The organism is Ancylobacter sp. 3268, assembly GCF_031456575.1.
In the GTDB taxonomy this organism is placed as follows: Bacteria; Pseudomonadota; Alphaproteobacteria; order Rhizobiales; family Xanthobacteraceae; genus Ancylobacter.
In genome coordinates this window covers 225,721-281,386 of sequence record NZ_JAVDUX010000004.1, presented here as the reverse complement: position 1 = coordinate 281,386, position 55,666 = coordinate 225,721, and the positions used below count along the sequence as shown (strand labels likewise).

Below are 55,666 nucleotides of genomic sequence, written 5' to 3'. Positions count from 1 at the left end.
AGCGCCGAAGCCGATGGTGGTGCGGCAGGCGATCAGGGTCGGCTTGTCGGAGGTCTTGGCGCGCTCCAGCGCGGCGAGGATGGCGTCCGGGTCGTGGCCGTCGATGCGGGTGGCGTTCCAGCCGGAGGCCTCGAAGCGGGCGAGCTGGTCGGTGGCGACCGACAGCGCGGTCGAGCCGTCGATGGTGATGTGGTTGTCGTCCCACAGCACGATCAGCTTGTTGAGCTTCTGCCGGCCGGCGAGCTCGATGGCCTCTTCCGAGATGCCTTCCATCAGGCAGCCGTCGCCGGCGATGACATAGGTGTGGTGGTCGACGAGGTCGCCGCCGAACTGCGCCGCCAGCATGCGCTCGGCGAGCGCGAAGCCGACGGAGTTGGCGAGGCCCTGGCCGAGCGGGCCGGTGGTGGTCTCGACGCCGACCGTGTGGCCGTATTCCGGATGGCCGGGGGTCTTGGAGCCGAGCTGGCGGAAGTTCTTGATGTCGTCGAGGCTCATGCCCTCATAGCCGGTGAGGTAGAGCAGCGAATAGATGAGCATCGAACCGTGGCCGGCCGAAAGGATGAAGCGGTCGCGGTCGGGCCAGTGCGGATCGGCGGGATCGAACTTCAGCACCTTTCCGAACAGCACGGTCGCGACATCGGCCATGCCCATCGGCATGCCCGGATGGCCGGAATTGGCGGCCTGGACAGCGTCCGCGGCGAGGAACCGGATGGCATTGGCCATGCGGTCGTGCTTTTCACGGTTCGACATGAGGTCTGGTGACTCCCAAAGGGGGCGCGCATGGGCGCGTGCGTATCGGGTGCAGGGCGGCTGTTATGGCATGCCGCGCGGAGGCGGTCGCCGGCTTTCCGCATGTGGCCGCCCCGGTGGCGCCGGAGCCTGCCGCACCGCGGCATGAACGGGCGCGAGTGATATCATCACGGGTCATCCTGTCAAAGGGCGGAGCTGGGAAAGGATCGGCTTTCCCCGCCGGTTGACGCCCGGCGCGGGGCGGGACCAATCTAATCGAATCAAACCCTTTCATTCCATGGAGCGAGCCAGAATGACCGACCCGGCCCCGGTGGACGCTGCGGCGCGGCGTTTCAACGCCGCCATGGAGGCGCTGGAGGCGGCGGTGGAGCGGCGGCTCGAGGTCGAGCGCCAGGAGGCGGCGCTCGCCGAACAGATCCATGTGCTCGGTGCCGACCGCTCCCGCCTCGCCGCCCAGCTCGACGGCGCGCAGGCGCGGGCCGAGCGGCTGATGGGGGCGAGCGACGACGTCGCCCGCCGGCTCGGCAGCGCCATGGAAACCATCCGCGCGGTGCTCGCCGCGCATGAGCGCTGAGGGCGTCCGCCATGGCCCATGTCACCGTCACCATTGCCGGGCGCGCCTATCGCATGGCCTGCGACGACGGCCAGGAGGAGCATCTCTCCCGCCTCGGCCAGGAGGTGGACGCCCGCATCGACGACCTGCGCAAGGCGTTCGGCGAGATCGGCGACCAGCGTCTCAGCGTGATGGCGGCGATCACGCTGGCCGATGAGCTCAGCGAGATGCGCCGCCGCCACCGGGCGTTGGAGCAGGAGCTGCAGGCCGAGCGGGTGCGCCTCGCCGTGGCGACGGAGCGTTCCGAGCTGGCCGAGCGCACGGTGTCGGACGCCTTCACCAAGGCCTCCGAGCGCATGGAGCGCCTTGCCCGCGAGCTCGGCACCAGCCCCTCCTCGGATGTCGGCATGGGGTGAGGGCCGGCGGCCGGTCCGCGCTCGCCGCCGTCCGGCCCTGGGCGGGCGGCCCGGCGTGGGTGGCCCGGCGTGGGTGGCCGCCGCACTTGACGTTGTCGCCCGCGACGGGCACAGGAACGGAATATTCGCCTCACGCCCGCCCAGCTCTGCCGCGCGAAGGCGCCTGTCGACCGCCGCGCGCCCCGTCTCCAGCCGGAACCGTCCGATGATCCGCTCCCCGCTCATGACCGTCATGGTCGCTGCCGTGCGCAAGGCCGGCCGCTCCCTCGTCCGCGACTTCGGCGAGGTCGAGAATCTGCAGGTGTCGCTGAAGGGGCCGGCGAATTTCGTCTCCAACGCCGACCGCAAGGCCGAGCGAATCCTGCACGAGGAGCTCTCCAAGGCCCGCCCGAGCTTCGGCTTCGTCATGGAGGAGAGCGGCGAGCGCGAGGGCACCGATGAATCGCACCGCTGGATCGTCGATCCGCTCGACGGCACCACCAATTTCCTGCACGGCATCCCGCTGTTCTGCGTCTCGCTGGCGCTGGTGCGCGACGGCGTGCCGGTGGCCGGCGTGATCTTCAACCCGGTCACCGACGAGCTGTTCATCGCCGAGAAGGGCGCCGGCGCCTTCATGAACGACCGGCGCATCCGCGTCGCCGCCCGCCGGGCGCTGGCCGACAGCGTCATCTGCTGCGGCATGCCGCATATGGGCCGCGGCGACCTCGCCGGCTTCGGGCGCGAATATGCGGCGCTCGCCCCGCGCGTCGCCGGCCTGCGCCGCACCGGCACCGCGGCGCTCGACCTCGCCTGGGTGGCGGCCGGCCGGTTCGACGGCTTCTGGGAGCGCAACCTCTCGCCCTGGGACATGGCGGCCGGAATCATCCTGGTGCGCGAGGCGGGCGGCTACGTCTCCGATCTCGAGGACGGCGACAAGATGCTGGCCAAGGGCGACATTATCGCCGGCAATGACGGCATCCGCCGCGATCTTCTCGCCGTCCTGCGCAAGGCCTGAGAAATCCGCGCATATTCCTCGGAAATCCGTTGGGGTGCGTTCCATTTCGAACGCGCTGTGGCATAGTCCGGCCTTGATTTCGGCGGCCGCCTGCCCTGCGTGCCGCCGCGCGCAGGAGACGGCCACCGGCAATGGACGCGAACGACCCCTTCCTCAAGCTGTCTTCGCCCCGCATCTTCCTGGTGCGGATGTTCGTGTTCCTGCTGCTTTGCGTGGCGCTGGCCTCGGTGCTGCACGAGCCGATCTGGCGCGCCTTCCTGTACAATCCCGGGCTGAACGGCGTCATCTTCGGCGTGCTGGCCATCGGCATCCTCTTCGCCTTCCGCCAGGTGTTCCGGCTGCTGCCGGAGGTCGATTGGGTGAACTCGTTCCGGCTGGTCGATCCCGGCCTCGAGGTGCGGCGCAATCCGGTGCTGCTGGCGCCGATGGCGGCGCTGCTGGGCGATCGCGTCGGCCGCATGTCGATCTCGCAGATGACCATGCGCAGCATCATGGAATCGATCGGCACCCGCCTCGACGAGGGCCGCGACCTCTTGCGCTACCTCACCGGTCTCCTGGTGTTCCTCGGCCTGCTCGGCACCTTCTGGGGCCTGATCGAGACGGTGAGCTCGATCGGCGGGGTGATTTCCTCGCTGGATGTCGGGCCGAATTCCGGCTCGGTGTTCGATGCGATGAAGACCGGCCTCGCCGCGCCGCTCTCCGGCATGGGCATCTCGTTCTCGTCCTCGCTGTTCGGCCTCGCCGGCTCGCTGGTGCTCGGCTTTCTCGATCTGCAGGCCGGGCAGGCGCAGAACCGCTTCTACACCGATCTCGAGGACTGGCTCGCCACCACGGTGGAGGATCTCGGCATCGAGAAGGTGAAGCCGGTTCCGGCGCCGATCCCCGCCGTCGTGCCGCTGGCCAGCCCGGTCGGCGCCGCCGGCCCGGTGCCGCTGCCGCCGCCCTCCGCCTTCCTGCCGCAGGGCAGCCTCAGCCAGCTCGACCTCACCCAGCTGACCGAGGCGATCGGCCGGCTCGACCGCACCATGACCGAGGCCGGCTCGCAGCGCGTCACCACCGCCATGGCGCATCTGGCCGAGAGCCTGCAGGGCCTGGTGCAGCACATGCGCTCGGAGCAGCAGATGGTGCGCGACTGGGTGGAGGCGCAGGCCGAGCAGCAGAAGGACATCAAGAAGCTGCTCGAACGCATCGCCCGCGAGAGCGACCGCGAGCGGGCCTGAGGGGCGGGCGGCAAGGAGGCTAGCACATGGCGCTGGGACGCTCCCGCGGTCGCGAACGGACGATCGACTACTGGCCCGGCTTCGTCGACGCGCTGTCGACGCTGCTCATGGTGTTCATCTTCCTGCTCTCGGTCTTCGTGCTGGCGCAGTTCTTCCTCACCCAGGAAATCTCCGGCCGCGACGATGCGCTCGCGCGCCTGCAGGCGCAGATTCGCGCGCTCACCGAGCAGCTGGCGCTGGAGCGCGCCGGCCAGGACGATGCCTCCTCCGAGATCGGCAGCCTGCGCGCCAGCCTCGCGGCGCTGGAGAAGGAGCGCGCGGACCTGCTCGATGCCGCCGAGGCGGCGTCCTCGGCACCGGCCGATCTTTCCGCCGCCCAGAGCCAGAACGCCGAGCTCGGCCGCCAGCTGGCGCAGCAGAAGGACGCCACCGCCGACGCCGCCCAGCAGATCGCGCTGCTCAACCAGCAGATCGCCGCCCTGCGCAAGCAGGTGGCGGCGCTCGACGAGGCGCTCAACATCGCCGAGAAGAAGGACAGCGAGAGCCAGGCCCGCCTTACGGATCTCGGCCGCCGGCTCAATGTCGCGCTGGCCCAGCGGGTGCAGGAGCTGACCCGCTACCGCTCGGAGTTCTTCGGCCGGTTGAACGCCATTCTCGGCAACCGGCCGGGCATCAGGGTGGTCGGCGACCGCTTCGTGTTCCAGTCGGAGATTTTCTTCGATCGCGCCTCCTCCAATCTGCGTCCGGAATCGATGCCGGCGCTGGACCAGATCGCCGCGGCGCTGATCCAGCTGGAGAAGGAGATTCCCTCTGATCTCGCCTGGGTGCTGCGCGTCGACGGCCATACCGACGACCGGCCGATCCAGACGCCGCAATATCCCTCCAACTGGGAATTGTCGGCGGCACGGGCCATCGCCGTGGTGCAGTATCTCGCCGGCAAGGGGGTGGCGCCGGTGCATCTGGTCGCCGCCGGCTTCGGCGAGTATCAGCCGCTCGACGGCACCGACAGCGATGAGGCCCGCAACCGCAACCGCCGCATCGAACTGAAGCTCACCGAGCGATGAGGGGCGGGCGCCGACATGTGGCCTTCGAGATGCCGGCCATGAGATGCCGGCCATGAGACGCTGGTGTTGAGATGACCCCTCCCGGCGCACCGCTGTTGCGTTCTTTCGGCTGGGAGCAGATGCCGGCAATCGCCAATCTCTGGGTCGAGAGCTGGCAGGAGGCGATGCCGGAGATCGATTTCGAGGCGCGGCGCGGCTGGCTGTGCCATCGCATCGGCCAGCTGGTGGAAAGCGGCGTGCGGGTGGAGACGGCGGTGGACGCCGCCGGCCGGGTGCTGGGCTTCGTCACCGTCGATCCGTCGAGCGGCTATGTCGACCAGCTGGTGGTGCATCCCGATTATTGGGGGCGCGGCATTGCACGGACATTGATCGATGCCGCCGCGGCGGTCTCGCCCGCCGGCCTCACCCTGGATGTGAACGAGGAGAACGACCGCGCGGTGCGCTTCTACGCCGCCGCCGGCTTCGTGGTGACGGCGCACGGCACCAACCCCACTTCCGGCCGGCCGACGCTGCGGATGCAGCGCAGATGAGGCCGGGGCCGGCCGTGACGGCGGGCCGCGTCATTCCGCCCATTCGAGGTCGGCGGTGAAGATGATGGTGAGCCAGCGGTCGGGGCTGTCGGGGCCGATGGCCTTGCCGATCTCGTCGCGCAGGGCGTCCCATTCGCCGATGCGGCGCGGCGGTCCGTCGGCCGGCACGATGAAATAGAGTTCGATCTGCTGCGCCCGCCCGACCTTCGCGACATAGGCACGGAAGGAAAGGAAGCCGTGCGCGCGCACGGCGTCATGGGCCACCGCATCGACATGCGCCTTCAATTCCGGCGGCGTCACCAGCAATATGTCGGCGAGAGCCTGCTTCACGGTGCGCATCGGCAGCGGAATGATGATCAGGCACACCAGCGCCAGCACCGCCGGATCGACATAAGGCGCCATCCAGCCATAGGCAGTGCCCTCGATCGCAGAGCCGATGCAGAAGGCCGCCAGCAGCGCCAGGGTGATGCTGGCCGACATGATCCAGCCGCGCGCGTCGAGGGCGATGAACGCCGAGCGGATGCGGCGGTTGGCGCGCATCTCCAGCGCCGCCGCGCCGGTACAGGCGGTCGCGGTGATCACCGCGTAGAGGATGGCGAGATCGAATTCGAGCGGGCGTCCGCCGTCCAGAAGCAGGCTCACCGCGTTGAAGAAGGCATAGGCCGACACGCCGATGAGCAGCACGCCGTTGAGCCCGAGCGCCATCGGTTCGAGATGCCAGAAGCCGACCGTGAAGCGCTCGCGCAGCCGCCGCGTGGCGGAGGTGATGTGGGTGTAGCCATGGATCAGCCGCACCACGGCCAGCGCCAGCAGGCTCATGCCGGCGTCGATCAGCGAATAGGCGCCGTCGAACAGGATCGAGAACGAGCCGGAGAGCAGCCCGATGCCGATACCGAAGGCGGCGATCAGCCCGGTGATGGCGATCGAGAGGCGCAGCACGCCGCTTTCGTCGTCGAGATGGAAGATCTTCCCCAGAGATCGCATGCCGCTCCTTCCGCCGTTCCTCGTCAGATCGGCGAGGCCTCGGCCATTTGCGGGGCCGCGGGCCCGTTCTCGCCGAACTGCAGCGCCGCCAGCCGGGCATAGAGCCCGCCCTTGGCCACCAGCTCGGCGTGGCGGCCCTCCTCGACGATCCGCCCGTGCTCCATCACCAGGATGCGGTCGGCCGAGAGCACGGTGGCGAGGCGGTGGGCGATCACCAGCGTGGTCCGCCCCTGCATGGAGCGGTCGAGCGCCTGCTGCACCAGCGTCTCGCTTTCGGCGTCGAGCGCCGAGGTGGCCTCGTCGAGCAGAAGGATCGGCGCCTTGCGCAGGATGGCGCGGGCGATGGCGATGCGCTGGCGCTGGCCGCCGGACAGCGTCACCCCGCGCTCGCCGACTAGGGTCTCCCAGCGCTCCGGCAGGCGCTCGACGAATTCGTCGGCGGCGGCAAGCCGCCCGGCTTCCTCCACCTCGGCGTCGCTGGCCTCCGGCCGGCCGAGGCGGATGTTTTCGCGGATCGAGGCGGCGAAGATGGCGACGTCCTGCGGCACCAGCGCGAGGCGGGCGCGCACGGCGCGCGGATCGGCGGCGGCGATGTCGATGCCGTCCACCTCGATGCGGCCGCTCGAGGGATCGTAGAAGCGCAGCAGCAGCTGGAACAGCGTGCTCTTGCCGCCGCCGGAGGGACCGACGAACGCCACCCGCTCGCCCGGCTTCACCGTGAAGGAGACGCCGCACAGCGCCGGAATGTCCGGTCGCGTCGGATAGGCGAAGCCGACCGCGTCGAAGCGCACCGCGCCGATCGGCGGTGCCGGCAGGGCGAGCGGCGCGGCCGGCGCGGCGACCTTCGGCTCTTCGGCGATGAGCTCGGCGATGCGCTCGGTGGCGCCGGCGGCCTGCGAGACCTCGCCCCACACCTCGCCGAGCTGGCCGAGCCCGCTCGCCGCCAGCACCGCATAGAGCACGAACTGGCCGAGCGTGCCGGCGCTCATCGAGCCGGAGAGCACCGCGTTGGCGCCGGCCCAGAGAATGCCGACGATGGAGGCGAAGATCAGGAAGATGGCGACGCCGGTGAGCAAGGCGCGGGCGCGGATGGCGTCGCGCGCGGCGTCGAAGGCGTGTTCGACGGCGCCGTCGAAGCGTTGCTTCGCGGCGTCCTCGGCGGTGTTGGCCTGCAGGGTGCGCATGGCGCCCACCGCCTCGGTGGCATAGGCGGAGGCGCCGGCGAGCGTGTCCTGCGCTTCGCGCGAGCGCTTGCGCACCCCGCGCCCGGAGCCGAGCAGCACCACCACGATCGCCGGGATCAACACCAGCAGGATCACCGACAGCCACGGGCTGGTGATCACCATCATGACCGCCGCGCCGATGAACAGCACGATGTTGCGCAGCGCGACGGAGGCGGAGGCGCCGACGGCGGATTTGATCTGGGTGGTGTCGGCGGTCAGCCGCGAGACGATCTCGCCGGCGCGGGCCTGGTCGTAGAAGGCGCCGTCGAGCTTCAGCAGATGCGTGAACACTTCGGCGCGCAGATCGGCGACGATGCGCTCGCCGAGCGTCATGACCAGGCAGTAGCGGAACGCCGAGGCGGCCGCGAGCACGCCGACGACGCCGATCATGACGAGGAAATACTGGCGGATATAGCCGGCATGGTCGGCATCGAAGCCGAAGTCGATCATCCGCCGGACCGCGACCGGCACCACCAGCGTCGCCAGCGCGGCGACGACGAGGGCGACGAGGGCGGCGCCGGCCCGCCCCTTGTAGCGCCGCACATGCGGCCACAGCGCCCTGAGCGGGGAGAGGTCGGCGCGTCCGCGGCGGGAGGCGGGGGCGGCGCTGGTGTGATCGACTTGTGTCACGCTCAGGTCTCGGTTATAGACCCGCACGGATTTCCGGCAGGATCGTTTTGAAGATCGCCGCGTGGCTCCCGAAAAGGGGCCGCCCCGCGGTGGCGAGGATGCAACCCATGAAGAGCAACATCCATCCCGACTACCACTTCGTCAAAGTGGTGATGACGGACGGCACCGAGTACACGACCCGGACGACCTGGGGCAAGGAGGGTGACACCCTCCAGCTCGACATCGACCCCAAGGTTCACCCGGCGTGGACCGGCGGTTCGCAGCAGCTGCTTGATCGCGGCGGCCGCGTGTCGAAGTTCCAGAAGAAGTTCGCCGGCTTCCTCAAGGCCTGATTGGCCCGGCAGCCGTCGCGCTTCGCAGCCGTTGATAAGCAAAACCCCCGTGCGGCGCACGGGGGTTTTCTTTTGCCGTCATGGCTTTAGGCAATCGACGACCCGCCGGGCGGGGCCCATGCCCGGCGCGGCAAGGCTTCGCCGGCGCCGGGCCGGGTGCGTCACGGGCGTTCGAAGGCGGAACGCAGCCGGCCGATCTGGCCGGCCACTGCATTGACCGGGCGTTCCGCAGGCCGGCGCGCCCGCAGCGCCGCGTCGAGCTGCCGCACCCGCCGCTCGAGGTCGAGGCTGCGGAGGATCAGCGCCGCCAGCGGTGCCGGCAGGCGGTCTTCCGCCTCGGGTGCGGCGTCGGCGCCGAGCTCGACCTTGTCGGCCTCGCGGCGCGCCGTCTCCGTGCTCATGTCACCCTCGGCCACCGCCTTCTGGAGCAGCAGCCAGGAGGTGAGGTTCATCAGCCGCGTGGTCAGCCTGCGGCTCGCCTCGGCATAGCGGGCGTGCGCCCGGCGCTCCAGCGCGGCGGCATCCGCGCGGCCGGGGCCGTCGAGATAGTCGGCGCTCTCGTCGATCAGCGCGATGCCCTCGGCAAACAGCGCCGCGAAGGCGGGCGAGGCGACCCGCCGTTCGGCGAGGCTCACCAGCCGGTCATCGGCAGGGGCACGGGCCGCGGCCTGTGCATGGGCAGCGGCCTGGGCATGGGGAAGGGAGGCGCCTGCCGGCAGCGCGGGGGCGGGATCGTCAAGGCGCACCGCGCCGTCGAGACGCGCCGGGCCATCGAGGGGCCTGTCGGCATCCGGCCCGCCGCAACCCCGTCCGTCTGGCGTCCGCTTCGCCATGTGCACCACTCCGCGCGGTGCGACGGCTCCGCCGCACCCGATTCGCCCGCCCCGCCCGTCATCCCGAGCATGATGTCGCGCGCGCCGGGCCGGCTGTCCAGTCGCGTGCGACGGACGGCGCCGATGTCCCCGCAACCCACCGTCGGCGGGAAGGGACAAAAAAGAGCCGCCCATGGGCGGCTCGATAGGTGAAGACAGGGAGGCGTCAAACAGAGTGACAGGTGCCACTCGCGTCCAGAGGCTGGACTATCCCCGATAATGCTTTGGAAAGCTTAACGCCTCGTTAACCGAGGCGCCCCGGACCGGGCGCTCCCGCCCCGGGCTCAGCGCTTGAAGAACGCATCCGCCGCCGCCCGCGACGAACGCTTGCGGTCGAGCGCCTGGCGCAACCGGGCAATTTCCGCTTCCAGCAGCGCGATGCGCTCCTCGATCTCGACCTCCGACAGGGTGGAAAGGTCGCTGCCGATCTCGTGGGCGGTCGGCTTTAAGGCCGGGCGGCTGCCGAAGGGATCGTCCTCGATCATGTCGGGTCTCCTCGCTGGCGATGGTCGGGCCATCTCTCATCAGGCTATCTATTGCGCGCCGGGGTCGGTTGCCAGTGCGGGCAGCATGACTTAACCAGACGGCTCAACAAGTTGCCTGCCCAACGAGAACGCCGCCCTTCCGGCGCTTGAAACCGCGAGGACATCTCCGTGACCGATCTGCCCGCCACCATGACCGCCATCGGCCTGCCGACCCCCGGCGGTCCTGAAGCCCTGGTGCCGGAGACGCGGCCGCTGCCGGCGCCGCGCGCCGGCGAGATCCTGGTCAAGGTGGCGGCCGCCGGCGTCAACCGGCCGGACGTCATGCAGCGCAAGGGCCTGTATCCGCCACCGCCCGGCGCCCCGGACATTCCGGGCCTGGAGATCGCCGGCGAGGTGGTGGCGCTTGGCGAGGGCGTGGCCGGCTTCAAGCCCGGCGACAAGGTGTGCGCGCTGGTCTCCGGCGGCGGCTATGCCGAATATTGCCTCGCCGATGCCGGCGCGGCGCTGCCGGTCCCTGCCGGCCTGTCGATGATCGAGGCGGCGGCGCTGCCCGAGACCTTCTTCACCGTCTGGACCAATGTGTTCGATCTTGCCGGGCTGAAGGCGGGGGAGAATTTCCTCGTGCATGGCGGCACCTCGGGCATCGGCACCACGGCGATCCAGCTCGCCAAGGCGTTCGGCGCCACCGTATTCGCCACCGCCGGCAGCGGCGAGAAATGCGATGTCTGCCGCCGGCTCGGCGCCGATGTCGCCATCGACTACAAGAGCGCCGACTTCGTGTCGGTGATCAAGGAAACCACCGGCGGGCGCGGCGTCGACGTCATCCTCGACATGGTCGGCGGCTCCTACATCGCCCGCAATTACGAGGCGGCGGCGCCGCGCGCGCGCATCGTGCAGATCGCCTTCATGGAAGGCTCCAAGGTGCAGATCGACTTCATGCGGCTGATGCTGAAGCGGCTGTCGCATATGGGCTCGACGCTGCGCTCGCGTCCCAATGCCGAGAAGGCCTCCATCGCCGCCTCGCTGCGCGAGAAGGTGTGGCCGCTGATCGAGGCCGGCAAGGTGAAGCCGGTGCTGGACCAGGTCTTCCCGCTGGCGCAGGCCAGCGCCGCCCATGCCCGCATGGAGACCAGCCTGCACATCGGCAAGATCATGCTGGAGGTGTGAGGGGGCGGGCTGTTCCGGCGCGCTTTCCGAGTGCGTCATGTCCCGCCGATGCGTCCGGCTCCCTCTCCCCGAGGGGGAGAGGGCTGGGGTGGGGGCTCTACGGTTCCCCAGCAGCGTCATCCCTTACCGACCCGCTGCGCGGGCCACCTCTCCCCACCGGGGAGAGGCATGATAGAGAAAGCGCGCCGCCGCACCTGCCGCTTTCTCAGCCCTGTTTCCCGGAGCAGGGGAGGCGAAGCCGGGCGCCGATCCTGCCCCTCCAGGGACTTTTCGGCAAAATCCCCGCCTCTCGCACCCCTGTCCCCCACCCATCCCCGGATAACCTCATCATCCCTCTTTAAATCCGGCTCTCGCCGTCCTAGATTTGTCATGCGGGGCTGCGAGGTTCGTCAGGAGAACATTATCCCCGGGGCCTTATCGATCTCAAAGGGAGCTGTCCCTGATCGGACCCCTGGGTCCGGACACACGGCGCCCACCTACGCTGTAGGTTCCCGGGATCGATTTCCAACGGCCATCGCGGCTCCGCGCTGATCATCATGACCGTACCCTCGCCACATCTCGACAAGCCGTCCCTGCGTGCTGCGGCGCTTGCCCGCCGGGCGGGGCTGGATTCGCTCGGCCGTGCCGCGGCGTCGGCCCGTGCCGCCGCGCATGCGCTCGGCTGGCTCGGTCCGGTCGAGGGCGAGGTGGTGGCGCTGTTCGCGTCCATCGGCAGCGAAATCGATACCGCGCCGCTCGCGGCCGGCCTGCGCGCCGGCGGGGCGCGGCTGGCCCTGCCGGTGGTCGTCGATCCGAAGGCGCCGCTGGTGTTCCGGCTGTGGAGCGCCGAGGAGCCGCTCGTCGAGGTGCCCGGCCCCGGCCGGCTGGTCATCCCGGTGCCGCCGGAAACGGCGCTGGTGGTGGTGCCGGACGTGCTGGTGGTGCCGCTCGCCGCCTTCGACCCAAGCGGCCATCGGCTCGGCTATGGCGGCGGCTATTACGACCGCACGCTCGCGGCATTGCGGCGGGCGAAGCGGGTCGAGGCGCTGGGCTACGCCTTCGCCGTGCAGGAGCTTCCCTGCCTTCCCGCCGAGCCGCATGATGAGCGCCTGGACGCCGTCGTCACCGACGCCGGCATCATCACGGTGGCGGCGGAGGATTAAGGGTTGCGCATTCTCTTTCTGGGCGACGTGGTCGGCCGCGTCGGGCGACAGGTCGTGCTCGACGAACTGCCCGGCCTGCGCGCGCAATGGGCGCTCGACTGCGTGGTGGTGAACGGCGAGAACGCCGCCGGCGGCTTCGGCATCACCGAGGCGATCTATGAGGAGTTCCTCGCCGCCGGGGCGGATGCCGTCACCCTCGGCAACCACGCCTTCGACCAGCGCGAGGCCCTGGTGTTCATCGAGCGCGCGCCGCGTCTGGTGCGGCCGACCAATTATCCCGCCGGCACGCCGGGGCGCGGCGCGGCGCTGGTGGAGACCCAGTCGGGAGCGCGCGTGCTGGTGGTCAATGTCATGGGCCGCACCTTCATGGACCCGATGGACGATCCCTTCGCCGCCATCGACCGCGAGCTCGACGCCGCGCCGCTCGGCCTGGTCTGCGACGCGGCGATCGTCGATTTCCATGCCGAGACCACCAGCGAGAAGCAGGCCTTCGGCCACTGGTGCGACGGCCGCGCCAGCCTGGTCATCGGCACCCATACCCATGTGCCGACCGCCGATCACCGCGTCCTGCCCGGCGGCACCGCCTATATGACCGATGTCGGCATGTGCGGCGCCTATGACGGGGTGATCGGCATGGACAAGGAGGAGCCGCTGCGCCGCTTCACCCGCAAGATCGGCTCCTCGCGCTTCGAGCCGGCGACCGGGCCGGGCACGCTGTCCGGCCTCGCGGTGGAGACCGATGCCAATGGGCGGGCGCTGAAGGTGGCGCCGGTGCGCCTCGGTGGCCTGCTGGAGCCGGTGGCACCGTCCTTCTGGTAGCCCCGGCGGGACGATGCGGACCCGCTTTACGGGTGGCCATGCTCTCGCCTATAAGCCGGCCACACGATTTCTCCTGGAATTTCTGACGCAGGGCCGCTCCAACTGGCCCGCGAAGTGGAGGCGGCCATGGCCGGGCATTCGCAGTTCAAGAACATCATGCACCGCAAGGGCAAGCAGGACGCGGTGCGCTCCAAGCTGTTCTCCAAGCTGGCGCGCGAAATCACCGTCTCCGCCAAGCTCGGCCTGCCGGACCCTGCCATGAACCCGCGCCTGCGCGCCGCCATCCTCGCGGCCCGCGCCGAGAACATGCCCAAGGACAATATCGACCGCGCCATCAAGAAGGCGGCCGGCGGCGACGCCGAGAACTATGACGAGATCCGCTACGAGGGCTACGGCCCCGGCGGCGTCGCCGTCATCGTCGAGGCGCTGACCGACAATCGCAACCGCACCGCCTCGGAAGTGCGCTCCTATTTCACCAAGTCGGGCGGCTCGCTGGCCGAGACCGGCGCGGTGTCCTTCATGTTCGACCGCATCGGCGTGGTCGAGTTCGACGCCGCCAAGGCCTCCGAGGACGCGATGATGGAAGCCGCCATCGAGGCGGGGGCCGACGACGTCGTCTCGTCCGAGGACGGCCACGAGGTGGTGTGCTCGATGGAGAACCTGCACGAGGTGGCGGCGGCGCTGGAAGCCAAGTTCGGCGAGCCCCGCAAGTCCGGCCTGGTCTGGCGCCCGCAGAACACGGTGGCGGTGGACGATGAAGTGGCGGAGAAGCTGATCCGTCTCGTCGACAGCCTCAACGATAATGACGACGTGCAGAACGTCTACGCCAATTTCGAGGTCTCCGAGGCGATGATGGCCAAGATGAGCGCCTGAGCGCTGATCTTTATGAAGGTCATGTGAGCTTTCCCTCTCCACAATGGGGAGAGGTGGCCCGCGAAGCGGGTAGGTGAGGGGCTCTGGCGATTGGGAAGCGTCGAAGACCCCTTATCCCACCCCCTCTCCCCGACGGGGCGAGGGAGCTGGCCGCGCTCCCTATGGCCGCAGCAGCGGGTCGAGCAGCGGCACGCTGGCGACCGCCGCCAGCGTGATGATGGCATAGGCGATCAGCCGGAACTGGCGGTCGCTTGCCCGTCTGAAGCCGCGGGCGCCGGCGACCAGCCCCAGCGCATAGGTCGGACCGAGTATCAGCGACAGTTTCAGCACCTCGGCATCGACCAGCCCGCGGCCGAGATAGGCGGTGCCGGAGGCCAGCGTCACCAGCGCGAAAAAGGCGAACAGGTTCGCCCGCACCGTCGCGGCGTTTTGGCCGGTGCTGAGCCAGTAGACCACCACCGGCGGGCCGGAGAGCTGCGCGGCTCCGCCCAGCAGGCCGGCCACGGCGCCGATGCCCAGCTTTGCCGCCAGCGAGCGCGGCGCCTTGAGCCCCTGTCCCAGGATCAGCAGCATCAGCAGCGCCATTGCCAGCGCGGCGATCGCCCAGCGCAGCGCCACCGGGTCGACCCGTTCCAGCACCAGCACGCCCAACGGCACCGCGAGCACCGCACCGACGGCGAGCGGCGCCACCTGCCGCCAGATGCAGGCGCGCATCGCCCGCAGCACCATCGGCAGCGTCAGCAGGGTATCGATGATCAGGAGGGTAGGCGCCGCCAGCTTCGGCCCGAACACCGCGCCGACCAGCGGCATGAAGATCAGCGCGCCGCCGAAGCCGGAAAAGCCGCGTGTGGCGCCGGCGAGGAGGGCGGTGGCGATGGCCCAGACGAGGGCCGCGTCGAAGGACATGAACGCACCTGCGCCGAAGGGCGGCGCGGCGGGCGCCGCCGGCCGCATGCGAAACGGCGCCCACGGCGCCCTCCGCGTTTGCTAGCGTCGGGGCGAGGGTGGGTCAATCGCTGTTTTTTATGGGTTCGCACGTTCCATCACTTTTGATGAATGAGCATATCGGCAAAACTCATTTGCCGGCCGGCCCTGCTCACCCCAGATTGGTAACGACACATGGCGCGCCGGGTGAGATGAGCCGCGCGCCTAACCGGGACTTCTCATGCGCGTTTCCCCACCCTGCGCCCCGGCGGAGGCCGTTGCCGCCGCCCGCGCCGCTTCCGAGCGCAGCGACCGGCTGGTCGGTGCTGCTCTCGCCTTGTTCGCGGTCGCCATCTGGGGCGGCTGGATCGTCTCCACCCGTCATGCGGTGGTCGGCCATCTTACGCCCTCGGCGGTCGGCTGGCTGCGTTTCGTGGTGCCGGCGCTGGTGCTGGCGCCGTGGTGGCTGAAGATCGGCCTGTGGCCGCGCGGCCGGGCGGTGCCGTTCCTGTTCTGCTTCATGGGGTCGGGCGCGATCTTCTTCCTGGTGGTCGCCAATGCGATGCGCTTCGTGCCGGCCGCCGATGTCGGGCCGCTGCTGCCCGGCACCATGCCGCTGATCGTGGCGGTGATCTCGGTGCTGGCGCTCAAGGAGCGGCTGGGCTGGGTGCGTGCCGCCGGCTTCGTCTGCATCGCGCTCGGCGTCGTCACGCTGGGCGGGCGCGGGCTGCTCAATTCGGCGGATGGCGCCTGGCGCGGCCATCTGCTGCTGCTCACCGGCGCCGCCCTGTGGGCCGGCTATACCCTGGCCTTCCGCCGCACCGGCTTGGACGCCAAGGAACTGGTGGGGCTGATCGGCGTGTGGTCGGCGATCATCCTCACCCCGGTCGGCCTGCCGGGCGTGTTCGCGGCGCTGCGCGAAGGCTATGGCGCCGAGGTGCTGCAATTGCTGCTGGTGCAGGGTATCGGCTCCGGTGTGGTGGCGCTGGTCGCCTTCGGCATGGCGATCGAGAAGCTCGGCTCCTCGCGGGCGGCGGCCTTCACCGGTCTGGTGCCGGCATTGGCGGCGGGGCTCGCCGTGCCGCTGCTCGACGAGCATCCGGACATGGCGGCGATCATCGGCATTGTCGCCACCGGCCTCGGCGTGGTGCTGGCCAGCGGGGCATTGGTGCCGGCGCGGCGCGGCTGAGATACCTTCGCGCCATGGCCGGGCGTGCTTCGGCCATGGCGTTGTTTGCTGCAAGAGGGGCGGCCGCTTCGGAGAATCGTCCGGCCCGCTATTGTCTGATCACGTGCCAGCAGGACGGCACTGAGGACAAGGCCGCCAAGGCAGGTGAAAGCGGTGTTCGTGTCGCGGCTTCGGGCGTCGGGGTTGGTGCCGCCCCTTAATCCCGCGTTAACCATGCGCCTCGCCTGGGACGACATCACGAGCTTTCCGGCAGCCCGGACTCTGGCCGTTCGTCGTTTGTTCGGCTACTCCCTAAGGCATGGCTTCCGCTCCGATTCGCATTCTCGGCCTCGATCCCGGCCTCCGTCGCACCGGCTGGGGGATGATCGAGGCTGCCGGCACGCGGCTGTCCTTCATCGCCTGCGGCACGGTGCTGCCGCCGGAGGAGGGCACGCTGGCCGAGCGCCTCGCGGTCCTGCATCGCGAGCTCTGCGGCATCATCGCCGCCTTCGCGCCCGACGAGGCGGCGGTGGAAGAGACTTTCGTGAACGTGAATCCGGCCTCGACGCTGAAGCTTGGGCAGGCGCGCGGGGTGGTGCTGCTCACGCCGGCCCTCGCCGGGGTACCGGTGGCGGAATATGCGGCGCTGCTGGTCAAGAAGACGGTGGTCGGCGCCGGGCGGGCGGAGAAGGCGCAGATCCGCATGATGATGAAGGTGCTGCTGCCGCAGGCGGACTTCGAGACCGACGACGCCGCGGACGCGCTTGCGGTCGCCGTCACCCATGCCCAGCATAGGGGCGCGGCGGCATTGCGCGCGCGGTTCGAGGCCAAGGTGGCGGCACGATGACGGGGACGCCATGATCGGCAAGCTCAAAGGTCTCGTCGACAGCACCGGCGAGGACCATGTCCTCCTCGACGTGCAGGGCGTCGGCTATCTCGTCCATTGCTCCGGGCGCACGCTGCAGGCGTTGCCCTCGCCGGGCGAGGCGGCGACGCTGTTCATCGAAACCTTCGTGCGCGAGGACATGATCCGGCTCTACGGCTTCACGTCGCCGGCGGAGAAGGCATGGTTCCTGCTGCTGCAGAACGTTCAAGGGGTAGGCGCCAAGGTGGCGCTCAACGTGCTCTCCGTGCTGTCGCCCTCCGAACTCGCCAATGCGGTGGCGCTCGGCGACAAGGCGATGGTGGCGCGGGCGAACGGGGTGGGCCCGAAGGTCGCCGCCCGCATCGTCGCCGAGCTGAAGGACAAGGCGCCGGGGTTCGCCGATGTCGATCCGGCAGCCGTCAGCCTTGCCGGCCAGCTCGAGGCCCGCTCCGCCCCCGCCCCGATGGCGGACGCCGTCTCGGCACTGGTCAATCTCGGCTATGCGCAGGTCCAGGCCAGCGCCGCGGTGGCGGCGGCGGTCCGCGAGGCGGGAGAGGAAGCCGATACCGCCAAGCTCATCCGGCTCGGATTGAAGGAACTGGCCCGATGAGGCGGGATTTCTGCACTCACTGCGCGTCCAGCACGGCAGATCGGCCGCATCGTACATCTCACTGCACTGAGGCAGGGCGGGGCGGCCGATGAGCGCGAAGAGGCTGATCGCCCCCGACAAGCGCGAGGAAGACCTGGCGGAGGCCACCCTGCGCCCGCAAATGCTGGCGGAGTTCGTCGGTCAGGAGCAGGCCCGCGCCAATCTCGATATCTTCATCAAGGCGGCGAAGGCGCGGGGCGAGGCGCTCGACCACGTCTTGTTTGTCGGACCGCCTGGGTTGGGAAAAACCACGCTCGCTCAAATAGTTGCGCGCGAGTTGGGTGTCGGCTTCCGCTCCACCTCCGGTCCGGTGATCGCGAAAGCCGGCGATCTTGCCGCCCTGCTGACCAATCTCGAGGAGCGGGATGTCCTGTTCATTGACGAGATTCATCGCCTTAATCCGGCGGTGGAGGAAATCCTCTACCCGGCGATGGAAGATTACGAGCTCGATCTGATCATCGGTGAAGGACCTGCCGCGCGATCGGTAAAGATATCGCTATCCAAGTTTACTCTGGTCGGCGCCACCACCCGCTCCGGTCTGCTTACAACGCCGTTGCGTGATCGTTTCGGAATCCCGATTCGTCTTAATTTTTACACCATAGACGAGCTTGAACTGGTGGTGTCGCGTGGCGCGCGCGTGCTCGGCATTCCGATCTCCAAGGATGGCGCGCGCGAGATCGCCCGCCGCGCCCGCGGCACGCCGCGCATCGCCGGTCGGCTGCTGCGCCGGGTGCGGGACTTCGCGCTGGTGGCCGGCAAGGAGATCATCGACCGCGCGGCGGCCGACCACGCGCTCGGCCATCTGGAGGTCGACGCGCTTGGCCTCGACCAGATGGACCGGCGTTATCTCACTGTAATCGCATTGAATTATGGTGGCGGCCCGGTCGGCGTCGAGACCATTGCCGCAGCGCTGTCGGAGCCGCGCGATGCCATCGAGGAGATCATCGAGCCCTATCTGGTGCAGCAGGGTTTCGTGCAGCGCACCCCGCGCGGCCGGGTGCTGACCGCCCATGCCTTCAAGCATATGGGCCTTGCGGTGCCGACCACGGTCAACCAGATGCCGCTCTTCGATGAGGGCGAATAGGTCGTGACGACGTCATCGTGCTAATGTATTTCACATTCACATGAGCTGGACCCGAAACGGCGAAACGCGTTCTTACCACCACGGCAACCTGCGGGAAGCCCTGGTGCAGGCGACGCTCGACCTGATCGCCGAGAAGGGCATCGCCGGCGTCACCTTCGCCGAGGCGGCGCGGCGGGCCGGGGTGAGTGCGGCCGCGCCCTACCGGCATTTTCGCGACCGCGACGAATTGATCGCTGCCGTCGCCACCACGGGCTTTGACCGCTTCGCTGAAGCGTTGAAGGCCGCGTGGCAGGAAGGGCGGCCGTCACCGGCTGTCGCCTATGAGCGCATGGGACGGGCCTATCTCGATTTTGCGCGCCAGCAGCCATCCTATTACATCGCCATGTTCGAATCCGGCGTGCCGCTGGAGGCGCATGAAGGCCTGCAGCAGGCCGGCGGCCGTGCCTTTGCCGTGCTGCGCGAGGCGGCCGAAGTGTTGGTCTCTCACATGCCGGGCCGGCCGCCGGGATTGATGGTGGCGCTGCATACCTGGTCGCTGGCGCACGGTGTCGCCTCTCTGTTCGCCCGCGCCGACGGTGCCCGCCGCAAACTGCCGATGACGCCGGACGAGCTGCTCGAGGCCGGCTTTCTCGTCTATCTGAAAGGGCTGGGCGGCCCGTCCGACTGATCGCGCAACCTTACGGCATTGACAAACCCCACGACTGCCTCCATATATGTAAATGTATTTAACATTAACCGGGACGGCAGCCATGGAGCTCGCTTACAAGCTCGACAGTTACGGCAAACCGGCCTGGATCGCGCTGACGGTGCTGGGCTTTATGGCCTGGTGGCCGCTCGGTCTGGCGATCCTGGCCTTTACCATCGGGAGTGGACGTATGGGTTGTGGTGGACGGCGCGGGTTCGCGCGTTGGCAGGAAGAGGGCGGCGAGGCGTTCCGCAATGCTTTCGGGCGGTGGGGACGCGGCATGCCGTCGAGCGGCAACCGTGCCTTCGACGAGTATCGCGAAGAGACGCTGCGACGCCTGGAAGAGGAGCAGAAGGATTTTCGCGGCTTCCTTGATCGTTTGCGCCAGGCCAAGGATAAGGCGGAGTTCGACCAGTTCATGGCCGACCGCCGTCGCCCCGCCCCGCAGAACCCCGAGCCGCCGGTGGACGGCGCGACGGGGAACTGATCCAGCCGTCTTCACGTCTGCGTAAAATCTGGCCGCGCCCTTTGTTCACAAGGGGCGCGGTCTCGTTTATGAGGGCGGCATGAGTGGACATGAAACTCGCGGGCAAGATCCCCGTGCCCCCAATCTGGATCCTCGCGATCTCGCGGCGGATCCGTTTCTGCATCTTGCCGGGCGTCTGGTGCCTGGTGGCCATGTGCTGCCGGTGCGCGTCTATTATGAGGACACGGACTTCTCCGGCATCGTCTATCATGCCAACTACCTGAAGTTCATGGAGCGGGCGCGTTCTGACCATCTGCGTCTCATCGGCGTGGTGCAGGGCGATCTCTTCGGTGAGGCGCTGGCGGAAGCGCCCGGTTTCGCCTTCGTGGTGCGGGCGATGCAACTCGATTTCCTGCGTCCGGCCCGCATCGACGACGTGCTGGAGATCCATACCAGCCCCATCGAGGTCGCCGGTGCATCCATCACTCTGCTGCAGAAAGTGATGCGCCGCGGTGAATTGTTGATCGAGGGGCGGGTGAAGGTGGCCTTCGTCTCGCAGGGGCGTGCCCGGCGCATTCCGGATTCCTTGCGTGCCGCCATGCGCGCGGCACAAGGCGAGGCGCCGTCGATCTGATCCGCCGGTGTTGCGGTGCCGCAACGCTAACGCGGTATTAACCCTAGCAAGTGCTTAATGAGCGTGGCGTGGGACGTTGGGCGCCCAAGTTTCGTCGGATTCACCGTCGAACAGGGATAAGGCAAATGGGCGAAAATCCCCGGCTCCCGTCGGGGCATGTCCATTTTTGTCGAATAAGCCGCCGTGGCGTCTGCGCGTGATGCGTGCCGTCCGTCCGAGTGGGCGGGCGGGCTCTGGTGCTTGAGGTTGAGATCATATGAACCCTGCCGATGTGGCGCAAACGGCCATGGCCGCCCCGAGCGCTGATCTTTCGCTGATCGGGCTGTTCCTTCAGGCACATTTTATCGTCAAGCTGGTGATGGCCGGCCTCGTGCTCGCCTCGATCTGGGTGTGGGCGATCATCATCGACAAGACCATCCTGTTCGCCCGCATGAAGCGGCAGATGGACCGTTTCGAGCAGACTTTCTGGTCAGGCCAGAGCCTTGAGGAGCTGTACCGTTCGCTGTCCTCGCGGCCGAACCACGCGATGGCAGCGATCTTCGTGGCGGCGATGCGGGAGTGGAAGCGCTCCTATGAAGGGGGAGCGCGTTCCTTCGCCGGCCTGACGCAGCGGCTCGACAAGGTGATGGACGTCACCGTCGCCCGCGAGGTCGAGCGGCTGGAGGCGCGGCTTCTGGTGCTGGCGACCGTCGGTTCGGCCGGCCCCTTCATCGGCCTGTTCGGCACGGTCTGGGGCATCATGACCGCCTTCCAGTCGATCGCCGCCTCGAAGAACACCAGCCTCGCCGTGGTGGCGCCCGGCATTGCCGAAGCCCTTTTCGCAACGGCAATCGGCCTTATCGCCGCCATCCCGGCGACGATTTTCTACAACAAGTTCGTGTCACAGGTGAACCGGCTGGCGCTGCGGCTGGAGGGCTTCGCTGATGAGTTCTCCGCCATCCTGTCGCGCCAGATCGACGAGCGGGGCTGACGCGCATGGGTATGTCGGGAGGTGGAGGCGGGGGCTGGCAGTCGCGACGTTCGCGTCGTCGCGGCGGCGGTGGTGCCGTCATGTCCGAAATCAACGTCACGCCGATGGTCGACGTGATGCTGGTGCTGCTGATCATCTTCATGGTGGCGGCGCCGATGCTCACCGTCGGCGTGCCACTGGATTTGCCGCAGACGCAGGCGCAGGCCGTGTCTCAAGATCGCGAGCCGCTGGTTGTTTCCATCGACAATCAGGGCAAGGTCTTCTTGCAGGACAGCCAGATCTCGGTCGAGGACCTCGTGCCAAAGCTGCAGGCGATCGCCAAGGCCGGCTATGACGAGCGCATCTTCGTGCGCGGCGACAAGACGGTCGACTATGGCGCGGTGATGAAGGTCATGGGCCGTTTGTCGGGTGCCGGCTTCAAGCGCGTCGCGCTGGTTTCCGAAGTCGAGCAGGGGGGCTGAGCGAGATGCGCGCGGGTCTCGTCTCTTCGGCCGCCCTTCACATCGGCATCATCGGCTTCATGGCCATCTCCTTTGCGTCTCCCAGTCCCTATGAGACCGTGCAGGAATCCATGCCGATCGACATCGTCTCCGATTCGGAGTTGTCGAAGATGATGGCCGGCAAGAAGGACGCCCCGAAGGTCGAGGCGCCCAAGCCGGTGGTCGAGAAAATCGACGCCCCGAAGCAGGCGGAAAATCTCGAGGCCAAGGTTTCGGAGAAGCCCGAGATCAAGGCGGCGAAGGAAGCCGCGACGCCGCCTCCGCCTCCTCCCCCACCGCCTCAGGCGAAGCCCGAGCCGACTCCGCCGCAGCAGCAGGCCGAGGCGAAGCCGCCTGAGCCGAAGCCGGCGCCGCAGCAGCCGCAGGCCAAGCCTGAGCCGGCGCCGCCGAAGGATGCCGAATCGATGGCGGCCAAGCCGCCGGAGCCGAAGAAGGACGAGCCGAAGCCGGCGCAGACCGCCCAGGCTGCACCGCCGCCGCCGGCTCCGCCGAAGAAGCCGAAAGATATTCCTCCCAAGGTGGTGCAGGCGCCGCCGAAGGAGCAGCGCGACTTCAATCCCAACCAGATCGCGGCACTGCTGAACAAGCAGGACCCCCGGCGCCAAGCCGCGCTTGGCGACACGATGAACTCGATGGCGTCGCTGGGGGCGACCCGTGGCGATGCGAACTCGCTCTCGCAGACCGAGATCGACGCGTTGCGTGCCTATATCCGCCAGTTCTGGTCGCTGCCGGCCGGCGGGGTGGATGTCGAGCGGATCACGGTGTCGATCCGCTTCATTCTCGGGCCAGACCGCCGACTTCAGGGCGCCCCGCAACTGGTAGAGGTCCAGGGCGCGGGGAATCCCTATGCCAAGGTGGTCCAGGAGACGGCCATGCGCGCCGTCAATCTGGCGGCCCATCAGGACAATCCGTTTCCGATGCTGCGTCCGGAAAAATATGAAACCTGGCGGGATCTGACGGTCGATTTCAATCCTTCCATGCTGAATTACTGATAGGACCGCTCGTCCGAGGTCGAGATCTAATGATGACGTACAAGAATCCGGAAGGTTGCGACCTCATCGGTCGGAGGTCGGTGGTGGCCGGGATGGCCGCTCTCGGAGGGGGCCTGCTCATCCCCAGTCGCAGCCAGGCGGCTTTGCGTCTCGACGTCACCTCCGGCTCGGTGCAGCCGCTCCCCATTGCCATCACCGAGTTCGTCGGCGGTGGCAGTGCGCAGGATGCCGAGGCTGGCAAGGGCGTGACCCAGATCATCACCGCCGATCTGCGCCGTTCCGGCCTGTTCGCGCCGATCGACCCTGCGGCCTTCGTCGAGAAGATCACAAATCCGGACGCCTCGCCGCGCTTCCAGGATTGGCGGGTGATCAACTCGCAGGCGCTGGTGACCGGCCGTATGACCCGTCAACCCGATGGGCGGGTGAAGGCGGAGTTCCGTCTGTGGGACGTGTTCGCCGGCCAGCAACTGATCGGCCAGCAATACTTTACCCAGCCGGAGAACTGGCGCCGCGTCGCCCACATCATCGCCGATGCGATCTATGAGCGCCTGACCGGCGAGAAGGGCTATTTCGACACCCGTATCGTCTTCGTCGACGAGAGCGGTGCGAAGGAAAAGCGGATCAAGCGGCTCGCCATCATGGATCAGGATGGCGCCAATGTGACCTATCTGACCCGCGGCGACGACCTCGTGCTGACGCCGCGCTTCTCGCCGACCAGCCAGGAAATCACCTATATGAGCTATGGCCGCGCCGAGCCGCGCGTCTACCTGCTCAACATCGAGAACGGCCAGCGCGAGGTGGTCGGCAACTTCCCGAATATGAGCTTCTCGCCGCGTTTCGCGCCGGATGGGCAGCGGGTGATCCTGTCGTTGCAGCAGGGCGGCAACTCCAACATCTTCGTAATGGACTTGCGGTCCAAGGCGACGACGCGGCTCACCGACACGTCGGCGATCGACACCGCGCCCTGCTATTCGCCGGACGGGTCGCAGATCTGCTTCGAGAGCGATCGCGGTGGCACGTCGCAGATCTACATCATGAACCCGGACGGTTCGAACCAGCATCGCATTTCCTTCGGGGAGGGACGCTACTCGACGCCGGTGTGGTCGCCGCGTGGCGACGTGATTGCCTTCACCAAGCAGGGGGGCGGTCATTTCGCCATCGGCGTCATGCGCCCCGATGGATCGGGCGAGCGCATCCTGACCGAGGGCTACCACAACGAGGGCCCCACCTTCGCGCCCAATGGCCGGGTGATCATGTTCTTCCGAGATCCCTCCGGGGCGGCGGGGCCGCAGCTCTATTCGGTCGACATCACCGGCTATAACGAGCAGCGTATCCCGACGCCGAGCTATGCGTCCGATCCGGCGTGGTCGCCGCTGCGCTCGTGATCGGTGCGCCGCGGTTGGCCGTGGCGCTAGGGCTTGATTAACCATAATGGGCGGTTTCGGCGATCCGCCCGATTTTGGCGTTTCCAGCAAGGTTTCGTAAAGGTTGACGGAACCTTCGATTAACCAGATGAGTGCTAGATCGGGTTCGCCCCGGTCGTGGGGATTGAGGAGTTGAGCGGAATGATCCGTATGTTGCGCCATATCGGCGGGGCACGTGTCGCCCTTGTTGTCGGTCTTGCTATGCTTGCGGCCGCCTGCGCCAAGAATCCGATGGACGGGCAGGGGGCCGGCATGGGCCAGCTTGGCTCCGCGCCTGCGGGCAGCCCGCAGGAGTTCATCGTATCGGTCGGCGACCGCGTGTTCTTCGAGAGCGACCAATCCGATGTGTCGCCGCAGGGACGTGCGACGCTGGACAAGCAGGCTCAGTGGCTCGCTCAGTACAATCGCTATACCTTCACCATCGAAGGTCATGCCGATGAGCGCGGCACGCGCGAATACAACATCGCGCTTGGCGCCCGCCGCGCCCAGAGCGTGCGCGATTACCTCGCCAGTCGCGGCATCGACCCCAACCGTATGCGCACCATCTCTTACGGCAAGGAGCGCCCGGTGGCGGTGTGTAACGACATTTCCTGCTGGTCGCAGAACCGCCGCGCGGTCACGGTGCTGAACGCGCCGGGTTCCTGATCCGGCCGGCTCGCTGTCATTCCCAAGCCCCGGCCGGCGCGCTGCTCCGGCCGGGTTTTTCTTTTGTGTGCCGGGCTGACGGCAGGTCAAATTTTAGACGCGATCGAGCCGGTATGTTCAAATGGTTCGGCGCAGTGCTTCCGGCCGGCGCCGCTTGTTATCGAGGCCTGTACCCTTCGCCATGATTCCGTTCACCGCGCGTCTGCCCGCCATTTTCGCCTGTGTCGTCCTGATCATGGCGGCGCCGGTCGCCGAGTCCGCCTTTGCCCAGGCGGATAATAATTTCTTCGGTAATATCTTCCGGCCGCCGGGTCAGGTGCGTTCCAACAACCAGCCGGCCCCGCCGGCGGAGACGCCTGACGAGGGTACCTCGGTGCGCATTGACCGCATCGAAAACCAGCTGCGGCAGATGACCGGCATGATCGAGCAGTTGCAGTATCGCAACCAGCAGCTCGATACACAGGTCAAGCGTCTGCAAGAGCAGCTCGACATGCGCATGGGCGGCGGTGCCGCTCCAAGGGCACCCTTGTCCGAGCCTGCGGCCGGTTCGCCCATCGTGCCAGCCCAGTCCGGCCGCCGCTCCGATGCCTTCGATCCCTCGCAGCAGCCGGCGGCCCCGGGTGCGCCGCGTCCGCTGGGCACGACGCCCTCGTCGGCGCCGGGCGGTGGCAACGCGCCGACGGATCTCGGGAGCCTGTCGGGTGCGGTGGCAGGCGGCCAAGTGGCGACCCTGCCGCCGTCGAGCAGCCCCAAGGATCTATACGATCTCGGTGTCGGCTATCTGCAGCGGCAGGACTACGCACTGGCGTCGCAGACCTTCAAGGGTTTCGTGCAGCAATATCCAAACGACCGGTTGCTGCCGGATGTGTATTATGGCCTCGGCGAGGCGGATTATTCGCGACAGTCCTACAAGGAGGCGGCGCAGAGCTTCCTCAAGGTTTCCGCCGACTATCCCAACGCGGTGAAGGCGCCCGACGCGCTTCTGCGTCTCGGCCAGTCGCTGGCGGCGATCGGCGAGAAGGATGCCGCCTGCGCGACGCTCAATGCCGTCAACAACAAGTACCCGCGCGCCTCTGCCTCCATCAAGCAGGGCGTGGAGCGGGAGCAGAAGCGTGCCGGCTGCTGATAAGAGATCGACCGGCGATTTTTCTCCCGGCCCAGAGTGGGGCGCCGAACGGTTGGCGTCTCTATTCGCCTGCTTTCTCCCGCATCGTGCGGTGCTGCTCGCCGTTTCCGGCGGCCCGGATTCCACCGCGCTGATGCTGCTGGCGCGGCAATGGCTCAACTCGGTCGCTGGTGGTCCAGCCTTGCACGTGGCCAGCGTGGATCATGGCTTACGCCCTGAGGCCGCGGCCGAAGCGGCGGCTGTGGGGCGCCTGGCGGCCTGCGTCGGACTGCCGCATGCCACTCTGCGCCTCGATACGCCGCTCGCCGGCGGCGGATTGCAGGAGGCGGCGCGCGCGGGCCGCTATACGGCGCTGGCCGCTCATGCGCGGGCCATCGGCGCGACCGCAATCGCCGCCGCACACACGCTCGACGATCAGGCCGAGACGGTGCTGTTTCGTTTGATGCGCGGTTCAGGTTTTTCCGGACTTGCCGGCATGCCGACCCAGCGTCTCCTGGATGGCGTCGCCCTGCTGCGTCCGCTGCTCAGCCTGCGCAAGGACGACCTGATCGTCGCTTGCCGTCGTGCGGGGGTCGACTTTGTCGAGGACCCTTCCAACCGAGACCCGCGCTTCGCCCGCGCCCGGCTGCGGCTGCTGCTGCCGTTGTTGGAAAAGGAAGGACTTGGCGCCGATAGGCTGGTACGTTTTGCCACCCGGATCGCTCGCGCCGATGCGGCGCTGGAGGCCGCAGTGGACGAGGCGGCGGGGCGGCTGTTGGAAACAATGTCGACCGCCGCGCTGCGCCTGTCGCGCCCCGCCTTTCTCGATCTTCCCGATGAGATCGGCCTACGCATGCTGGGGCGGATGGTCCGCACCTCCGGCACCGAAGGGCTGCCGGAACTCGGCAAGCTCGAAGCATTGAACGGATGGATTCGCTCCGGTGGCGAGGGAGCGCGTACGCTTGCCGGCGCGCTTCTGCGCGTCACCTCCAAGGCGATCATCGTTACCCCGGCGCCGGCCCGACGGCGGGCCAACGCGGGTTCTGACGTTAATTTGCATGGAGGGGCCAAGATGGTTTCGGTGGTGCATCTTGGCAAGGATCGAGGCCGGACCTAAATTACGATATGATAAAGGGAGGGCCGCCAGCGCCGGCGGCACCCAGCGCCGGGTGTAATCCGGCGCCGAAAGGACCATGATGAACGCCAATATTCGGAATTTCGCCCTCTGGGTGATCATCGTTCTCCTGCTGTTGGCGCTCTTCTCGCTGTTCCAGAATCCGGCGCAGCGTCAGGCCGCGAACGACATCAGCTTCTCCCAGCTCCTCAACGAGGTGGATCAGGGCCGCGTCCGCGACGTCGTCATCCAGGGACCGGAGATTACCGGTGCCTTCACCGACGGACGCACCTTCCAGACCTATTCGCCCAACGATCCGTCGCTGGTGCAGCGTCTCTACGGCAAGGGCGTATCGATCACCGCCAAGCCGTTGACCGATAATGTGCCTTGGTTCGTCAGCCTGCTGATTTCCTGGTTGCCTTTCATTGCACTCATCGGCGTGTGGATCTTCCTGTCGCGCCAGATGCAGGGCGCTGGCGGCAAGGCGATGGGTTTCGGCAAGAGCCGCGCCAAGCTGCTCACCGAGGCGCATGGGCGCGTCACTTTCGAGGACGTCGCCGGCATCGATGAGGCTAAGAGCGACCTCACCGAGATCGTCGAGTTCTTGCGCGACCCGCAGAAGTTCCAGCGGCTCGGCGGGCGCATCCCGCGTGGCGTGCTGCTGGTCGGCCCTCCCGGCACCGGCAAGACGCTGCTCGCCCGCGCGATCGCCGGCGAGGCGAACGTGCCGTTCTTCACCATCTCCGGTTCGGACTTCGTCGAGATGTTCGTCGGCGTGGGCGCCAGCCGCGTGCGCGACATGTTCGAGCAGGCGAAGAAGAATGCCCCGTGCATCATCTTCATCGACGAGATCGACGCGGTCGGCCGTCATCGTGGTGCTGGTCTCGGCGGTGGCAATGACGAGCGCGAGCAGACGCTGAACCAGTTGCTCGTCGAGATGGACGGCTTCGAAGCCAATGAGGGCATCATCCTCATCGCCGCGACCAACCGTCCGGACGTGCTCGACCCGGCGCTGCTGCGTCCCGGCCGTTTCGACCGCCAGGTCATCGTGCCGAACCCGGATGTTGTCGGCCGCGAGCAGATCCTGAAGGTACATGCCCGCAAGGTGCCGGTGGCGCCCGACGTGAACCTCAAAGTGATTGCCCGCGGCACGCCCGGTTTCTCCGGCGCCGACCTCGCGAACCTGTGCAACGAGGCCGCGCTCATGGCCGCACGGCGCAACAAGCGCATGGTCACCATGAGCGACTTTGAAGACGCCAAGGACAAGGTGATGATGGGGGCGGAGCGCCGCTCGCTGGTCATGACCGAGGACGAGAAGATGCTGACCGCCTATCACGAGGGTGGCCATGCCATTGTCGCGCTGAAGGTTCCGGCGACCGATCCCGTGCACAAGGCGACCATCATTCCGCGCGGCCGCGCGCTTGGCATGGTCATGCAACTCCCCGAGCGGGACAAGCTCAGCATGTCCTATGAGCAGATGACCTCGCGCCTCGCCATCATGATGGGTGGGCGCGTGGCGGAGGAGCTGATCTTCGGCCATGACAAAGTCACCTCCGGCGCCGCTTCCGACATCGAGCAGGCCACCCGCCTTGCTCGCATGATGGTTACGCGCTGGGGGTTCTCGGACAAGCTTGGCCAAGTCGCCTATGGCGAGAACAATGACGAGGTGTTTCTCGGCATGTCGATGCAGCGCCAGCAGAACGTTTCCGAAGCCACGGCGCAGACCATCGACAGCGAGGTGCGGCGCCTGGTCGACGAAGGCTATGTCGAGGCGACGCGCATCCTGACCGAGAACAAGGACCAACTCGAGGCTCTGGCGCGTGGGCTTCTCGAGTATGAGACGTTGTCGGGCGACGAGATCGTCAACCTGCTCGATGGCCATCCGCCGGTGCGCGACACCACCGTCGAGCCGGCCAATGTGCGTGGGTCGGTGGTGCCGAGTGCCGGGAAGAACCGGCCGCCTCGTCCCGATGCCGGCATGGAGCCGCAGCCGCAGGCGTGACGGTCTTCATTTGCATTCCACGAAACCCCGGCCTCGTGCCGGGGTTTTTGTTTGCTCCGGGGGCATGCTGAAGACGCCGCACTGCGGGTATTCGCCAGCGAAAGAAACGCTTACACTTTGTGAAGCCTCTTCGGTCATGTTGAATGCTACATGGGCATAATGGAGGAAGCGCGTGCGCGAATCCTTCTACGTTATTTGACGGATACACGCTGGCCAGCGTGCAGCCCGACAGGCCGGAGACCTTCGATGACGCGCAGATATTTCGGGACGGACGGCATTCGCGGCCGGGCGAACGGCGTCATTACTCCGGAGCTTGCCCTGCATGTGGGCATGGCGGCGGGACTGGTGTTCCAGCGCGGCGAGCACCGCCACCGTGTCGTCATCGGCAAGGATACCCGCCTGTCCGGCTATATGATCGAAAACGCTCTGGTGGCCGGTTTCACTTCGGTCGGCATGGATGTGCTTCTGCTCGGCCCGATGCCGACGCCAGCCGTCGCCATGCTCACGCGTTCCATGCGGGCCGATCTCGGTGTCATGATCTCCGCTTCGCATAATCCGTTCGATGACAATGGCATCAAGCTGTTCGGCCCCGACGGCTACAAGTTGTCCGATGCCATCGAGGCGGAGATTGAGGAATTGCTGGGCGCCGACATGTCGGCCAAGCTTGCCGCGCCCACCAAGATCGGTCGCGCCAAGCGGGTCGAGAGCGTACATGCCCGCTATATCGAGTTCGCCAAGCGGACGCTGCCGCGCAACCAGTCCTTCGACGGCATCCGCGTGGTGGTCGACTGCGCCAACGGCGCTGCCTATCGCGTGGCGCCGGAGGCGCTGTGGGAACTCGGCTGCGATGTGGTGACCATCGGCGACAAGCCGGACGGCTTCAACATCAATCGCGAGGTCGGTTCCACCTCGCCTGAAGCACTGATGGCCAAGGTGCGCGAAGTGCGCGCCGATATCGGCATTGCGCTCGATGGCGATGCCGACCGGGTGCTGATCGTCGACGAGAAGGGCCATCTGGTCGATGGCGACCAGTTGATGGCGGTGGTCGCGGCGAGTTTCAAGGAAGATGGCCGTCTTTCACGCGACGGTGTCGTTGCCACGGTGATGTCCAATCTCGGCTTGGAGCGATACTTCCACTCGCTCGGCCTGTCGCTGGAACGCACCGCGGTCGGTGACCGCTATGTCCTCGAGCACATGCGCACGCATGGCTTCAATGTGGGCGGCGAACAATCGGGTCACATCATCCTGTCCGATTATTCCACCACCGGCGATGGCCTGGTGGCGGCGCTGCAGGTGCTGGCGGTGGTGCAGCGTCTGGGCCGGCCGGTGTCCGAGGCCTGCCATCGCTTCGATCCCTTGCCGCAAATCCTCAAGAATGTCCGCTACAAGGCCGGCAGGCCGCTGGAGATCGACAGCGTGCAGAAGGCGATCGCCGCCGCTGAACTCAAGCTCAACAGCCATGGACGTCTGTTGATTCGCCCGTCGGGCACGGAGCCGGTCATCCGCGTCATGGCCGAGGGCGACGATCGCGACCTCGTCGAATCCGTGGTGAACGATGTCGTCGAGGCGGTCGCAGCGGCCGCCTGAACTCTGCTTTCGCCGCGCTCGGCCTCAGTTATTGGTCCGGTGCAGCAGCCCGCGATAAATTTCGTCGTCGTCGCACAGGCCGGCCAGTCGCCCGAGATTGTCGACCAGCAGGATCGGCAAGGTCGTATGCTGCTTCAGTTCGATGGCGGCTCTCAGCTTCAGATCGACTGGGGCGACGATGCCGTCGCACAGTCGCGCCGTTTCATCGTCGATGCGACCGGCCTCGCCATCGGCAACGGCAAGCCGTCCCTCGCGCCCATCGAGGTCGAGGCCGACAGGGCGGTTCTCCTCGTCCACCCGCAGGCGGATGCGGCCGGCGCCGTCCAGCATCACGTTCGCGCCCTCGCGCGGCAGGGAAGCCGCCGGGCGCATCACCGCCGTGCCGCGCAGCACGTTGAGTGGGTTCATGTGCTTCACGAATTCGGCGACATAGGCATTGGCCGGGCGCAGCAGAATGTCCTCCGCCGTGCCGGCTTGCACGATGCGACCGCCTTCCATGATGGCGATCTTGTTGCCGAGCTTCAGGGCCTCGTCGAGATCGTGGCTGACGAAGACGATGGTCTTGTGGATGCGTCGTTGCAGGTCGAGCAGTTCGTCCTGCAACTTGTCGCGGATCAGCGGATCGAGCGCGGAGAACGGCTCGTCCATCAACAGGATGTCGGCATCGGTGGCGAAGGCGCGGGCGAGGCCCACACGCTGCTGCATGCCACCGGAGAGTTCGTGGGTGTATTTGCTGGCCCAGTTTGTCAGCCCGACCATGGCGAGTTTTTCGTCGACTATGCGCGCACGCTCCGCAGTGCCCATGCCCCGCAATTCCAGCCCGAAGCCGACATTGTCGCGCACGGTTCGCCAGGGCAGCAGGCCGAACTGCTGGAACACCATGGAGACGGTGTGCATACGCAGATCGCGCAATGTCGTCTCGTCGCAGCGGGCGACATCCACCGGCCGACCGCGGTGCTCGACGAACACCTCGCCGCGGGCGACCTCGTTCAGCCGGTTGACGGCGCGCAGAATGGTCGACTTGCCGGAACCGGACAGGCCCATCAGCACGCAGATCTCACCGCGCTCGATGGCGAGATTGACGTCGGCAGCGCCGAGCACGGCGCCGGTCCTTCCAAGGATCTCCTCGCGATTTCGACCTTCGTCGATAAGCTTGAGCGCCCCCTTCTGGTCGGCGCCGAACACGATGTCGACATGGCGGAATTCCACGGCGGGCATGGCGGATCTCCTAGCCTTTGCTCCGGGGTGCCGGCCGCTTGCAGACGCGGTCCAGCACGATGGCGAGCACGACGATGGCAAGTCCAGCCTCGAAGCCCATGGCGATGTTGACCGAGTTCAACGCCCGCACCACTGGCTTGCCGAGGCCGTCGGCACCGACAAGGGCGGCGATCACCACCATGGACAGGCTCAGCATGATGCATTGGGTTATGCCGGCCATGATGGTTGGCAGCGCATAGGGCAGCTCGATCTTGAACAGCATCTGCATGCGTGTGGCGCCAAACGCCTTGCCGGCTTCGGTGAGATTGGCCGGTACCGAGGAGATGCCGAGATGAGTGAGGCGGATCGGCGCGGGAATGGCGAAGATCACCGTCGAGATCAGGCCGGGCACCACGCCGAGGCCGAACAGCACCAGCGTCGGTATCAGATAGACGAAGGTGGGGATGGTCTGCATCAGGTCGAGCACCGGATGGAGCGCCGCATAGAGCCAGGGGCGGTGGGCGGCGGCGATGCCGATCGGCACGCCCGCCACCACGCAGACCAACGTGGCGCACAGCACCAATGACAGCGTTTCCATCGTCGCCTGCCAATAGCCGAGATTGGCGACAAGCAGCAGCGCGCCGACGATGAACACCACAAGCCCGACCGAGCGGTGTACCAGCCAGGCGGCCAGCGCGAACAAGCCGATGAGCAATAGCGGCGGCACGAAAAGCAATCCGCTGGTGAGGGCGGCGATCAAAGTTCCCAGTACCAGGGAGATGAAGTCGAACACGCTCTGTCCATGCTCGGTGAGCAGGTCCACGGCGTTCTTCAGCCACAAGCCGAGCGGGATCTTGTGCGCGGTCAGCCAGTCATAGATAGGCCAGTCAAACATGGACGTTCTCCATGGACACAGCTCAAACGTGCTCCGACGCTTGAGCGCCGTGGCTGGTCCGCGCGCGACAGGCCTTCTCCAGCCGATGCCGAGAAGGCCTGTCGTGCCGAGGCGGGCGATCTCAGAGGCCGAGGCTCTTCTTCACCGCCGGCACCGCCGGCTGGCCGTCGATGGTGGTCACGCCGGCAAGCCACGGCTCCCAGACGGTGGGATTGTCCTTCAGCCACTTCTTGGCCGCAGCGCCGGGTTCCATGGTGTCGAACAGGATGTAGCCCATCACCACATTTTCGTCGCCGAGCGAGAACTTCAGGTTCTTGATCAGCGTGCCGACATTCGGGCAGTCGGTGGCATAGCCGGCGCGGGTATTGGTGTAGACGGTGGCGCCGCCATAGTTCGGACCGAACACCTCGTCGCCGCCTTCAAGATATTTCAGCGGGAACTTCGAGTTCATCGGGTGCGGCTCCCAGCCGAGGAAGACCACAGCCTCCTTGCGCTTGGTGGCGCGATCCACCTGCGCCAGCATGCCCTGCTCGCTGGATTCGACGAGATCGAAACCCTTCAGCCCGAACTTGTCGTCCTTGATCATGTCGAGGATCAGCCGGTTGCCGTCATTGCCGGGTTCGATGCCATAGATCTTGCCGCCGAGCTTGTCCTTGAACTTGGCGATATCGGCGAAGGATTTCAGGCCGGCGTCATAGAGATAGGACGGGACGGCGAGGGTGTACTTGGCGCCTTCGAGATTGACGCCGATGACCTCGACCGTCTTGTCGTCGCGGTAGGGCTTGAGGTCGGCTTCCATGGTCGGCATCCAGTTGCCGAGGAAGACATCGATATCCTTGGTCTGCATCGATTTATAGGTGACCGGCACCGACAGCACCTGCGTCTTCGGCGTATAGCCGAGCGCTTCCAATAGTTCCGAGGTGATGGCGGTGGTCGCGGTGATATCGGTCCAGCCGACATCGGCGAATTTGACCGTCTTGCAGGCGGCCGGTTCGGCGGCCTGCGCGCCCTGCCAGGCGGTGGGGGTGGCAAGGACGGTCAGGCCGAGAAGCATGGTGGCAATGGTGGAGAGGCTGCGCATCGTTCGCTGTTCCCGTTATGTCAAGGAACTGGCCGGTAGCCCGCCGCTTAACGGGATCCGCGCGTGGAAGACGGCGCGCGGAGGCGGCATGCTCGACGGTCCAGCGTCTTGCTTCCGGCAGTCTAGCCGGAAGGAGAGGTCTATGCATCCCGGCCGCTTGCGGCTCTTTTGAATGACAATTCAATAACGATTTTTCGCTTTTGTCATGCGTAATTTTTCGACGCTAAAAACCAGTCGATGATTGCTATTTCGGCAATGGGGAATCCAGACTTCCCCTGTGATCCGGGAGGTCGCCTTCTCGCCGTCCGAGGGGTTCGACATCGCCCGGCGCCTCGGTTATTGTATCGGTGATCAATACGAGGCCCGATGGAGGCTGCCCCATGGACATTTCTGCCCGCCAGGATGAAGTCGCCGCGACCGGCGGACGGCGGCGCGAAAGCGAAGAGGTCCGCCGCCAGCAGCTTATCGAGGCGACGATCGATTCGCTTGCCGAGATCGGCTTCAATGCGTCGACGCTGGCGCAGATCGCCGGTCGTGCCGGCGTCTCCCCTGGGCTGGTTGCGCATTATTTCGGCGACAAGGATGGGTTGCTGGAGGCGACGCTGCGCTTTCTCGCCGCGCGGGTGGCGCGTGGAACCGCCTTGCGCCTCGCCGCCGCGGCTTCACCGCGCGAGCGGGTCGAGGCTGTGATCGAGGCCAATCTGGCGCCGGAGGAATTCGGCAAGCCGAGCAGCAGCGTCTGGCTCGCCTTCTGGGGACAGGCGCTGCATTCCGAACGTCTGCGGCGGGTGCAGAAGGTGTACCAGTCGCGCATGCGCTCCAATTTGCGCCACGCGCTGCGCCCGCTGGTGCGCGAGGAGGACGCCGACCGCGCCGCCATCGCGGTGGCGGCGATTATCGATGGCCTATGGCTGCGTTCGACGCTGTCGGCCACGGGCGAGACGGATTCCACCTCGGCGCGCGCCATCGCCACGGCCTTCGTCGATGCGCAGATCGCCGCCTCGCCGCGCACCTCCGTCATCGGTGCGCCGGTGGTTCGGCGTGCGAGCCACTTCGAGACCGTCAATCCGGCGACAGGCGAAATGCTGGCCGAAATCGCGATCGATGGCGAAGCGGAGATTGAGGCGGCCGTCGCTGCCGCCCGGCAGGGCCAGAAGGCCTGGTCGGCGATGACGGGGGCGGAACGTGGGCGCGTTCTCAAGCGGGTCGCCGATATCCTGCGCAGCCGCAATGACGAACTCGCCCGGCTGGAGACGCTGGATACCGGCAAGCCGATCCAGGAGACCAGCGTTGTCGACGTGCTCTCCGGCGCCGACTGCATCGATTATTATGCTGGCCTTGCCGCCACCCTGTCCGGGGAGCATGTCGATCTCGGCCCTGGCGCCTTCGGCTACACCCGCCGGGAGCCGCTGGGCGTTGTTGCCGGCATCGGCGCCTGGAACTACCCGTTGCAGATCGCCTGCTGGAAATCCGCACCGGCGCTCGCCTGCGGCAATGCGATGATCTTCAAGCCGGCGGAACTGACCCCGCTCACAGCGGTGAAGCTTGCCGAGATCATGCGCGAGGCCGGCGTGCCGGACGGCGTGTTCCAGGTGGTGCAGGGCTTCGCCGAGACGGGGCGGCTGCTCACGCGTCATCCCGACATCGCCAAGGTGTCGCTCACCGGCGAGGTCGGCACCGGCAAGAAGGTGATGGCGGATGCCAGCGCCACGCTGAAGCAGGTGACGCTGGAACTTGGCGGCAAGTCGCCGCTGATCGTGTTCGAGGACGCCGATCTCGACGATGCGGTCTCCGGCGCACTGCTCGCCAATTTCTATTCCGCCGGCGAAGTCTGCTCAAATGGTACCCGCGTCTTTGTGCATGAGAGCGTGCGACCGGCATTTCTTGAGAAGCTGGTCGCCCGCGTGGAGAAGATGGTGATCGGCGACCCGCTCGACCCGGCGACGCAGGTCGGGGCGCTGATCTCGCCGTCGCATATGGAGAAGGTGCTGTCCTATATCGCCCGGGGTCGTGCGGGCGGGGCGAAGCTGCTCACGGGGGGCTACCAAGTGACGGAGGGCGGTCTCGCCCGTGGCTGCTTCGTCGCGCCGACGGTGTTCGATGATTGTCGCGACGACATGGCCATCGTCCGCGAGGAGATCTTCGGCCCGGTGATGGCGGTGCTCTCTTTCGAGGACGAGGCGGAAGTGGTCTCGCGCGCTAACGACACCAGGTTCGGCCTTGCCGCTGGGGTGTTCACCCGCGATCTCGCCCGCGGCCATCGGGTAATCGCGCGGCTCGAGGCCGGCACCTGTTGGATCAACCATTACAACGTCACCCCCATCGAATTGCCCTTCGGCGGCGTCAAGCAGTCCGGGCTGGGGCGGGAGAACGGCAAGGCGGCGATAGAGCACTACACGCAGCTGAAAAGCGTATACGTCAATCTCGGCTCGGTCGAGGCGCCCTACTGATGGCTGGCGCCGGCGCGAAGTTCGATCAGGAGTTCGACTACGTCATTGTCGGCGCCGGCTCGGCGGGCTGCGTGCTGGCGGAGCGATTGACCGCCGGCGGCGAGAGCCGGGTGCTGGTGCTCGAATTCGGCGGCTCGGACCGTTCGGTCTTCATCCAGATGCCGAGCGCGCTGTCCATTCCGATGAACATGGCGCGTTACAATTGGATGTATGAGAGCGACCCGGAGCCCGGCCTCGGCGGGCGGCGGATGCACTGCCCGCGCGGCAAGGTTCTCGGCGGTTCCTCTTCCATCAATGGTCTTGTCTATGTCCGCGGCAACCCCGCCGATTTCGATGGCTGGCAGGAGCAGGGCGCGCAGGGGTGGTCCTATGCCGACGTGCTGCCTTATTTTCGGCGGGCCGAGAGCCGGCAGGAGGGCGGCGACGCATATCGCGGCAGCGACGGGCCGCTTGCTACCCGCTATGGCTCGCTTGCCAATCCGCTGCATCATGCCTTTCTCGACGCGGCCCGACAGGCGGGCTACCCCGCGACCGAGGATATCAACGGCTACGCCCAGGAAGGCTTCGGGCGCATGGACATGACGGTTAAGGACGGCGTGCGCTGGTCTGCCGCCAACGCCTATCTGCGTCCGGCGATGAAGCGCGGCAATCTCAAGGTCGAAACCCGGGCGCGGGTGACACGGGTGCTGTTCGAGGGACGCCGGGCGATTGGCGTCGCCTATGAGCGCGGCGGCGTGCGCCGGCAGGTGCGGGCGACACGCGAGGTGATTCTCGCCGGCGGCCCGATCAATTCGCCGCAGCTGCTCAAGCTGTCGGGCCTGGGGCCGGCGGCGGAACTGCGCGGCTTCGGCATCGAGGTGGTCGCAGACCGGCCGGGGGTGGGCGAGAATCTGCAGGACCATCTCGAATTCTATTTCCAGGTCGCCTGCAAGCAGCCCGTTACCCTGTATTCCTCCATGGGACTGGTGCCGCGCGCGGGCATAGGCCTGCGTTGGCTGCTGCGGAAGGATGGGCTCGGCGCCACCAACCATTTCGAGAGCTGTGGCTTCATCCGCTCCCGGCCGGGCGTGGCCTCTCCCGACATCCAGTATCATTTCCTGCCGCTGGCGGTGACCTATGACGGCCAAGGACTCGCCTCCGAGCATGGCTTTCAGGCCCATGTCGGGCCGATGCGTTCAAAGAGCCGCGGCTGGGTCCGGCTGCGCTCGGCCGATCCCGCTGACAAGCCAAGGCTCTTCTTCAACTATATGAGCCATCCCGACGACTGGACGGAAATGCGCGCCTGCGTGCGGCTCACGCGCGAGATCTTTGCCCAGAAGGCGTTCGATCCCTATCGCGGCCGCGAGATCCAGCCGGGGGCCGATGTGGTGGACGATGAGGCCATCGACGCCTTCATCCGCGACAAGGTGGAGAGCGCCTATCATCCTTCCTGCACCTGCAGGATGGGTGCGGTGTCGGATCCGATGGCGGTGGTCGATCCGCAGGCGCGGGTGATCGGTGTAGAGGGACTGAGGGTGGTGGATTCCTCCATCATGCCCTCGGTAACCACCGGCAACCTCAACGCGCCCACCATCATGCTGGCGGAGAAGGCGGCCGACCATATTCTCGGCCGGCCGGCGCTGGCGCCATCCAACGCGCCTTATTACCGTGCCGCCAACTGGCAGCATGCCCAGCGCTGACCTCAGCCGCCCTTTGCCGGCTTGAGCACTCCGATGGCTCGCAGATGATCGAGGATCGCGCGGGCGGCGGCCTCGGGGGTGGGGTCGATCATCACCTGCCCGCCGGGCCCGGCGGCCTGGGTCGCCGCCTTCAGCCGTTCGGACGCACCGGCTCCCGCGGCAGCGGAGGTGATGAGGCGGGGGCGAGGGCGGTACGGGCGCTCCTCGGCGGGCGGACCGTCGCTCCGGGCCGGGAGGCCGGGTGTCTCGATCAGCTGGCCTTTCCGCGCGGCGCCAAGGGCGAAGCTCGCCGCTGCCGGTGCGGCCGGGTGCACGGTGATCACCGCCGGCAACCGGACCCGCCAGCGGCGGCGGGCGCCCTTGGGCAGGGCCTGGATCACCTCCAGCACGCCATCGGTTACGCTGAGAGCCACGGCGTCGGCGACGATGGGCCAGCCGAGCGCCTCGGCGAGGCGGTAGGGCAACAGGCCCGTCTGCGCGCCCGCACCGGCCCGCGGGCCGGCGAGAACAAGGTCGGGAGCGGTGGAGCCGATGGCGGCGACGAGGCTGGGCAGCGGGTCGTCCCCGGCGGTGAGCTGTCGATGCTCCAGCCGCGTGAGGCCGTGGCCGATTGCCCCGCGCGCGGCCTCCGCATCCGGGCCGGCATGCAGCCCGCTGACCTCATCGGCGAGGGTGCGTGCGAGCGCCACCGCCTGAAGCTCGGCCGCGGCCGGCGCCGGGCGACCGGAGACCGGATGGCGGGCATCGGAGAGCAGCACCAGCGCCTTCATTCCTGTGTCTCCGCCTGCAGGACCGCGAGCAGCGCCGACATCACCGGCTGGGCGTCGGCGATGATGGCAAGGCCGGCGCGCTCGACCATGGCGGCGTGAAGGTCGGTGTTCACCGCCACCACATGTTCGCAACGGGCGACGCCCTGCAGATGTTGCGGCGCTCCGGATATTCCGAGGGCGAGATAGCAGGCCGCCTCCAGCACCGTGCCCGATGCCCCGACCTGTGCGGCGCGGGGCATCAGCCCGGCATCGCAGACCATGCGGCTGGCGCCCGGCGTGGCGCCAAGCGCGCGGGCGAGCGCGCGGAACAGATCGAAATCGACGACGCCGCTGCCGGCGGAGATCACGAAGTCCGCTTCCGCCAGGGACAGGGCGTCGGCGGCGACCGGCAGGTCTTCGACGGAGAGAATGGCACCATGGCCGCCGGCCGGGAAAACGTCCGGTGCCGGCATTTCACGTGCTTCGTGGACCGGACCGGCATGAGGCGAATGCGCGTCCGCCGCGAGCGTCATCAAACCCGGCGGTGCCATTCGCTGCTCGATCCGGCGATTGGCGGCCGCGCGGGTGACGAGTTTGCCGGTGAGGTTCTCGACGCCGGTGAACAGTTCTTCGCCGGTCCTTGCCACCACGCGGCGCGCGAGATCACCCCCCCTCGCGCTTTCGGGAAACAGCACGTGGCGGGGGCGGAGCGATGAGAGCGCGGTGGCGAGGGCGATGGCGCGAGCCGAGGGATCCTCGCTCCTGTCCCCGGTCATCGTGATGACCCGATCGGCACCGGCGGGGCCGAGCCCGTCCACGCTGCCGAAAGCCAGCACTAGCGTGGCGCCACCGGCCCTATCGGCCAGATCGCGAGCGGCGCCGAGAAGCTGGCGATCGAGCGGCGTGAGCCGGCCGCCCGGTGCATCGGGTATTGCGGCGACCAGGAAGGCCGGATTCTCGACAAGGCGGATCGCCGGAGTCGCCGCGGGCAGCGATTCCACGGGCGCGGGCATGATGGGCACGACGGATCGGCTGGTGCGGTCGAGGCGCGGGCGCCGCAGCCCCTCTACACGGGCGGCCTCGATCTCCCGGCGCGGGTCGCGGCGGAGACGTCCCGAGGCCGGTCGCGCCTCAAGACCCCAGCGCGGACGTTGCCCGCCGGCGATGCAGCGCATCTCGCGCGCCTCGCGCGGGTCGCGGCGCGGGCGGCTCACCGCGGCGCTCCCTGCGCGGTCGGCGCCGCCTCCACGGCGGCGAGCACCAATTCGGCGAGGTCGCGCACCTCGGCGACGTCGCCGGTGACGCCTTCCAGCATCGCCGCGCATTGGGGGCAGGCGACCGCTACGGTTGTCGCTCCGACTGCCCGCGCGTGCGCCATGCGGATGTCCGGGATGCGCCGCTCGCCGACAATGTCGCTCGCCGGCGCGCCGCCGCCGCCGCCGCAGCACATGGAGCGCTTGCCGTGCCGCTCCATCTCGACGCGCTCCAGCCCCAGCCGGTCGAGCAGCCGGCGCGGTGCGTCGGTCTCGCCATTGTAGCGGCCGAGATAGCAGGGGTCGTGATAGGTCAGCCGGCCAGCCGGCGCAGCGGCGAGCGTCAGCCGCCCGCCGGCGGCGAGCTCGTCCAGGAAGGCGCTGTGATGGACCACCTGATAGCGCCCGCCAAGGGCCGGATATTCGTTGCGCAGCACATGCAGCGCATGCGGGTCGGCGGTGACGATGCGGTTGAAACGGTAGCGCCCCAGCGTCGCGATGTTGGCGCGGGCGAGGTCGGCGAAGGTCGCCTCGTCGCCGAGCCGGCGGGCGAGGTCGCCGCAATCGCGCTCCTCCGCTCCCAGCACGGCATAGTCGAGGCCGGCGCGGCGCATGAGCTCCACCAGCGCCCGCAGGGTGCGGCCGTGGCGCAGCTCATAGGCACCCGAGCCGAGCCAGAGCAGCACGTCGCACTCGCCCTTGTCGGCGATCAGCGGCAGCGGCAGGCCGGCGGCGAAATCGGTGCGCGCGGCGAGCGCCCGCCCGCCCGGCTCCTCGGCATAGCGGGATTCGGAGAGCACCGGGATCGCGCCGGCCGGCACGGCGGCGAGCTCCATGGTCTGGAAACGCCGGAGGTCGACGATGGCGTCGACATGCTCGATCATCATCGGGCATTCCTCGACGCAGGCGCGGCACGTGGTGCAGGACCACAGCGTATCCGGATGGATCACCGCGCCGGTGCCGACAATCGGCCGCTCCGGCCCGCCACGGCCTGCCACCGGCCGGGCCTGCGGATAAGGACTGCCCTGATAGGCGGGCGGGGAATCCTTGAAGCTGCCGGCGAGGTCCTGGATCAGCTTCTTCGGGTTGAGCGGCTGGCCGGCGGCGAAGGCCGGGCAGGCGACCTCGCAGCGCCCGCACTGGATGCAGGCGTCGAAGCCGAGCAGGCGGTTCCAGGCGAAATCGGCCGGCACCGCCACGCCGAGGCGGGGGGCGTCGAGATCGGCGGGGATCAGCGCCGTCGCCCGCTCACCCTCGAAGCGGCCGGGACGCGGATGGGCGGCGAGATGCAGTGCGCCGGCAAAGGCGTGGCGCATCGGCCCGTCCGCCAGCATGCGAACCAGGCCGAAGCCGCCACTCGCCGCCATCGCCAGCCCGAGCCAGCCGAGCGGACCCCTCCAGCCCAGCACGGCGTCGAGCGCCACCAGCACTCCGCCGCCGACATAGGCGACGAGCAGCAGCGGCAGGCGCTGGAAGGCGCCGCCCGAGAGCCGCGCCGGTTTGTCAGGATAGCGTCGCCGGCCGACCATCGCACCGCCCACGAGCGCAACGAGGAAGGCGAGCGCCACCACGCCCCAGAACAGTCGCGACGCACCGAGCGGCGGAATGAGGCCGATCACCGCCAGCCCCGAGCCGGCGATCAGGCCGCCGGCCGCCAGCGCGTGCATGCGCGCCGCATAGGGATCGCGCGCTACCACATGGTGGACGTCGACCAGATAGCGCTTCGGCACGGCGGCGAGGCCCGCCGCCCAGTCCACCTCCGCCGGGCGGCCGATGCGCCAGCGCCGCGCCGCCCGCATGGCCTCCACCGCCACGGTGGCGGCGAGCGCGAGGATGACGAGGCTCAAGGCGGAGGCGGCGTTCATTGGCGTCCGTCACATGCCGCGGAGCACGCCCGCGGCGGCGTCAGATATCCTTGCACAGGCGCAGCGCGTCATAGATCGCCGCATGGATGTTACGGCCGGTCCAGGCGTCGCCGATGCGGTAGAGCGCGTAGCCATCCCCGCCGGCCCAGCGTTGCGGCCGCCCGGCGACCAGCGCGTCGAGATCGGTCTCGCCATCGTTCAGCGAGCCCGCCCGCAGGGATTGGAACAGCCCTTCCACCGGCAGCGTGCCGTAGTCGACCACGACGTGATCGACTACCCGCTCCTCCTCGGCTTCGGTCATGGTGTTGCGCAGCGCGGCGACGAGGCGGTTGCCCTCGGGATAGATCTCGATGAGCTCCATGTTCGGCGTCAGGATCACCCCCGCTTTGTAGAGCTCGCGCAGATGGATCGGCTTGTTGGTGGTGCCGACCTCCTGAGCGATCTGCAAATCATGCGTCGCCATCTCGACAAGGCAGCCCTTACGGGCCAGCACCTCGGCGGTCGAGGAGGCGTTGTGGCCGCCGATCTCGTCGAACAGCAGCACGCTGCCGGATGGCTCGACGCGCCCCGTGAGGACGTCCCAGGTGGTGATCGCCCGCTCGGCGCCCTTGGCGAAGCCGGTATGGGCGAGGCCTCCGGTGGCGAGGATCACCACATCGGGCTGCTCGGCCTGCACCAGCGCCTCGGTGGCCTCGGTGCCGAGCCGGATGTCGACGCCCTTCTTCGAGACCTGCGCGGCGAGCCAACGCGGTATGCCGGACAGCGCCTCGCGCCAGGTGGCGCGGGCGGCGATGTTGATCTGCCCGCCCGGCCGGTCGGCTTTCTCGAACAGCACCACCTTGTGGCCGCGCTCGGCGGAAACCCGCGCCGCCTCCAGCCCCGCCGGGCCGGCGCCGACCACCACCACCTTGCGCGCCGTGTCTGCCTTGGCGATGACATGCGGCATGGTGGCCTCGCGCCCGGTCGCCGCGTTCTGGATGCACAGGGCATCGCCGCCGACATAGATGCGGTCGATGCAATAGCCGGCGCCGACGCATTGGCGGATGTCGTCGTCGCGGCCCTCGATCAGCTTGCGCACCAGATGCGGGTCGGCAATATGGGCGCGGGTCATCGCCACCATGTCGACATGGCCTTCCGCCACCGCACGGGCACCGGTGGCGAGGTCGGTGACGCGCTGGGCGTGGAACACCGGCACCTCCACCTCGCGCTTGATGGCGCTCGGCAGGAACAGGAACGGCGCCACCGGAAACGACATGTTGGGCAGCGAGACGGCATGGCTCATTTCGTCGCGCGCCTGGCCGCCGATGACGTTGATGAAGTCCACGAGGCCGTCCTTGGCATAGGTGGCGGCGATCTCCAGGCAGTCCTGCTGGGTGAGCCCATCGGCGAGCATCTCGTCGCCGGACATGCGGATGCCGATCACATAGTCGCCGCCGGTCGCCTCGCGCATCGCCTCCAGCACCTCGCGGCCGAAGCGCATGCGGTTCTCGAGGCTGCCGCCATACTCGTCGTCGCGCTGGTTGACCGAGGGCGACCAGAACTGGTCGATCAGGTGGCCATGGGCGGCGGAGACCTCGCAGCCGTCGAGGCCGCCTTGCTTGCAGCGCCGCGCCGCCTCCGCGAAGGCGCGCACGACGCGGCGGATGTCGTTCCTGTCCATGGCGCGGGGAATGGTACGCGAGGCCGGCTCGCGGCGCGCCGAGGCGGAGATGGTCGGCAGCCAGTGCTCGGTGTCCCATTTGGTGCGCCGGCCCATATGGGTGAGCTGGATCATCAGCTTGGCGCCATGGGCATGCACGCGCTCGGAGAATTGCTGGAAATAGGGGATGACGCTGTCGTCGGCGACCGAGATCTGCGCCCAGGGCGTCGCCGGGCTGTCGAGCGCCACCGAGGAGGAGCCGCCGAACATGGTGAGCCCGATGCCGCCCTTGGCCTTCTCGGCATGGTAGAGCTGGTAGCGCTCCTGCGGCTTGCCGTCCTTGCCGTAGCCGGGGGCGTGCGAGGTCGACATCACCCGGTTGCGGATGGTCAGGCCCTTGATGGTCAGGGGTTTGAGCAGAGCTTCGGCATTGGGGATCATGTGACGGCGCGCGCTCCTCAGCACCGGTCCATCGGCGTGGATCGTGCCACGATAGGTCGCGTCCGCCTATGCCGGACAGAAGATTTTCGCCATGCCGCCGGAAGTATTGCGACGGCGGCATTTCGATACCTCCCGCGCGGCTGTGCGGCGCGTCTCAGCGGATCAGCCGGCGGAAGGCGGAAGGGCCGGCAAGGACAAGGATCAGCAGCGCCAGCGGCACGCAGAAGACAAAGCCGATATATTTGAAGCCCAGCGCCCCGATGACGCCACCGGCGAAGAACAGCAGCACGAACATCGCCAGCAGCCTCAGCTTCCCGCGATCGGCGTAGATCAGCGGCGCACCGGCGCGCCGGCGGCGCTGATGGTTCATATAGAAGAGCTTGCCGAGCTCGATGCCGAGATCGGTGACGACACCGGTCATGTGGGTGGTGCGGATCTTGGCGCCCGACAGCTTGGTCACGGTGGCGTTCTGCAGGCCCATGATGAAGCAGAGCACCGCCACATCCGCGATCAGCGCCACCGGCGAGACATGGGCGACGCTGCCGAGCAGGCCGAAGGCAAGCAGAAGAAAAGCCTCCAGCGTCAAGGGGATGGCGTATTCGCGCCCGGCATGGTGCAGCCGGGCCCAATTCACCAGGATCGCCGAAGTGGCGGCGCCGAGGATGAAGGGCAGCAGCGCGCCGACGCCGGCGATGACGAGGCCGGAGGCACCGATCACGGCGTTGTCGGCCATGGCCGAGATGATGCCGGACATGTGCGAGGTGTATTGCCCGACCGCCAGCAGGCCGCCGGCATTGGTAGCGCCGGCGACGAAGGTCATGGCGAGGCCGAGCCGGGCATCGGCGAGCGGCGTGCGCTCGGCGGCCAGCATGCCGACGGCGAAATGCGAATAGCGTCGCGCCAGCCGGGGCTGGCCGGTGGAGGTATCAGGCGCGGTCATCAGCGATCAGCGCGGCGACGGCCGCGTCCATCAAAAACGGGAACGCCGGCGGAAAACCCGCCCATCTGCACTTAATCCCTTTGTCCGCTCCACACCATAGGGAGCGCGCCGAGATCGGCGGCGGCGCGCTCCGCGCGCGGCGGCCGGCCGAAGCGCCGCGCATAGGCGGTGGAGAAATGCGCCGCCGAGCGAAAGCCGCAGGCAAGGCCGATATCGGTGACCGGCCGCGTCGACAGACGCAGCAATTCGCGAGCGCGATCAAGGCGCAAGCCGAGATGATAGGCGGTGGGCGTCACATCGAGATGCTGGCGGAACAGGCGCTCCAGCTGGCGCGGAGAGACTTCGATGCGACGGGAGATGGCCGCGATGCCCGGAGGGTTCTCCAACGTCGCCTGCATCAGCCGCACGGCGCGGGCGAGGGTGGGATCGGGCAGCGCCGGGCGCGGCCGGGCGGAGGGGCGGCGGGCCGGGGTGCCGGGTTCGAGGATGAACTGCTCCGCCACCCGATCGGCAAGATCGCGGCCGCAGCGGGCGGCGATGAGGGCCAGCATCATGCGCATCGGGGCGACGCCGCCGGTGCAGGTGAGGCGGTCGCCATCAATGGCAAACGGCGCTTCTATGAAGTCAACATGCTGGAATTCCTCACGAATTGCCGCGAGGTTCTCCCAGTGGATGGCGCAGCGCCGATGATCGAGCAGGCCGGCTTCGGCGAGCACGAAGCTGCCGGTACACAGGGCGCCGAGCGCGGTGCCACGCCGGGCGTGACGCCGCAGCGCATCGATGACGGCCGGCGAGGCCGCGTGGCGAATGTCGATGCCGCCGCACACCAGCAGCAGATCGAGCGCCTTCGCTTCCACCAGCGGGCGTGCCGGAGCGAGGGTCAGGCCGTTGCTGGCCTCCACTGCCGCGACCTCGGGCGTCAGGACGGACCAAGAGTAAATATTTGATTCAGATACATAATTCGTCATGCGCAGCGCTTCGAGCGCATTGACGGTCGCCACCATGGAATGGTTCGGCAGGGTGAGGAACCCTACCGAGGCGATGCTGGCGAGATCGAAGACCGGGCGCATGCGGCCCCTCCTAAACGATGCCCCTAAACGATGCCCTGGGTTGGGCTGCTGTCAAAATTCCCATTCCTCGACATGAGGAGGCAAGAAAGCCGCCGCAAAAAAGTCTCGACCCCTGCGATCAATAGAGGGGCGGGGTTATATCGTCGCGTGGGATTTTGCCATGTCATTGTCTTTCTTCGGTTTTAAGAGCTGGATGCGTCGTGCGGCGCTGCCGTTCGGCTTCGCGCTGGCGGTGACGGCCGGCAGTACGGTGCTGATGCGGACGGCGATTTCCACCGCTGAGACCCCCGCCGACCAGCCGATGGCGCGGGTCATCCTGCCGCCGCCGGCCGAGCCGGCACCCGCCGCGCATGGCGGCCATCCGGCGCCGACCTATGTCCGCGCCATCGAATCGGGGGCGGTCTATGCGCCGCCAGCGGCTGAGAAAGCAGCATCAAATCATAAGGTTGACGATAATTCGCGGCAAGCGGGGCTCGCGACCCTGCCGCAGGGCGTGGAGCGTTTCGACCGCTGCATCGAGGCGTGCGACAGCCGGGATCCGCTGATCGAGCGCACCAACTACACCGAGGCCGCTGCTGAGGCGCCGACCTACCAAGTGGTGGACACGCCAGCGTCCAAGGAGGGCAACTCCTTGTTTTCGCTTCCGAAATGGGAAGATGGCGTGGAGATGGTCGACCGGGCGCGGGCGGCGGTGGTGTCGGCTGGCACCGAGGCGGCGGGCACCGTGAAGAAGGCCGTCGAAGGCGCCTCCGATTTCGCCACCGGCCTGGTGCGGCCGGGCTCGGCATCGGTGCAGTGAGGTGTAGGATCGGACCGATGTGAGCGGTCCGACCGGCCTTTTCATGCAGCAGGGCCGATCGGCGCGCCGGTCAGCGATCCACCACCAGATCGGAGGTCGGCTTCGAGCAGCACAGCAGCGCCATGCCGGCATCGATTTCGCGCTGGCGGATGCCGCCGCCATGCTTCATGTCGACCGTGCCCGATACCAGCTTCGACTTGCAGGTGCCGCACAGCCCTTTCGAGCAGGAGGAGGGCAGGCGCACCCCGCTGCGCCGGGCGGCATCGAGCACGAACATGTCGGAGCGGCACTCGATGCTGCGATTCTGCTTGGCGAAGGTGACGGTGTAGGTCGCGACCTGCGGCTCGGGCGCCCGCGCCTGCTCGGCGAGCTCCGCCTCGATCACCTCGGCCGCCACCTCCGGCTCGGCATTCGCCAGTTCGGCGAAATCGAAGCTCTCCTCGTGATGGCGGGCCATGTCGAAGCCGGCGGCCTTCAGCATCTCCCGCACCGCCGCCATGAAGGGCGAAGGACCGCAGACGAAGATCTCGCGCTGCTTGTAATCCGGAGCGATGTGGCTCAGCAGGCCGAGATTCAGCCGGCCGCGCAGGCCGTGCCACGGCTCGAACGGGCTGTCGGCCTCGCAAACGGGGGCGAAGCGGAAATGGCCGGGCTGGTTGCGGGCCATCAGCTCCAGCTCGGCACGGAAGACGATGTCGACCGGCGAGCGGGCGGCATGCACGAAGACGAGGTCGCGCGGCTCGGCGAGGTCGTGGAAGCTCCGTGCCATCGACATCAGCGGGGTGATGCCCGAGCCGCCGGACAGGAACAGGTAGTGCGGCGCCGGGGACGGCGTGCCCTGCATCAGGCAGGAGAAATCGCCCATCGGCCCGACGGCACGGATCACCGAGCCGACCTTGATATGGTCATGCAGGAAGTTCGACACCGGACCGCCCGGCACCCGCTTGACGGTGATGGAGAGGGTGTGCGGCCGGGTGGGGGCTGAGGCGATGGTGTAGCAGCGGTTTATGGCCTCGCCGCCGATCTCCAGCTCCAGCGTCAGGAACTGGCCGGGGGCGTAGCGGAAGACGCAGGGGCTGCGCGGGGCGAGCACGAAGGTCTTCACATCCGGCGTTTCGTCGCGGATGGCGCGGACGATGAGGGCGTCGTCGGCGTCCGGGTTCCACTCGGGGAGAGCGGGGGCGAGCCGCAGGGCGGCGGGATCGGGCGAGGGGATCGGGTTGGGGGCGTTCATCTCAAGGTCCTCGCTCGGCGGATTTTGGGAATAGCTCGCTCTCCCCGAGGGGGAGAGGGCTGGGGTGGGGGGCTCGACGGTTCCCAGTCGCGTCCCCCCTCACCGACCCGCTTAGCGGGCCACCTCTCCCCGACGGGGAGAGGGAAAGGAAGCGGAGGCGGCTCCCGGCGGCGCATCCTTCGAGGCTCGCCGCGCTCGCACCTCAGGATGACAGGGCTGTGGCAGGCGCGTCATGGCCGCCTCCGTGCAGTCCCGCCGGGCGCCCGGCCCGAAGGCGTGGATCCCCGAGCCAAGCTCGGGGATGACGGTTTTCCTGCGGCTGCCGGCTGGGCCGCTAGGTTCGCTCCATTCCGTGTCATGGCCGGGCTTGTCCCGGCCATCCATGCCTTCGCTTCTACCGGTACGACCGGTTCGAAGGCGTGGATCCCGGGTCGAGCCCGGGGATGACGGCGTTCTGCTCCGGCGCGGCATGCCGCGTCGCAAGAAGTGGCTGTCGAGCGGCTCCATCGCCTCACCGCCCGAGATGGTCCTGCATGCGGCCGATATACCAGTTGCAGAACTTGTCCACGAGCATCTCGGTGTGCGGCGAATAGGGGCCGGGCTGGTAGGCCGGCGAACGGGCGCCTTCCTGGCAGTAGCCGACCAGCGTGGAGTCCTGGTCGTTGGTGGCATCCCACACCGCGACGAGGTTCTCGACGTCGTAATCGACGCCTTCCACCGCGTCCTTGTGCACCAGCCATTTGGTGCGCAGGAGCGAGCGCTCGGCATCGAGCGGCAGCACCGAGAACACCACCGCATGGTCGGACATGAAATGGTGCCAGCTGTTCGGCTGCGTCCAGAAATGCAGCGCGCCGTGCTTGGGATCGTTGATCCGGCCGAGCAGCTTCCTGCACGCCGCCTTGGTGTCGCCGGTGTGGCTCTCGCCGTCGCCGGCCAGCGGCAGGCGCTCGGTGCGGAAGCCGGTGATCATGTCGTCGAGATGCTCCATCATCGTCGAGGGAAAGCCGCAGCTTTCCCATTCGCGATGCGAGGAGGTGATGAGCCGGGCGTATTCCTCGGCCTCCTTGCGGCCGTGCTCGTCGAGTTCCTCCGGCGCGAAGCCGAAACCATAGGCGAACAGGGGCACGGTGAGCTCGGGATGGTTGCCCGCGCAGTGATAGCACTCGCGGTTGTTCTCCATGGTGAGCTTCCAGTTGCCGGGCTCGATGATGTCCTTCTCGAAGGCGACCTTGGCGTTCTTCAGGTCGTGCGGGGCGAGATAGGGCGCCATCTTGGCCGCCATCACGTCGAAATCCGCCGGCGGGTCGTCCGAGAGGCAGATGAAGATCAGCCCTTCCAGCGAGCGCACATGCACCGGCTTCAGCCCGTGGCAGCCGGGATCGAAATCCCCGCCCATATGCTCGGCGAACAGCAGCTTGCCGTCGAGGCCGTAAGTCCAGGAATGGTAGCGGCAGACGAGATTGCCGACCGTGGTCTTGTAATCCAGCACCAGCCGGGCGCCGCGATGGCGGCAGACATTGTGGAAGGCGCAGACATTCATGTCGTCGTCGCGGGCGATGATCACCGAGGCGGTGCCGATCTCGATGGTCATGGCGTCGCCGGGCTCGGGAATGTCCGGCTCGACGCCGACGAAAATCCAGTGATGGCCGAAAATCACATCGAGATCGGCCTTGAAGATCTCCGGGCTGGTGTAGAAGGGAGCCTCGAGGCTGTAGCCGGGCTTGCGCCGGCGCAGCAGGGCTTTCAGCGGCGTATCGGTGGAATCGAGCATCGCAACTCTCCCTCGTCCTCGGCAGGACGCGCTTGGCTTCCCGTTTGCCGGCGCCGGCACCGCCCGCGCGGCCTGGCGCGGCGGCTGCCGTCGGATTGGAATTGTTCGACGGAGTGCGGCCGCCGACTTTCACATTTGCGACGGCTGTTTTCCTTGAAGCGACATTCGCGGGAATGATGATGAGCAAGGCGGTGTTTTGGGCAGGCGCAGGGAGCGCTACAGGGCGGGCCGGCGCGGGATGGCGCGCCGCGCGGGAGACCGCCGCATGAACGCGCCGCTGGAATCCTGGCTGTTCTGGGCCATCCTGTCGGCCGGTTTTGCCGCGCTCACCGCCATCTTCGGCAAGATCGGGGTGGAGAATGTCGGCGCCGACTTCGCCACCTTCATCCGCACGCTGGTGATCCTCGCCGCCATCAGCCTGATCCTCACCGCCTCCGGCGGCTGGCAGGCGATCACGTCGATCTCGCCGCGCTCGGCGCTGTTCCTCGTGCTGTCCGGGCTGGCGACCGGGCTGAGCTGGGTGTGCTATTTCCGCGCGCTCAGGATCGGCGACGCGGCGCGGGTGGCGCCGGTGGACAAGCTCTCCGTGGTGCTGGTGGCGGTGTTCGGGGCGGTCTTCCTCGGCGAGAAGCTCTCCGGGCCGAACTGGCTCGGCGTGGCGCTGATCGCCGGCGGGGCGGTGCTGGTCGCCTATAAGGGCTGAGCGGACCTATGGTGGCTGGGCCGCGCCGGCGCGGTGGGCGGCGCGCCATTCCGACGGGCTCGTGCCGGCGAGGCGGCGGAATTCGCGATTGAAGTTCGACTTGGTGAGGAAGCCGGCTTCCAGCATCACCCGGGTCACCGGCAGCTCGGTCTCGCGCAGCAGGCGCTGCGCCTCGGCGACGCGCAGGCCGTTCACATAATGCGACACGCTCATCGCATGGATGCGGTTGATCGCTTCCGACAGCCGCCGCGCCGGCAGCGACAGCCGGCGCGCGAGACGGCCGAGATCGAGGTCGACATCGGTGTAGAGCCGGCGCTCGGCCATCAATGCGTCGAGGCGGGCGAGAATGGCGAGGTCCTCGTCGCGCAGGGCGCCGGCGTCGGGCATGGCCGGCGGCGGGGGAGCGGCGAGCGGTGCCGGGGTGACCGGCGCCGGGGTGACCGAGGCCGGGGTAACCGAGGCGGGGCGGATGGCCTCCTCTTGGCCGGGAGGCGGCGGGGCGGTGGCGCCGGCGTCGGCGGCTGCCGCGGCGGCGCCGAGGGCCGTCAGCGTCACCATGTTGAACAGCCCGATGATTAACGGCGTGTTGCGCCCGCCGCTCCAGTCGAGGTCGAAGGAGATCACGATGTCGGCCAGCGCCGAGCCGACCAGCGCCGCAGCGGTGAAGACGAGGGCGCGGTAGGAGCGCAGCGTGCCATCGAGCCGCGAGGAGACGAGGCCGTCCGGCCCGCGCCGGGCGAGCCAGAACAGCGCGGCGCCATAGGCGAGGAACAGCGCCACCACCACCGGCCCCACCGGCGAGGGAAGGAACACCACCAGCCCGGCCACGGCGAGCGGTGGCACGAGGAGATGCGGCCACAGCAGGGCAGGCCGCGCCGCGCCCTCCGGCCGGTCGGTGGTGAGGCTGCGGAAGGCGAGGAAGGCCAGCGGGGCGATGAGGCTGGCCAGCACCACCTGCACCGGCAGCACGGCACGGATGTCATAGCCCCAGCGCAGGCCGATCAGCACCGATTGCAGCGCATAGGCGCCGATCAGCGCCAGGAACAGGCGGTGATGCCGGCCATCCTCCTCGCCGCGCCGCATTAGGCGCATCGCCAGCAGAACCAGCAGGAGGGCGACGACGAAGGGCAGGGGAACGAAGATCATCGGAGATGTGGCACAGGCAGGCGGAGCGCGGTGTCGCGGTTGTGGCCCGGATCGCGTCCGAGGTCGACCTGAAACGTGATCGAGGTCGCGGCGGCGAGGGGCGAAAGCGAGGGTGCGGCATCGCAACACCGCAGGGATGCTCCGCCATGACCCTCTCCTCCGCCGCCTGCCTCGCGTTTTTCCTGCTGCTGCTCGCCCGGCCGGGCGGTGCCGCCGCCAGCGAATTGCGGCGCGACCTCTCCGGGATAACCGAGATCGATATTGCCGGCGACGCCGCGCTGGTGACGCTGACCGCCGCGGACGGACCGCCCGAGGCGCGGCTGACCGCCCGCCGCTCCGGCTGGTTCTCCCGCTGGTATTCGAGCTGGTTCTACAATGACTGCCGCACCGACAGCCGCATGTGGGTCGAGGGCCGCGTGCTGCATGTGACGGTGGTGGCGCCCTCGGCCTTCGAGGCCTCCGACTGCACGGTGGAACTGACCGCCCGGCTGCCCGAGGGCACGGCCGTGCGGATCGGCCTCGACGCGGTGGAGGCGCGGCTCGACGGGCGCTTCGGCGCGCTCGATCTCGGCACGCGGGCCGGGAACGTGATGCTGACCGGGACGGTGGAGGCGGCGGAACTGAGCGGGATGGCGCTGCGGGCGCGGCTCGACCTCGCCGGCCGGCCGGCGGGGTGGCCGGCGCCACGGGCGCTGCGCTTTTCCGCCGGCTCGCTCGATGCGGCGGTGGAACTCGGCGCCGGGGACCATGCCGGCTGGCGGGTGGACGCCAAGGCGGCGCTGGTCGACACCGGGCTGGCGAACGACCCGGCGGCGCCGACGCAGCTCGCGGTCAGCGGCGACTATGTGCGGCTGCGGCTGCGCTGAGCCGCGCCGCCCGGTCAGCGCAGACGCTCGATGAGCGCCATGGCGGCGTGCGGGTTGCGCTCCTTGAAGCCGCTGATGACGAACAGGAAGGTCTCGCGCGGCGTCGGCTTCGCCGGCTCGGCGAGCAGGGTGTTGCCGAGATCCGGCGGGGTGCGGCCTTCCGACCAGTGACGGGCGCGGGCGGCCCAATTGTCGAGCTCGGCGTCGGAATAGCCCTTGGGATGCGCCTCGCCGGTGCCCATGATGCGGGCATAGACGAAGGGGGCGGTGAGATCGGCGATCAGCGGGTGCTCGCTGTCGCCGGCAATGACGACCCCGACGCCGTGCGCGCGGGCCAGCGCGACGAAATCCTTGTCGGCGAAGCTCGGGTGCCGCACCTCGACGACATGGCGCAGCGCGCGGCCTTCCACCGAGGCCGGCAGCAGCTTGAGGAAAGCGGCGAAATCCTCGGGGTCGAACTTCTTGGTCGGCATGAACTGCCAGTTGATCGGGCCGAGCTTGTCCTTCAGCTCGACGATGCCGCTGGTGACGAATTTCTCGATCGAGCCGCCCGCCTCGGCCAGCACCCGGCGATTGGTGGCGAAGCGCGGGCCCTTCAGCGCGAAGACGAAATCCTCCGGCGTCTCGTCATGCCATCTGGCGAAGCTCTCCGGCTTCTGCGAGCCGTAATAGGTGCCGTTGACCTCGATGGCGGTGAGCTTGCCGGCGGCATATTCCAGCTCGCGCTTCTGCGCGAGGCCGTCGGGATAGAAGCTGCCGCGCCACGGTTCGAAGGTCCAGCCGCCAATGCCGATGCGGATGGGGGCGGATGTGCTCATCGGGAGGCTCCTCGGGTGACGGGCGCGATCCTAGGGCGGTTTGCCGGTGGTGAACATCCGAAATGGCGGCGAGCGCACCTCGCCCGGTCAGCCGCCTTCCCGCAGCTCCGCGTCGGCGATGACGACATCGGCGGCGACGCTGCGCGTGGCGACGAGCCGCGCATTGGGCAGGTCGTTATCCTCCAGCTTGGCGCGGATCATGCCGGCCTCGTAGCCGAAGCCGGCCCAGCGGGCCCACAGCCGTGCCTCCAGCACCGGGAAGGGCACTTCCAGCCTCACCGTGATGTCGAAACGCTGGCGCAGCGCTGCCCAGGCCGGATCGTCGAGCAGCAGGTAATTGCCCTCGACGATGACGAAGCGGGCTTCGGGGCCGATCACCCGCGCCCCGGCGCGGGCGATCTCCAGCGCGCGGTCGAACACCGGTACCGCCACCTCGCGGCCGTCGTCGCGCCGCAGCCGGTCGAGCGCCGTCGCCAGGCCGTCGACGTCGAAGGTGTGCGGCGCGCCCTTGCGGGCGCGGTGGCCGCGGGCCTCCAGCAGCAGATCGTCATAATGGAAGCCGTCCATCGGCAGCACCTGCGACAGGCCGGGGGCGGTGAGGTCGAGGCATGCCTTCAGCGCCTCGGCGAGCGTGCTCTTGCCCGAGCCGGGCGGGCCGGCGACCGCCACCACCGTGCGGCGCTCGCGCGGCCGGGCGAGCAGATCGCCCGCCAGCCTTGCGATGGGGGCGGCAAAGAGGGGAGTGGCTGCGTCGGGGATTCCGCCGGCCGTCTCCGCCCGCGATTCGAGGCCGAGGCCGTGTGCCATGGTCGGTTCCTGGTGGTTTGCCATGCGGTTCTTCGACGGTTCAATCGAACAGGCGCTGGCCGGCAAGGCTGGAGGCGGCGGCAGCCGGGACGCCGGGCGGCGGGCCGCCGGCGCGGGCATCGGTGGGGGTGAAGCCGTGCAGCGCCTTGAACTGGCGCGAGAAATGGGCGCAGTCGGAAAAGCCGGATTCGAGGGCGATATCGGTGATCGACCGGCCGGTGGTATCGAGCAGGAAGCGGGCATAGCGCAGGCGCATCAGCCGATAGAACTCCGCCGGACGGCGGCCCATCACGGTCTGGAACAGCCGCTCCAGCTGGCGGGTGGACAGTTGCAGCCGCCGCGCGATGCTGGCGATGGGCAGCGGATCGGCCATGTTCTGCTCCATCAGCAGCAAAGCGCGGCGAACGCGATCATCGGCGACGAGATCGGCGATCGGCGGATGGGGCTGCGCCTGGTTGCCGGGGCGCACGCGGTCGAGCAGCAGCACATGGCGGCTCTTCTGCGCCACCGAGCGGCCGAGATGCTTCTCCACCAGCGCGGTGGCAAGATCGGCCGTGCCGCCGCCGCCGGCGCAGGTGATGCGGTCGCCATCGATGACGTAGAGCCGATCGGCAACCGGATGGTGGTGCGGGAATTCGTCGAGGAAGTCCTGGTAGTGGTACCAGGACACGCAGCAGCGCCGCCCGGTCATCAGCCCGGCGCGGGCGAGCACGAAGGAGCCGGTGCAGACGCCGACCAGCGGCACGCCGAGCCGGGCGGCGCGCTTGAGATAGGCGACCGCCTCGTCGTCGAGCTGGGTGCCGGTGTGCAGCAGGCCGCCGACCACCACGATGTAGCTGAACTGCGCCGGATCGACGAACGGCCCGGCCGGGGCGACGGTGACGCCGCAGCTGGCCCGGATCGGCTCCGACTTCGCCGCCATGATGCGCCAGCGCGCCAGGATCGGGCGCGAGCGGTCGCCGTCATCGGCGGCGAGGCGCAGATGATCGACCAGCAGCGAAAAGGCCGACAGGGTAAAATTGTCGGTCAGGATGAAGCCGACATTCAACACCGGCAGGCCGGCGGCTGGCTTTGGGGCGGCGGAGGCGAGAGTGTCCATCATGCCCGGCGCTATGCAGGTTTCGCGCCGGAGGATAGCAGAATTTCCAGCGCGCGCGCAGGTGGCGCGTCGGAACCGGCGAGGACGGAGAACCGGCCGCTGCCGGCAAAGGCGGGCGGCTTCACGCGAATTCCCGCCGCGCCTCCTCCAGCAGGCCCCAGACATAGGGGGCGAAGGAGCGCCACACCTCGACGCGGAAGCGTTCCGGCCCCTCGCGCATCAGCACGATCTCGGCCTTGGCGAACACGGTGCGGGTCACCATGCCGACCGGGAAGGCGGCCTCGTCGAGATCGAGC

Annotated in this window: 54 protein-coding genes and 1 other RNA gene (2 of these 55 running past the window's edge); 33 read left to right on the top strand and 22 right to left on the bottom strand. The window is 68.0% G+C overall.

What is annotated here, in order from left to right; genetic code table 11:
* Positions 1-750, bottom strand: the 5' portion of a protein-coding gene (gene tkt, locus J2X65_RS07595; protein ID WP_310199898.1) for a transketolase. 1,245 nt of this gene lie to the left of the window's left edge; the window shows 750 of its 1,995 coding nt (coding positions 1-750); the start codon lies at positions 748-750; its stop codon lies beyond the left edge, outside the window.
* 292 nt (positions 751-1,042) lie between these two features.
* Here tkt and J2X65_RS07590 point away from each other — a divergent pair, with 292 nt between their 5' ends.
* From J2X65_RS07590 to J2X65_RS07565, 6 genes are all read left to right on the top strand, one after another.
* Positions 1,043-1,324, top strand: coding sequence for a DUF4164 domain-containing protein (locus J2X65_RS07590; protein ID WP_310199896.1), 282 nt, complete (start codon positions 1,043-1,045; stop codon positions 1,322-1,324).
* An 11-nt stretch (positions 1,325-1,335) separates the two neighbouring features.
* The gene (locus tag J2X65_RS07585; RefSeq protein ID WP_213362908.1) at positions 1,336-1,719 is read left to right on the top strand and encodes a cell division protein ZapA; all 384 of its coding nucleotides are present in this window, start codon (positions 1,336-1,338) and stop codon (positions 1,717-1,719) included.
* A 205-nt stretch (positions 1,720-1,924) separates the two neighbouring features.
* Positions 1,925-2,713: an inositol monophosphatase family protein gene (locus tag J2X65_RS07580; protein WP_310199893.1), complete on the top strand. Its 789-nt coding sequence runs from the start codon at positions 1,925-1,927 to the stop codon at positions 2,711-2,713.
* A 131-nt stretch (positions 2,714-2,844) separates the two neighbouring features.
* On the top strand, positions 2,845-3,933 hold the full coding sequence (locus tag J2X65_RS07575) for a MotA/TolQ/ExbB proton channel family protein (protein WP_310199891.1): 1,089 nt from the start codon (positions 2,845-2,847) through the stop codon (positions 3,931-3,933).
* 26 nt (positions 3,934-3,959) lie between these two features.
* Entirely contained in the window at positions 3,960-4,997 is a 1,038-nt protein-coding gene (locus J2X65_RS07570) for a peptidoglycan -binding protein (RefSeq protein WP_310199889.1), read from the top strand.
* 71 nt (positions 4,998-5,068) lie between these two features.
* Positions 5,069-5,527, top strand: a complete 459-nt coding sequence (locus J2X65_RS07565; protein WP_310199887.1) for a GNAT family N-acetyltransferase — start codon at positions 5,069-5,071, stop codon at positions 5,525-5,527.
* 30 nt (positions 5,528-5,557) lie between these two features.
* Here the strand turns inward: J2X65_RS07565 and J2X65_RS07560 are convergent, their stop codons facing one another.
* On the bottom strand, positions 5,558-6,511 hold the full coding sequence (locus J2X65_RS07560) for a cation transporter (protein ID WP_310199885.1): 954 nt from the start codon (positions 6,509-6,511) through the stop codon (positions 5,558-5,560).
* Positions 6,512-6,534: 23 nt separating this feature from the next.
* Positions 6,535-8,364: an ABC transporter transmembrane domain-containing protein gene (locus J2X65_RS07555; protein WP_310199883.1), complete on the bottom strand. Its 1,830-nt coding sequence runs from the start codon at positions 8,362-8,364 to the stop codon at positions 6,535-6,537.
* Positions 8,365-8,471: 107 nt separating this feature from the next.
* Between J2X65_RS07555 and rpmE the strand changes: the two genes are divergently transcribed.
* Positions 8,472-8,696, top strand: a complete 225-nt coding sequence (gene rpmE / locus J2X65_RS07550; RefSeq protein WP_213362901.1) for a 50S ribosomal protein L31 — start codon at positions 8,472-8,474, stop codon at positions 8,694-8,696.
* A 161-nt stretch (positions 8,697-8,857) separates the two neighbouring features.
* Here the strand turns inward: rpmE and J2X65_RS07545 are convergent, their stop codons facing one another.
* Together J2X65_RS07545 and J2X65_RS07540 are read right to left on the bottom strand one after the other, a co-directional pair.
* Positions 8,858-9,529, bottom strand: coding sequence for a DUF1465 family protein (locus J2X65_RS07545; RefSeq protein ID WP_310199881.1), 672 nt, complete (start codon positions 9,527-9,529; stop codon positions 8,858-8,860).
* A 323-nt stretch (positions 9,530-9,852) separates the two neighbouring features.
* Positions 9,853-10,053, bottom strand: coding sequence for a DUF1192 domain-containing protein (locus J2X65_RS07540; RefSeq protein ID WP_310199879.1), 201 nt, complete (start codon positions 10,051-10,053; stop codon positions 9,853-9,855).
* Between the two features lie 168 nt (positions 10,054-10,221).
* On the opposite strand from J2X65_RS07540, the gene J2X65_RS07535 reads away from it, so the two are divergent.
* From J2X65_RS07535 to J2X65_RS07515, 5 genes are all read left to right on the top strand, one after another.
* Positions 10,222-11,220 (top strand): NAD(P)H-quinone oxidoreductase, encoded by a 999-nt coding sequence (locus J2X65_RS07535; RefSeq protein ID WP_310199877.1) that lies wholly within the window; start codon positions 10,222-10,224, stop codon positions 11,218-11,220.
* A 371-nt stretch (positions 11,221-11,591) separates the two neighbouring features.
* Positions 11,592-11,747: non-coding RNA, 6S RNA (ssrS, locus tag J2X65_RS07530), on the top strand.
* A gap of 9 nt (positions 11,748-11,756) precedes the next feature.
* Positions 11,757-12,362, top strand: coding sequence for a 5-formyltetrahydrofolate cyclo-ligase (locus J2X65_RS07525; RefSeq protein ID WP_310199875.1), 606 nt, complete (start codon positions 11,757-11,759; stop codon positions 12,360-12,362).
* A 3-nt stretch (positions 12,363-12,365) separates the two neighbouring features.
* Positions 12,366-13,181, top strand: coding sequence for a TIGR00282 family metallophosphoesterase (locus J2X65_RS07520; RefSeq protein WP_310199873.1), 816 nt, complete (start codon positions 12,366-12,368; stop codon positions 13,179-13,181).
* 126 nt (positions 13,182-13,307) lie between these two features.
* Positions 13,308-14,054 (top strand): YebC/PmpR family DNA-binding transcriptional regulator, encoded by a 747-nt coding sequence (locus J2X65_RS07515; RefSeq protein ID WP_310199871.1) that lies wholly within the window; start codon positions 13,308-13,310, stop codon positions 14,052-14,054.
* A gap of 159 nt (positions 14,055-14,213) precedes the next feature.
* On the opposite strand, the gene J2X65_RS07510 is transcribed toward J2X65_RS07515, so the two are convergent.
* Positions 14,214-14,960: a sulfite exporter TauE/SafE family protein gene (locus J2X65_RS07510; protein ID WP_310199869.1), complete on the bottom strand. Its 747-nt coding sequence runs from the start codon at positions 14,958-14,960 to the stop codon at positions 14,214-14,216.
* A gap of 259 nt (positions 14,961-15,219) precedes the next feature.
* Here J2X65_RS07510 and J2X65_RS07505 point away from each other — a divergent pair, with 259 nt between their 5' ends.
* From J2X65_RS07505 to glmM, 16 genes are all read left to right on the top strand, one after another.
* A complete protein-coding gene (locus J2X65_RS07505) occupies positions 15,220-16,167 on the top strand; it encodes a DMT family transporter (RefSeq protein ID WP_310199866.1) in 948 nt (315 codons plus the stop codon).
* A gap of 298 nt (positions 16,168-16,465) precedes the next feature.
* The gene (ruvC, locus tag J2X65_RS07500; RefSeq protein ID WP_310199864.1) at positions 16,466-16,993 is read left to right on the top strand and encodes a crossover junction endodeoxyribonuclease RuvC; all 528 of its coding nucleotides are present in this window, start codon (positions 16,466-16,468) and stop codon (positions 16,991-16,993) included.
* A gap of 10 nt (positions 16,994-17,003) precedes the next feature.
* Entirely contained in the window at positions 17,004-17,621 is a 618-nt protein-coding gene (gene ruvA / locus J2X65_RS07495) for a Holliday junction branch migration protein RuvA (protein ID WP_310199862.1), read from the top strand.
* An 88-nt stretch (positions 17,622-17,709) separates the two neighbouring features.
* Entirely contained in the window at positions 17,710-18,744 is a 1,035-nt protein-coding gene (gene ruvB / locus J2X65_RS07490; protein ID WP_310199860.1) for a Holliday junction branch migration DNA helicase RuvB, read from the top strand.
* 40 nt (positions 18,745-18,784) lie between these two features.
* Complete coding sequence (locus tag J2X65_RS07485) at positions 18,785-19,411, top strand: TetR/AcrR family transcriptional regulator (protein ID WP_310199858.1); 627 nt, start codon at positions 18,785-18,787, stop codon at positions 19,409-19,411.
* Between the two features lie 82 nt (positions 19,412-19,493).
* A complete protein-coding gene (locus J2X65_RS07480) occupies positions 19,494-19,916 on the top strand; it encodes a DUF2852 domain-containing protein (RefSeq protein WP_310199856.1) in 423 nt (140 codons plus the stop codon).
* A 79-nt stretch (positions 19,917-19,995) separates the two neighbouring features.
* Complete coding sequence (gene ybgC / locus J2X65_RS07475) at positions 19,996-20,529, top strand: tol-pal system-associated acyl-CoA thioesterase (protein WP_310199854.1); 534 nt, start codon at positions 19,996-19,998, stop codon at positions 20,527-20,529.
* A gap of 256 nt (positions 20,530-20,785) precedes the next feature.
* A complete protein-coding gene (gene tolQ / locus J2X65_RS07470) occupies positions 20,786-21,499 on the top strand; it encodes a protein TolQ (RefSeq protein ID WP_213362885.1) in 714 nt (237 codons plus the stop codon).
* Between the two features lie 5 nt (positions 21,500-21,504).
* The gene (tolR, locus tag J2X65_RS07465) at positions 21,505-21,960 is read left to right on the top strand and encodes a protein TolR (protein ID WP_310199850.1); all 456 of its coding nucleotides are present in this window, start codon (positions 21,505-21,507) and stop codon (positions 21,958-21,960) included.
* A 5-nt stretch (positions 21,961-21,965) separates the two neighbouring features.
* Entirely contained in the window at positions 21,966-22,991 is a 1,026-nt protein-coding gene (locus tag J2X65_RS07460; protein WP_310199848.1) for a cell envelope biogenesis protein TolA, read from the top strand.
* 92 nt (positions 22,992-23,083) lie between these two features.
* Positions 23,084-24,376, top strand: a complete 1,293-nt coding sequence (tolB, locus tag J2X65_RS07455) for a Tol-Pal system beta propeller repeat protein TolB (protein ID WP_310199846.1) — start codon at positions 23,084-23,086, stop codon at positions 24,374-24,376.
* Positions 24,377-24,556: 180 nt separating this feature from the next.
* Positions 24,557-25,060: a peptidoglycan-associated lipoprotein Pal gene (gene pal / locus J2X65_RS07450; protein WP_310199845.1), complete on the top strand. Its 504-nt coding sequence runs from the start codon at positions 24,557-24,559 to the stop codon at positions 25,058-25,060.
* A 181-nt stretch (positions 25,061-25,241) separates the two neighbouring features.
* A complete protein-coding gene (gene ybgF, locus J2X65_RS07445; protein ID WP_310199843.1) occupies positions 25,242-26,186 on the top strand; it encodes a tol-pal system protein YbgF in 945 nt (314 codons plus the stop codon).
* The gene (gene tilS / locus J2X65_RS07440) at positions 26,104-27,282 is read left to right on the top strand and encodes a tRNA lysidine(34) synthetase TilS (RefSeq protein ID WP_310200077.1); all 1,179 of its coding nucleotides are present in this window, start codon (positions 26,104-26,106) and stop codon (positions 27,280-27,282) included. Before ybgF ends, tilS begins: the two co-directional genes overlap by 83 nt.
* Before the next feature lie 79 nt (positions 27,283-27,361).
* The gene (ftsH, locus tag J2X65_RS07435) at positions 27,362-29,281 is read left to right on the top strand and encodes an ATP-dependent zinc metalloprotease FtsH (RefSeq protein WP_310200075.1); all 1,920 of its coding nucleotides are present in this window, start codon (positions 27,362-27,364) and stop codon (positions 29,279-29,281) included.
* A gap of 246 nt (positions 29,282-29,527) precedes the next feature.
* The gene (gene glmM / locus J2X65_RS07430) at positions 29,528-30,868 is read left to right on the top strand and encodes a phosphoglucosamine mutase (RefSeq protein ID WP_310199841.1); all 1,341 of its coding nucleotides are present in this window, start codon (positions 29,528-29,530) and stop codon (positions 30,866-30,868) included.
* 24 nt (positions 30,869-30,892) lie between these two features.
* Here the strand turns inward: glmM and choV are convergent, their stop codons facing one another.
* The 3 genes from choV to J2X65_RS07415 all read right to left on the bottom strand — a co-directional run bounded on the left by choV (position 30,893) and on the right by J2X65_RS07415 (position 34,041).
* Positions 30,893-32,086: a choline ABC transporter ATP-binding protein gene (gene choV, locus J2X65_RS07425; RefSeq protein ID WP_310199839.1), complete on the bottom strand. Its 1,194-nt coding sequence runs from the start codon at positions 32,084-32,086 to the stop codon at positions 30,893-30,895.
* 10 nt (positions 32,087-32,096) lie between these two features.
* Complete coding sequence (gene choW / locus J2X65_RS07420) at positions 32,097-32,960, bottom strand: choline ABC transporter permease subunit (RefSeq protein WP_310199837.1); 864 nt, start codon at positions 32,958-32,960, stop codon at positions 32,097-32,099.
* A 121-nt stretch (positions 32,961-33,081) separates the two neighbouring features.
* The gene (locus tag J2X65_RS07415; protein ID WP_310199835.1) at positions 33,082-34,041 is read right to left on the bottom strand and encodes a choline ABC transporter substrate-binding protein; all 960 of its coding nucleotides are present in this window, start codon (positions 34,039-34,041) and stop codon (positions 33,082-33,084) included.
* 380 nt (positions 34,042-34,421) lie between these two features.
* On the opposite strand from J2X65_RS07415, the gene betB reads away from it, so the two are divergent.
* Together betB and betA are read left to right on the top strand one after the other, a co-directional pair.
* Entirely contained in the window at positions 34,422-36,491 is a 2,070-nt protein-coding gene (betB, locus tag J2X65_RS07405; RefSeq protein WP_404977678.1) for a betaine-aldehyde dehydrogenase, read from the top strand.
* A complete protein-coding gene (betA, locus tag J2X65_RS07400; protein WP_310199832.1) occupies positions 36,491-38,170 on the top strand; it encodes a choline dehydrogenase in 1,680 nt (559 codons plus the stop codon). Before betB ends, betA begins: the two co-directional genes overlap by 1 nt.
* Positions 38,171-38,172: 2 nt before the next feature.
* On the opposite strand, the gene J2X65_RS07395 is transcribed toward betA, so the two are convergent.
* The 6 genes from J2X65_RS07395 to J2X65_RS07370 all read right to left on the bottom strand — a co-directional run bounded on the left by J2X65_RS07395 (position 38,173) and on the right by J2X65_RS07370 (position 46,127).
* Positions 38,173-38,940: an electron transfer flavoprotein subunit beta gene (locus J2X65_RS07395; protein WP_310199830.1), complete on the bottom strand. Its 768-nt coding sequence runs from the start codon at positions 38,938-38,940 to the stop codon at positions 38,173-38,175.
* Positions 38,937-40,133 (bottom strand): electron transfer flavoprotein subunit alpha/FixB family protein, encoded by a 1,197-nt coding sequence (locus tag J2X65_RS07390; RefSeq protein WP_310199828.1) that lies wholly within the window; start codon positions 40,131-40,133, stop codon positions 38,937-38,939. The genes J2X65_RS07395 and J2X65_RS07390 overlap by 4 nt, the downstream gene beginning before the upstream one ends.
* Entirely contained in the window at positions 40,130-42,037 is a 1,908-nt protein-coding gene (locus J2X65_RS07385; RefSeq protein WP_310199826.1) for a (Fe-S)-binding protein, read from the bottom strand. Before J2X65_RS07385 ends, J2X65_RS07390 begins: the two co-directional genes overlap by 4 nt.
* A gap of 40 nt (positions 42,038-42,077) precedes the next feature.
* A complete protein-coding gene (locus J2X65_RS07380; RefSeq protein ID WP_310199824.1) occupies positions 42,078-44,117 on the bottom strand; it encodes an NADH:flavin oxidoreductase in 2,040 nt (679 codons plus the stop codon).
* A 154-nt stretch (positions 44,118-44,271) separates the two neighbouring features.
* Positions 44,272-45,057 (bottom strand): YoaK family protein, encoded by a 786-nt coding sequence (locus J2X65_RS07375; RefSeq protein ID WP_310199822.1) that lies wholly within the window; start codon positions 45,055-45,057, stop codon positions 44,272-44,274.
* A 71-nt stretch (positions 45,058-45,128) separates the two neighbouring features.
* A complete protein-coding gene (locus tag J2X65_RS07370; RefSeq protein ID WP_310199820.1) occupies positions 45,129-46,127 on the bottom strand; it encodes a GlxA family transcriptional regulator in 999 nt (332 codons plus the stop codon).
* Between the two features lie 160 nt (positions 46,128-46,287).
* Between J2X65_RS07370 and J2X65_RS07365 the strand changes: the two genes are divergently transcribed.
* Entirely contained in the window at positions 46,288-46,926 is a 639-nt protein-coding gene (locus J2X65_RS07365; RefSeq protein ID WP_310199818.1) for a hypothetical protein, read from the top strand.
* A 70-nt stretch (positions 46,927-46,996) separates the two neighbouring features.
* On the opposite strand, the gene J2X65_RS07360 is transcribed toward J2X65_RS07365, so the two are convergent.
* On the bottom strand, positions 46,997-48,160 hold the full coding sequence (locus J2X65_RS07360; protein WP_310199815.1) for a hybrid-cluster NAD(P)-dependent oxidoreductase: 1,164 nt from the start codon (positions 48,158-48,160) through the stop codon (positions 46,997-46,999).
* Between the two features lie 511 nt (positions 48,161-48,671).
* Positions 48,672-49,931 carry an aromatic ring-hydroxylating dioxygenase subunit alpha gene (locus tag J2X65_RS07355; RefSeq protein ID WP_310199813.1) on the bottom strand — a complete coding sequence of 420 codons (1,260 nt, stop codon included), beginning with the start codon at positions 49,929-49,931 and terminating at the stop codon, positions 48,672-48,674.
* A gap of 265 nt (positions 49,932-50,196) precedes the next feature.
* On the opposite strand from J2X65_RS07355, the gene J2X65_RS07350 reads away from it, so the two are divergent.
* Positions 50,197-50,634 (top strand): EamA family transporter, encoded by a 438-nt coding sequence (locus J2X65_RS07350; RefSeq protein ID WP_310199811.1) that lies wholly within the window; start codon positions 50,197-50,199, stop codon positions 50,632-50,634.
* A gap of 6 nt (positions 50,635-50,640) precedes the next feature.
* Here the strand turns inward: J2X65_RS07350 and J2X65_RS07345 are convergent, their stop codons facing one another.
* Positions 50,641-51,780, bottom strand: coding sequence for an AraC family transcriptional regulator (locus J2X65_RS07345; RefSeq protein WP_310199809.1), 1,140 nt, complete (start codon positions 51,778-51,780; stop codon positions 50,641-50,643).
* Between the two features lie 146 nt (positions 51,781-51,926).
* On the opposite strand from J2X65_RS07345, the gene J2X65_RS07340 reads away from it, so the two are divergent.
* Positions 51,927-52,646, top strand: a complete 720-nt coding sequence (locus J2X65_RS07340) for a hypothetical protein (RefSeq protein WP_310199807.1) — start codon at positions 51,927-51,929, stop codon at positions 52,644-52,646.
* A 14-nt stretch (positions 52,647-52,660) separates the two neighbouring features.
* Here J2X65_RS07340 and J2X65_RS07335 read toward each other — a convergent pair whose 3' ends face one another.
* The 4 genes from J2X65_RS07335 to J2X65_RS07320 form a co-directional block, all read right to left on the bottom strand.
* Positions 52,661-53,464: a DUF72 domain-containing protein gene (locus tag J2X65_RS07335; RefSeq protein ID WP_310199805.1), complete on the bottom strand. Its 804-nt coding sequence runs from the start codon at positions 53,462-53,464 to the stop codon at positions 52,661-52,663.
* 87 nt (positions 53,465-53,551) lie between these two features.
* Positions 53,552-54,271, bottom strand: a complete 720-nt coding sequence (locus tag J2X65_RS07330; protein ID WP_310199803.1) for a nucleoside/nucleotide kinase family protein — start codon at positions 54,269-54,271, stop codon at positions 53,552-53,554.
* Positions 54,272-54,311: 40 nt separating this feature from the next.
* Positions 54,312-55,373: a GlxA family transcriptional regulator gene (locus J2X65_RS07325; RefSeq protein ID WP_310199801.1), complete on the bottom strand. Its 1,062-nt coding sequence runs from the start codon at positions 55,371-55,373 to the stop codon at positions 54,312-54,314.
* Positions 55,374-55,491: 118 nt separating this feature from the next.
* Positions 55,492-55,666 carry the end of a sarcosine oxidase subunit gamma family protein gene (locus J2X65_RS07320; RefSeq protein WP_310199799.1) on the bottom strand. Its footprint extends 383 nt past the window's final position, so 175 of the gene's 558 nt are visible here — the last part of the coding sequence; its start codon lies off the right edge, out of view — the gene reads right to left on this strand; it ends in the stop codon at positions 55,492-55,494.

Coding starts and splice junctions, on each gene's coding strand:
- J2X65_RS07325 (WP_310199801.1), bottom strand. CDS start 55,373: ATGATGGACACTCTCGCCTCCGCCGCCCCAAAGCCAGCCGCCGGCCTG.
- rpmE (WP_213362901.1), top strand. CDS start 8,472: ATGAAGAGCAACATCCATCCCGACTACCACTTCGTCAAAGTGGTGATG.
- J2X65_RS07385 (WP_310199826.1), bottom strand. CDS start 42,037: ATGAACGCCGCCTCCGCCTTGAGCCTCGTCATCCTCGCGCTCGCCGCC.
- J2X65_RS07415 (WP_310199835.1), bottom strand. CDS start 34,041: ATGCGCAGCCTCTCCACCATTGCCACCATGCTTCTCGGCCTGACCGTC.
- ybgF (WP_310199843.1), top strand. CDS start 25,242: ATGATTCCGTTCACCGCGCGTCTGCCCGCCATTTTCGCCTGTGTCGTC.
- J2X65_RS07485 (WP_310199858.1), top strand. CDS start 18,785: ATGAGCTGGACCCGAAACGGCGAAACGCGTTCTTACCACCACGGCAAC.
- J2X65_RS07380 (WP_310199824.1), bottom strand. CDS start 44,117: ATGATCCCCAATGCCGAAGCTCTGCTCAAACCCCTGACCATCAAGGGC.
- ybgC (WP_310199854.1), top strand. CDS start 19,996: ATGAGTGGACATGAAACTCGCGGGCAAGATCCCCGTGCCCCCAATCTG.
- J2X65_RS07585 (WP_213362908.1), top strand. CDS start 1,336: ATGGCCCATGTCACCGTCACCATTGCCGGGCGCGCCTATCGCATGGCC.
- J2X65_RS07335 (WP_310199805.1), bottom strand. CDS start 53,464: ATGAGCACATCCGCCCCCATCCGCATCGGCATTGGCGGCTGGACCTTC.
- J2X65_RS07375 (WP_310199822.1), bottom strand. CDS start 45,057: ATGACCGCGCCTGATACCTCCACCGGCCAGCCCCGGCTGGCGCGACGC.
- tolB (WP_310199846.1), top strand. CDS start 23,084: ATGGCCGCTCTCGGAGGGGGCCTGCTCATCCCCAGTCGCAGCCAGGCG.
- J2X65_RS07575 (WP_310199891.1), top strand. CDS start 2,845: ATGGACGCGAACGACCCCTTCCTCAAGCTGTCTTCGCCCCGCATCTTC.
- choW (WP_310199837.1), bottom strand. CDS start 32,960: ATGTTTGACTGGCCTATCTATGACTGGCTGACCGCGCACAAGATCCCG.
- tolQ (WP_213362885.1), top strand. CDS start 20,786: ATGAACCCTGCCGATGTGGCGCAAACGGCCATGGCCGCCCCGAGCGCT.
- glmM (WP_310199841.1), top strand. CDS start 29,528: ATGACGCGCAGATATTTCGGGACGGACGGCATTCGCGGCCGGGCGAAC.
- ruvC (WP_310199864.1), top strand. CDS start 16,466: ATGGCTTCCGCTCCGATTCGCATTCTCGGCCTCGATCCCGGCCTCCGT.
- tilS (WP_310200077.1), top strand. CDS start 26,104: ATGCCGTCAACAACAAGTACCCGCGCGCCTCTGCCTCCATCAAGCAGG.
- J2X65_RS07545 (WP_310199881.1), bottom strand. CDS start 9,529: ATGGCGAAGCGGACGCCAGACGGACGGGGTTGCGGCGGGCCGGATGCC.
- ruvA (WP_310199862.1), top strand. CDS start 17,004: ATGATCGGCAAGCTCAAAGGTCTCGTCGACAGCACCGGCGAGGACCAT.
- J2X65_RS07460 (WP_310199848.1), top strand. CDS start 21,966: ATGCGCGCGGGTCTCGTCTCTTCGGCCGCCCTTCACATCGGCATCATC.
- J2X65_RS07510 (WP_310199869.1), bottom strand. CDS start 14,960: ATGTCCTTCGACGCGGCCCTCGTCTGGGCCATCGCCACCGCCCTCCTC.
- J2X65_RS07395 (WP_310199830.1), bottom strand. CDS start 38,940: ATGAAGGCGCTGGTGCTGCTCTCCGATGCCCGCCATCCGGTCTCCGGT.
- J2X65_RS07560 (WP_310199885.1), bottom strand. CDS start 6,511: ATGCGATCTCTGGGGAAGATCTTCCATCTCGACGACGAAAGCGGCGTG.
- J2X65_RS07580 (WP_310199893.1), top strand. CDS start 1,925: ATGATCCGCTCCCCGCTCATGACCGTCATGGTCGCTGCCGTGCGCAAG.
- pal (WP_310199845.1), top strand. CDS start 24,557: ATGATCCGTATGTTGCGCCATATCGGCGGGGCACGTGTCGCCCTTGTT.
- ftsH (WP_310200075.1), top strand. CDS start 27,362: ATGAACGCCAATATTCGGAATTTCGCCCTCTGGGTGATCATCGTTCTC.
- choV (WP_310199839.1), bottom strand. CDS start 32,086: ATGCCCGCCGTGGAATTCCGCCATGTCGACATCGTGTTCGGCGCCGAC.
- betA (WP_310199832.1), top strand. CDS start 36,491: ATGGCTGGCGCCGGCGCGAAGTTCGATCAGGAGTTCGACTACGTCATT.
- betB (WP_404977678.1), top strand. CDS start 34,422: ATGGACATTTCTGCCCGCCAGGATGAAGTCGCCGCGACCGGCGGACGG.
- J2X65_RS07330 (WP_310199803.1), bottom strand. CDS start 54,271: ATGGCACACGGCCTCGGCCTCGAATCGCGGGCGGAGACGGCCGGCGGA.
- J2X65_RS07590 (WP_310199896.1), top strand. CDS start 1,043: ATGACCGACCCGGCCCCGGTGGACGCTGCGGCGCGGCGTTTCAACGCC.
- J2X65_RS07565 (WP_310199887.1), top strand. CDS start 5,069: ATGACCCCTCCCGGCGCACCGCTGTTGCGTTCTTTCGGCTGGGAGCAG.
- J2X65_RS07345 (WP_310199809.1), bottom strand. CDS start 51,780: ATGATCTTCGTTCCCCTGCCCTTCGTCGTCGCCCTCCTGCTGGTTCTG.
- tolR (WP_310199850.1), top strand. CDS start 21,505: ATGGGTATGTCGGGAGGTGGAGGCGGGGGCTGGCAGTCGCGACGTTCG.
- ruvB (WP_310199860.1), top strand. CDS start 17,710: ATGAGCGCGAAGAGGCTGATCGCCCCCGACAAGCGCGAGGAAGACCTG.
- J2X65_RS07540 (WP_310199879.1), bottom strand. CDS start 10,053: ATGATCGAGGACGATCCCTTCGGCAGCCGCCCGGCCTTAAAGCCGACC.
- J2X65_RS07570 (WP_310199889.1), top strand. CDS start 3,960: ATGGCGCTGGGACGCTCCCGCGGTCGCGAACGGACGATCGACTACTGG.
- J2X65_RS07505 (WP_310199866.1), top strand. CDS start 15,220: ATGCGCGTTTCCCCACCCTGCGCCCCGGCGGAGGCCGTTGCCGCCGCC.
- J2X65_RS07370 (WP_310199820.1), bottom strand. CDS start 46,127: ATGCGCCCGGTCTTCGATCTCGCCAGCATCGCCTCGGTAGGGTTCCTC.
- J2X65_RS07525 (WP_310199875.1), top strand. CDS start 11,757: ATGACCGTACCCTCGCCACATCTCGACAAGCCGTCCCTGCGTGCTGCG.
- J2X65_RS07340 (WP_310199807.1), top strand. CDS start 51,927: ATGACCCTCTCCTCCGCCGCCTGCCTCGCGTTTTTCCTGCTGCTGCTC.
- J2X65_RS07365 (WP_310199818.1), top strand. CDS start 46,288: ATGTCATTGTCTTTCTTCGGTTTTAAGAGCTGGATGCGTCGTGCGGCG.
- J2X65_RS07355 (WP_310199813.1), bottom strand. CDS start 49,931: ATGCTCGATTCCACCGATACGCCGCTGAAAGCCCTGCTGCGCCGGCGC.
- J2X65_RS07350 (WP_310199811.1), top strand. CDS start 50,197: ATGAACGCGCCGCTGGAATCCTGGCTGTTCTGGGCCATCCTGTCGGCC.
- J2X65_RS07480 (WP_310199856.1), top strand. CDS start 19,494: ATGGAGCTCGCTTACAAGCTCGACAGTTACGGCAAACCGGCCTGGATC.
- J2X65_RS07360 (WP_310199815.1), bottom strand. CDS start 48,160: ATGAACGCCCCCAACCCGATCCCCTCGCCCGATCCCGCCGCCCTGCGG.
- J2X65_RS07515 (WP_310199871.1), top strand. CDS start 13,308: ATGGCCGGGCATTCGCAGTTCAAGAACATCATGCACCGCAAGGGCAAG.